The sequence below is a fragment of the Kitasatospora phosalacinea genome, assembly GCF_030268885.1.
In the GTDB taxonomy this organism is placed as follows: Bacteria; Actinomycetota; Actinomycetes; order Streptomycetales; family Streptomycetaceae; genus Kitasatospora; species Kitasatospora phosalacinea_C.
This window is the reverse complement of sequence record NZ_BSSA01000011.1, coordinates 165230-222900: the sequence shown is the minus strand read 5'-3', so window position 1 is coordinate 222900 and position 57671 is coordinate 165230. Positions and strand designations below refer to the sequence as shown.

The following is a 57671-nucleotide window of genomic DNA, read 5'->3' as shown; positions in this document are numbered from 1 at the left end:
GGCCTGGGCCGCCCTCGACCCGACCGCCGAGGAGCGCACCCGGGACCGCTGGGACCTGGAGCTGAAGCTCACCGACGGCAGCGGGCTGCCCGTGGTGCTGGACGACCGGACCGCCCCGGTCCAGCTGCACGTGCCGCTGCCCGGCGGTGGCCGCGCGCTGTACGCCAAGCCCTCCCCGTCCGGCTACCTGCAGCTGTGCGACCAGGTGCTGCAGCCGGTGATCGAGGAGGTGGCGTGCGCCACCGACGGCGAGGGCTTCGTGCTCAGCGGCTCCTTCCCGCTGCCCGGCACCCACCGCTACGAGCTGGTGATCCGGCACCCCAAGCGCCAGGAGGAGCACGCCTACCCGATGGAGATCGCCGACGGACGGTTCCGGGCCGCGCTGCCCGCCGTCCCGACCGCGTCCTTCGCCGGGCGGGTGCCGCTGCACAAGGGCACCTGGACGGTGCTGTTCCGCCCGGTCGGCGCCCCGATCGACAGCCTGTGGCCCGCCGCGGTGCTCTCCGACCGGACGTTCGACGCCCTGCCGATGGAGGTCGAGGCCCGCGGCAAGAAGGTCGCCCTGGAGCGCCGCCTGTTCGACACCCTCGCGCTGGAGTCGCACGACCCGCTGACCTCCGCCGAGCGCAGCGGCTACCGGCAGCGGCAGCTGCGGCTCGGTTTCGCCGCGGCGCAGGAGGCCCCGCTGACCGACACGGTGCTGTACCACACCGTGCGGGAGGACTGGTGGACCGTGGACGGCGGCCTGTACGGCGACTCGCCGCGGGCCGTGCACGAGGAGCTGGTCCGCCGCGGCCTGCCGCTGCGCCACCTGTGGACCTCCGACGACCTGCAGGCCGAGCTGCCGCAGACCGCCGAGTGCGTCCGGCACCGCTCCCCCGAGTGGTTCGAGGCGCTGGCCACCGCGAAGTACGTCGTCACCTCCACCCACCTGCCCACGTACTTCCGCCGCCGCCCCGGCCAGGTCGTCCTGCAGACCTGGCAGGGCGTGCCGCTGAAGCGGATCGGCACCGACTTCGAGAAGGTCTGGTTCACCGACTCCGGGTACCTGAAGCACCTCAAGGAGGAGGTGCCGCAGTGGAGCCTGCTGACCGCGGGCAACCGCTGGTCGGTGCCGGTGCTGCGGCGCGCCTTCGGGTACGAGGGCAAGGTGCTGGAGAGCGGCTCCCCGCGCAACGACCTGCTGTTCGCCGCCGACCGGGAGAAGACCGCCGAGCGGGTGCGCGAGCAGCTCGGCCTGCCCGAGGGCAAGCAGGTCGTGCTGTACGCGCCGACCTTCCGGGAGGACCGCCGGCTGCCCGACGGCGGCTACCAGTTCAACCTGCAGCTCGACCTGGAGGCGGCCCGCGCCGCGCTGGGCGAGGACCAGGTGCTGCTGGTGCGCAGCCACGAGGTGGTGCGCGGGCAGATCGCCGAGGCCGGGAACGGCTACGTGTGGGACGTCAGCACCTACCCCGACACGGCGGAGCTGCTGCTGGTCGCCGACGTGCTGGTGACCGACTACTCCGCCTCGGTGTTCGACTTCGTGAACACCGGTCGGCCGGTGCTGTTCTTCACCTACGACCTGGAGCACTACCGCGACAACCTGCGCGGCTTCAGCCTCGACTTCGAGGCCCAGGCGCCCGGCCCGCTGCTGCGCACCTCCGCCGAGGTCGTCGCGGCGCTCCGCGACGTGCCCCGGATCGCCGCCGAGTACGCGGACAAGTACGCGGCCTTCCGCGAGGCGTACGCGGACCTGGACGACGGCCGGGCCTCGGCCCGGGTCGTGGACGCGCTGCTGGCCGAGGGCGGCGCGTAACCGCGGGGCGTTCACCCGTTCCCGGCCGGGACCGTCCTTCGGTTCCCGGCCGGAGCGCTTTCCGGCACCGTCGAGAACGCCGGGTGAGCGCGCCCGTCAACCGGTCCGCACTGCGCGCCCGCGGGTCAACTCCCAGCAAATTCCCGCCCGTTTCCCGGGAAATCTGAGAATGTTCCCAGCAGGGGGGGAATTGACTTTCCCGGTTCGCCTGGCTGTCATGGGCGAGTGCCACGGATCTCCCTCTTCGCCGGTCGCCCGGACCACTCCCGCACCGCCCCCGAGCCGACCGCCCGGGTGGGGCTGCGGCAGGCGGTCTGGGACGGCGACGTCCTGTCGCTGCTCGGCGACGGTCGCGTGGAGGGGCGGTCCGGCGACCGCCCGGGCCGGACCTCGGTCGAGCTCGAACTGACCCCGCCGTCCGGGCAACGGGCGCTGCGGCTGCGGACTTTCCCGCGCTACCTGCCCGAGGCCACCGACGACAGCGCCCAGGACGGCCTGGACCTCGACTGGACCGGCTTCACCGCCCTGGTCGACCCGCGGGCACTGCGCCAGCGCGACCAGTGGCACCCCGGCACCTGGAAGGTCACCGCGCTGGTCACGGCGGGCTCCCACCGGGTGCGCACCCCGGTCGTCGCGCACTGGTGCGGCAGCGCCGAGTACCCGCCCGCCCGCTGGGTCGACGAGGGCGTGCTGCTGGTGCCGCGCTTCGGCACCGAGACCCTGCAGCTGACCGTGCTGCCCGGCCGGGGCGTCGCCACCGGCCTGGAGCGCGTCGAGGACGGCTTCCTGGTCTCCGGCCGGGCCCCCGCCGGGTCCACCGGCGGCACCCTGGTGCTGCGCCACCGCGAGACCGACACCGCCGTCGCCTGCACCACCGACTGGGACGGCCTCGCGTTCACCGCCCGCGTCACCGCCGCGGACTGCGACCTGGACGGACACTGGGAGCCCAGCCTGCTGCACCCCGGCGGCCGCACCGTCGACCTGCGCACCGACCTCCCGCCCACCGGCGCCCGCCAGTTCCCGCTACCGGACCGGCAGGTGCTGTACGCCAAGCAGCTCTCCGACCTGCGCCTGCAGTTCTGCGTCCAGGCCCCGGAGCCGGTGGTGGACGGCGTCACGCCCGTCCCGGCGGGTTACCGGCTGGCCGGCGAGCTGCCGCACCACGGTGGCGCCGCCGTGGAGCTGGTGCTGCGCCACAGCGGCGACGGCCGCGAGCGCCGCCGCCCGGTCGAGCTGACCGCCGACGGCCGCTTCGGCACCGTCCTGGCACTGGAGCCGGAGGCCTCCGACGGCCGCCCCCGGCCGCTCGCCAAGGGCGTCTGGGAGCTGTCGCTGCGCCGGGTCGGCGCCCCCGAGCACGAGGCCCTGTCGCTGCGCCTGCACCCCGGCGCGCTGGCGGGGCTGCCGGTGCGGGCCACCCGCGGCCCCAAGACCTTCCTGCTGGAGCGCCGCTGGCACGACACCCTGATCCTGGACAGCACCCCGGTGCTGTCCGCCGCCGAGCGCAGCGCCCGCAGCCAGTTGCGGCTGCGCACCGTCGACTACCCGGCGGCCCGCCGTCTGCCGCTGCGCGACGCCGTGCTGTACGACGTCTTCGGTGGCCGCAGCTACTCCTGCAACCCGCGTGCCGTGCACGAGGAGCTGGTCGCCCGCGGCCTGCCGCTGGAGCACCTGTGGGTGGTCGAGGACGGCCAGGAACAGCCCCCGCCGGGCACCACCGCCCTGCGGATGTGGAGCCCCGAGTGGTACGAGGCGCTGGCCACCAGCCGCTACCTGGTCGGCAACACGCACTTCCCGGACTTCCTGGAGCGCCGCGAGGGCCAGGTCGTCGCCCAGCTGTGGCACGGCACGCCGCTCAAGCGGATAGCCCGCCAGGTGCGCACCGAGTGGATGGCCGAGGACGGTTACCTGGACCGGCTGGAGCGCGAGGTGCGGCAGTGGAACCTGCTGCTGTCGCCCAGCCCGTTCGCCACCCCGGTCCTCACCGACTCCTTCGACTACCGCGGCGAGCCGCTGGAGGCGGGCTACCCGCGCAACGACCGCCTGGTGCGGGCCGACCCGGTCGAACGGGCCGCGGTCCGCGCCCGGCTCGGCGTGCCGGAAGGGCGCACCGTCGTGCTGTACGCCCCCACCTGGCGCGACGACCAGCGCGACGGCGACCGCTACCGGCTCGACCTGCAACTGGACGTCGAGGCGGCCCGGGCCGCGCTCGGCGAGGACCACGTGCTGCTGCTGCGCCCGCACGTGCACGTCGGCGGGCCGGTGCCGGACGACGACTTCGTCCGGGACGTCTCGGACCACCCGGACGTCGCCGACCTGATGCTGGCCGCCGACGTGCTGGTCACCGACTACTCCTCGCTGATGTTCGACTTCGCGGTGACCGGCCGCCCGATGCTGTTCTTCACCTACGACCTGGAGCACTACCGCGGCAGGCTGCGCGGCTTCACCTTCGACTTCGAGGCGCACGCCCCGGGGCCGCTGCTGGCCGACTCCGCCGCGGTGGTGGCCGCCCTGCGCGACCTGGATCCGGTGCCGTACGCGGAGCGCTACCGGGCGTTCCGGGAGCGGTTCTGCCCGCTGGACGACGGGCGGGCCGCGGCCCGGGTGGTCGACCGGATGCTCGAACTCGCCGGACGGCGGGGCTGAGACGCCCGGCCACCGCTCCCGGGGAACGGTCGGCCGGGCCCGGGGGACGCGTCAGCCCCGCCCGAACGCGTAGCTGCGCCACGGGCGCCAGACCCCGTCCGCCCCGAACCGCGAGAGCACGAACTCGGTGACCTCGAAGACCGCCCGGAACCCCTTGGTCCGCTCGTACGCCACGTCCAGGGCGGCCTCGGACAGGCCGTGCGCGACGGTGACGTGCGGGTGGTACGGGAAGGCCAGCTCGCGGGCCAGCGGGCCGGAGCGGACCTCCGCCTCCAGCACCCGGCACTCCTGGGCGCCCTCCTCGACCCGGATGAACACCACCGGGGAGACCGGGCGGAAGGTGCCGCTGCCCTGCAGCAGCATCCGGAACGGCCGCTGTCCGGCGGCCACCGCCCGCAGGTGGCGCTCGATCCCGGACAGCAGCCCGGTGCGGGTCTCGGTCGGCGGCAGCAGGGTGACGTGGGTCGGTATCGACCTGGCCTGCGGGTCGCCGTGCCCGGCCCGGGCGTCCTGCACCCGGCTGCCGTACGGCTCCGGGACGTGTATGGACACGCCGATGGTGACGGCCTCGTCGAGGCCGTCACCACCGGGCGCGGCAGCCGTCGGCATCAGCGCTTGGGCGCCAGGAAGCCGACCCGGTCGTACACCTCGGCGAGCGTCTCGGACGCCACCGCGCGGGCCTTCTCGGCCCCCAGCGCGAGGACGCGGTCGAGCTCGGCCGGGTCGTCCAGGTACTGCTGGGTGCGGGCCTGGAACGGGGTGACCCACTCGGTGAACAGGTCGGCCAGCTCGGTCTTCAGGGCGCCGTACATCTTGCCCTCGAAGTGCGCGACCAGCTCGTCGATCGACAGCCCGCTGAGCGCGGAGTGGATCTGCAGCAGGTTGGAGACGCCGGGCTTGTTCGCCTCGTCGTAGCTGACCACGGTGTCGGTGTCGGTGACGGCGCTCTTGAACTTCTTGGCGCTCACCTTCGGCGGGTCGAGCAGGTTGACCAGGCCCTTGTCGCTGGCCGCGGACTTGCTCATCTTCGCGGCCGGGTCCTGCAGGTCCTGGATCTTCGCGGTGGCCTTGAGGATGTACGGCTCGGGCACCGTGAAGGTCTTGCCGTAGCGGGCGTTGAAGCGGTCCGCGAGGTCGCGGGTGAGCTCCAGGTGCTGGCGCTGGTCCTCGCCGACCGGCACCGCGTCGGCCTGGTAGAGCAGCACGTCGGCGACCATCAGCACCGGGTAGGTGAACAGGCCGACCGTGGTGCGGTCGCTGCCCTGCTTGGCCGACTTGTCCTTGAACTGGGTCATCCGGGAGGCCTCGCCGAAGCCGGTGAGGCAGTTCATCACCCAGGCCAGCTGCGCGTGCTCGGGCACCTGCGACTGCACGAACAGGGTGCAGCGCTCCGGGTCCAGGCCCGCGCCGAGCAGCTGGGCGGTGGAGACCCGGGTGTTCTGGCGCAGCACCGCCGGGTCCTGCTCGACGGTGATCGCGTGCAGGTCGACGACCATGTAGAAGGCGTCGTTGGCCTCCTGCAGGTCGACCCACTGGCGCACCGCGCCGAGGTAGTTGCCCAGGTGGAAGGAGCCCGAGGTGGGCTGGATGCCGGAGAGCACCCGGGGACGGCCCTTCACGGGACCGGTGACCGCTGCGTTGACCATGGGGCCATTGTTCCAGTTCCCCGGGCCGGTCAGGAAACCTCCGGGCCCGCCGGTTCGGCGGGTGTGACGGTGCTCACCCGCAGCCGCTCGATCCGCCGCCCGTCGAGGCGGGCCACGGTCAGTCGCGCCCCGCTGTCGGTGACCACCTGGTCGCCCTTGCCGGGCAGCCGCCCCAGCTCGCGCACCACGAACCCGGCGACCGTCTCGTACGGGCCCTCGGGCAGGGTCAGCCCGGTCTCCTGGGCGAAGTCGGCGAGGTTCAGCAGCCCGTCGATCTCCATGCCGCCGCCCGCCAGCCGCCGGGTCGCGGTGGTGTCCTGGGCGTCGTACTCGTCGCGGATCTCGCCGACCACCTCCTCGACCAGGTCCTCCAGGGTGACGATGCCCGCGGTGCCGCCGTACTCGTCGACCACGATCGCCAGGTGGTGGCCCTCCCGGCGCATCTCGCTCATCGCCTCCAGCACCCGCTTGGTGGCCGGGAACAGCTTCACCGGGCGCGCCAGCTCCCGCACCCGGACCGCCTGTTCGCCGCGCGCCCCGTACAGGTCGCGGACGTGCACGAAGCCGGTCACCGCGTCGTACGAGCCGTCCACCACCGGGTAGCGGGAGTGCGGGGCGGAGTCGGTCTCGTGCCGGACCTCGGCCACCGCGCGGTCGCCGTCCAGGAAGGTCACCTCGGTGCGCGGCACCATCACCTCGCGCAGCTGGCGCTCCCCCGCCGCGAACACCTCGTTGATCAACTCGCGTTCGTCCGAACCGAGTTCGGTGTTGGCGGCGACCAGGCCGCGCAGTTCCTCCGGGCTCATCACCCCGCGTCCGGCGCTCGGGTCGCCGCCCAGCAGCCGCACCATCAGGTTGGTCGAGTGCCCCAGCAGCCAGATCACCGGCCGCAGCACCACCGACATCACGTCCACCACCGGCGCGGCCAGCAGGGCGATCGACTCGGCCCGCTGCAGGCCGATCCGCTTGGGCGTCAACTCGCCCAGCACCAGCGAGGCGTACGAGATCACCAGGGTCAGGCCGACCAGCGCCACCGCGTCCGCGACGCCCTCCGACAGGCCCGCCCGGACGAACACCGGCGCCAGCTTGCCCGCCAGGGTGTCCGCGCCGAACGCCGCCGACAGGAAGCCCATGCAGGTCACCCCGACCTGCACCGCCGCCAGGAACCGGTTCGGGTCGGCCGCCAGGTGCGCGGCCCGCGACGCCCGCCGCGACCCCGCCGCCTCCAGGGTGCGGATCTGCCCCTCGCGCAGCGAGATCAGCGCGATCTCCGCGACGTTGAACAGCCCGCCCAGCATGATGAACACCAGGACGAGCGCGGCGTCCTGCAGGGTTTCGCTCACGGGGCGAGTGTAGGGCGCCCGCAGCGCAACGGCCGGGTGCCCCGAGGGCACCCGGCCGGTCAGTCGCGGTGGGGCGGCGCTCAGATGAGGCCGAGCTCCTTGACCGCGTCGCGCTCCTCGGCGAGCTCGCCGACCGAGGCGTCGATCCGCTTGCGGTCGAACTCCGAGAGGTCCAGGCCCTGGACGATCTCGAACTTGCCGTCCTTGGTGGTGACCGGGAAGGAGGAGATCAGGCCCTCGGGCACGCCGTACGAGCCGTCGGAGACGATGCCCATCGAGGTCCAGTCGCCGGCCGGGGTGCCGTTGACCCAGGTGTACACGTGGTCGATGGCGGCGTTCGCGGCCGAGGCGGCCGAGGAGGCGCCGCGGACCTCGATGATCTCGGCGCCGCGCTTGGCGACCTTCGGGATGAAGAAGTTCTCGACCCACTCCTGGTCGGCGCCGACGGCGTCGAAGGCGGCCTTGCCGGAGATCTCGGCGTGGAACAGGTCAGGGTACTGGGTGGCCGAGTGGTTGCCCCAGATGGTGACCTTCTTGACGTCCTCGACCGTCACGCCGGCCTTCTTCGCCAGCTGGGCGACGGCGCGGTTGTGGTCCAGGCGGGTCATCGCGGTGAAGCGCTCGGCCGGCACGTCCGGGGCGTTGCGCTGGGCGATCAGGGCGTTGGTGTTGGCCGGGTTGCCGACCACCAGGACCTTGATGTCGTCCGCGGCGTTGTCGTTGATCGCCTTGCCCTGCGGGCCGAAGATGCCGCCGTTGGCGGAGAGCAGGTCGCCGCGCTCCATGCCCGCGGTGCGCGGACGGGCGCCGACCAGCAGCGCGACGTTGGCGCCGTCGAAGGCGACGTTCGCCTGGTCGGTGATGGTGATGTCGCGCAGCAGCGGGAACGCGCAGTCGTCCAGCTCCATGGCGACGCCCTCGGCCGCCTTCACGCCCTGCGGGATCTCCAGCAGGCGCAGGTTCACCGGAACGTCGGCACCCAGCAGGTGTCCCGAGGCGATGCGGAACAGCAGCGCGTAGCCGATCTGGCCGGCGGCTCCGGTGACGGTGACATTGACGGGGGTGCGAGTCATTTCAGCCTTCTCCTGCGATCGCCAGGTGCCCCAGGCACACCGGCGCGCTGGAGCCGAGGATGATCTCTCGATATCGAGAGACCTGGGCAAGGCTATCGCAAGGCGGTTGTCGCCACCGACCGGGGCTCGCACCGGGCGCGCGGAACCGGGGGCGCGGGGAGGGCCGCTGCGCGCGGTCCCTCGCGCCCCCGGTCCCGCGCAGCGGTCACCCCATGGGGTGCCCGATGAGCCGTCCGACGTTCTCCAGCACCGGCACCCGCAGCCACGGGTCGGGCTGGGCCACCAGCGTGAGCAGGACGATCACCCCGCCGAGCACGGACATCAGCGCGACGTCGGTGAACCGGCTGCGGACGGCGAGCATGCCGACGTCGGACAGGCCCAGCCTGAGCAGGGCGCCGAGCAGCGGGGCCGCCCCGACCGCGAGCAGGCCGAGGCGGAAGTGGCCCTGCCAGGTGATGAGCAGGCCCGCCCCGGCGACGAGGAGGACCAGCGTGATCGGCCACTGCCGCAGCGGCAGCGAGTGGCCGCGGCCGAGCGCGGCCGCCGAGCCCTCCGGGGGCAGGGTGCCCTGGGTGGTGACGGGTGGGCGGCGACGGCCGCGCCGCGTGACGCCGGGCACCGGTGTCAGACGCCGGCGCGGCGCTCGGCCGCCTCGACGATGTTGTTGAGGAGCATCGCGCGGGTCATCGGGCCGACGCCGCCGGGGTTGGGGGAGATCCAGCCGGCCACCTCGGCGACGCCGGGGTGCACGTCGCCGACGATCTTGCCCTCGCTGCGCGAGACGCCGACGTCGAGGACGGCCGCGCCGGGCTTGACGTCCTCGGGCTTGACCAGGTGCGGGACACCGGCGGCGGCGACGATGACGTCGGCGTTGCGCAGGTGCGCGGCGAGGTCGCGGGTGCCGGTGTGGCAGAGCGTCACGGTGGCGTTCTCGCTGCGGCGGGTGAGCAGCAGGCCGATGGAGCGGCCGACGGTGATGCCGCGGCCGACCACGACGACCTCGGCGCCGTCGACGGCGACGTCGTGGCGGCGGAGCAGCTCGACGATGCCGAGCGGGGTGCAGGGCAGCGGGCCGTCGATGCCGAGGACGAGGCGGCCGAGCGAGGTCGGGTGCAGGCCGTCGGCGTCCTTGTCGGGGTCCATGAGTTCGAGCACGCGGTTCTGGTCCAGGCCCTTGGGGAGCGGCAGTTGGACGATGTAGCCGGTGCAGGACGGGTCGGCGTTGAGCTCGCGGACGACGTTCTCGACGTCCTCCTGGGTGGCGGTCTCCGGCAGCTCGCGCTGGATCGAGGCGATGCCGATCTCCGCGCAGTCCCGGTGCTTGCCGTTGACGTACCACCGGCTGCCCGGGTCGTCGCCGACCAGGACGGTGCCGAGGCCGGGGACGATGCCCCGCTCCTTGAGGGCCGCCACGCGGACGGCGAGTTCGGACTTGATCGCGGCCGCGGTGGCCTTGCCATCGAGAATCTGGGCAGTCATGGGCCCATTCTCCCGGATCCGGGGGGCGGACCGCGCCGCCGGACCGCCTGCCGGACCCGCGCGCCGCCGCCCGCCACCGGGGGTCGGCGCGGGGCCACGGAGCGTACCGGGCCCGTTGCGGTTCTGCCACGGTCCGGTCCGGGTTGCGGGAGGCGGCTGGACACGGCGGTGTGGTACGGACGACGATGGCGGGGCAATCCCTGCCGTGCCGGGCCCTGGTGACGGGCTGTCGCCGGCGGGGGACGACAGCCGGGGGAAGAACGACAGTGAGCGAACCGCACCAGCCGGGGCCGCAGGGCGTCCGCGGCACGGCTGCCGCTGCGTCGCGCCGTTCCCCCGCCGGGCCGTGAACGCCGCCGGGGCGCCCGCCCCGCCCGCCCCGCTCCCGCCCGCTGCCACGGCGGCGGCGTCCCGTCGTCGGCGCCCGGCGGGCGCCGCACGGCCCTGAACGGGCGGTGCGGTGATGGCCGTTGACCTGTGTTCCGTCGGAGTGGTCCGCTACTCTGCCCCGCGGTCGGTGCCCCTGCCCGCCCGTCCCCGTGTTTTCCCTGTCCCGTCCACGCCCCTTCCTGCCCGGAGGCACCGTTGAGTTACCCGCCCGACCCGAACAACCCGTACGGCCAGCCGCCGCAGCAGCCCGGCTACGGCTACCCGCAGCAGGCCCCGCCGCCCGCGGGCTACGGCTACCCGCAGCAGGGGCAGCCGCAGCAGCCCTACGGCTACCCGCAGCAGGTGCCGCCGCAGGCCAACTACGGCTACCCGCCGGCGCCCGGCACGCTCCAGGCCAACAACGGCTACATCAACGTCCCGAACCTGGGGACCGTGCAGGTCGCGACCATGGGCATGCGCTTCCTGGCCCGCCTGCTGGACGGCCTGGTCACCGGTGTGATCATCGGCATCGCCATGGCCGCGGGCATGGCCGGCGCGGTCGGTCTGGCCAACAAGGCCGACAAGTGCGACTACACCAGCTCGGACTACAACAGCTGCGTGGCGGACGCCAGCAACAGTGCGGTCGCCGTGTTCTTCACCATGGCCGCGGTGATCATCGCGTTCAGCCTGCTCTACGAGTGGCTGCTGATCAGCCTGGCGGGCGCGACCGTCGGCAAGATGGCGCTGGGCCTGCGCGTGGTGCGCGAGAACAACGGCCAGCACCCGGGCCTGGGCGCCGGCTTCGTCCGCTTCCTCATCCCGTGGGTGGGCTACCTGGCCTGCGGCCTCGGCATGCTGCTGGTCTGGGTGTCGCCGTTCTTCGACAACTCGGGCAAGCTGCAGGGCTGGCACGACCGGGCCGCCGGCACCCTGGTGGTCAAGAAGTAACCGCGCCGCGACGCCCGAGGGCCCCGCACTCCGAGCTCGGAGTGCGGGGCCCTCGGCGTGGTCGGCGGATCAGTGGAAGAAGTGCCGGGTGCCGGTGAGGTACATGGTCACGCCCGCCTTCTCGGCCGCCGCGACGACCTCCTCGTCGCGGATCGAACCGCCGGGCTGCACCACGGCCTTGACGCCCGCGGCGAGCAGGATCTCCAGGCCGTCGGCGAACGGGAAGAACGCGTCGGAGGCGGCGTAGGCGCCCCGGGCGCGCTCGCCGGCCCGCTCCACGGCGAGCTTGCAGGAGTCGACCCGGTTGACCTGGCCCATGCCGACGCCGACCGAGGCGCCGTCCTTGGCGAGCAGGATCGCGTTGGACTTGACGGCCCGGCAGGCCCGCCAGGCGAAGGACAGCTCGGCGAGCTCCTCGGCGGACAGCGCCTCGCCGGTGGCCAGCGTCCAGGTGGACGGGTCGTCACCGGCCGCGTCGACCCGGTCGACCTGCTGGAGCAGCAGGCCGCCGGAGATCCGGCGGGACTCCAGCGCGTCGGCGGGCGCCCCGGGGGCGCGCAGCACCCGGAGGTTCTTCTTCTTGGCCAGCACCTCCAGGGCGCCGTCCTCGTAGTCGGGGGCGACGACGACCTCGGTGAAGATCGGGGCGATCTGCTCGGCCAGCTCGACGGTCACCGGGCGGTTGACGGCGATCACGCCGCCGTACGCGGAGACCGGGTCGCAGGCGTGGGCCTTGCGGTGCGCCTCGGCGACGTCCGCGCCGGTGCCGATGCCGCACGGGTTGGCGTGCTTGATGATGGCGACGGCCGGGCCCTCGTGGTCGTACGCGGCGCGGCGGGCCGCGTCGGTGTCCACGTAGTTGTTGTAGGACATCTCCTTGCCCTGCAGCTGCTCGGCGCCCGCCAGGCCGCCGGTGCCGTCGGTGTAGAGCGCGGCCTGCTGGTGCGGGTTCTCGCCGTAGCGCAGGACGTTGCCGAGCTCCCAGGTGGAGCCCAGGAAGGACGGGAACGCGGCCTCGGACTCGGTGTAGCCCGACTCCTCGAACCAGCTCGCCACCGCGACGTCGTACGCGGCGGTGTGCGCGAACGCGGCGGCGGCCAGGCGCTTGCGGGTCAGCAGGTCGAAGCCGCCGCCCCGCACGGCGGTCAGCACGTCCTCGTAGCGGGCCGGGTCGACCACGACGGCCACCGAGGGGTGGTTCTTCGCGGCGGCGCGGACCATGGACGGGCCGCCGATGTCGATCTGCTCGACGCACTCGTCCGGGGTGGCGCCGGAGGCGACGGTGGCGGTGAACGGGTACAGGTTCACCACGACCAGGTCGAAGGGCTCGACGCCCAGCTCGGCGAGCTGCGCGCGGTGCGACTCCAGGCGCAGGTCGGCCAGCACGCCGGCGTGCACGCGCGGGTGCAGGGTCTTGACCCGGCCGTCCAGGCACTCGGGGAAGCCGGTCAGCTCGGAGACCTCGGTCACCGGGACGCCCGCGGCGGCGATCCGCCCGGCGGTGGAGCCGGTGGAGACGATGGCGACCCCGGCGGCGTGCAGCCCCTGGGCCAGCTCCTCCAGCCCGGTCTTGTCGTAGACGCTGATCAGCGCACGCCGGATCGGGCGCACGTTCTCGGAGACGGGGGTGTTGCCGGAGGAAGCGGCGCTCATGCCGGAATCCATACCTTTCGGTCCTCGATGCGGTGTCCTTCGCGGGCCAGCCGGCCCACGACCTCGACGAGCAGCTTGCGCTCGACAGTCTTGATGCGCTCGTGCAGCGCCTCGCCGCCGTCGGCGTGGTCGGCGTCCTCGACCTCCACCACGCCCTGGGCGATGATCGGCCCGGTGTCGACCCCGGCGTCCACCAGGTGCACGGTGCAGCCGGTGACCTTCACCCCGTACGCCAGCGCGTCCGGCACGCCGTGCGCCCCCGGGAAGGCGGGCAGCAGGGCGGGGTGGGTGTTGACGGTGCGCCCGGCGAAGGCGGCGACGAACGCGGGGCCGAGGATCTTCATGAACCCGGCGGTGACCACCAGGTCGGGTTCGTGCGCGGCGACGGCGGCGGTCAGCGCGGCGTCCCAGGCCGCCCGGTCGGCGTGGTCCTTGACCCGCTCGACGAAGACCGGGACGCCGGCCCGCTGCGCCCGCTCGATGCCCGCGATGCCGTCCCGGTCGGCGCCCACCGCGACGATCTCCGCGCCGTAGGCGGGGTCGGCGGCGGCGTCGATCAGCGCCTGCAGGTTGGTGCCGGAGCCGGAGACCAGCACCACCAGCCGGGCCGGTCCGGGGGTACGGGGCGGGAACACTTGGGCGTCAGCGGCAGCCACGGCGCGATTCTCCGTACGTCGGGTTGTCGCCCGCTGGTACGTCCACCGTCGGTGGGGCCACTACGGGCGGCGGCAGGTCGGGAGCGGGCGGCGGATCGCCGGGGGCCGCGGCGCTGCGGGTGCCCGAGGAACCGATGGAAGCTGCCGACCGTCACCACGATAACGGCAGGTGGGAGGCCGCCCGTAACCGCCCGGCCACGCTACGCGCGTAGTTGAGACGGGGATCTCCCGCCGGAAAACGTTGCGGCCCGGTACCGACCCGGCAGGGTGCCGTACGGCCGGAAACCGACTGGGGGATCATTGACCGGACCGCCCACTCCCCCACCGACGGGGCGGACCACCCGACGAGCAGAAACGGCCGAGACCATGAGCAGCGGCGAGGACAGCGGCGAGCGCAACCCCTTCGCGCCCCCTCCGCCCGGCGCGCCCGACCAGCCGTGGCGGCCCCGCACCCCCCGGCCCCCCGCGACCGGGCAGCAGCCGGACGGGCAGCAGCCGGACGGACGGCAGCCGGACGGGCAGCAGCCGGACGGACGGCAGCCGGACGGCCGCCCCGACGAGGACCTCCCCCAGCCCCCGCCGTGGGGCCCCCGTCCCGACCCCGGCCGGCAGCAGCCCGCCCCGCCCAAGCCCGACCCGGCCGACCCGACGCAGCGCGCCACCCGCAACGCCCTGCTCTCCGGCTTCGCCGCCCTGCTCGCCACCCTGTTCCACCAGTACTGGCTGGCCTTCCCGCTGGCCCTGCTCGCCATCTGGTACGCCGTCACCGTCCTGCGCACCCCCGCCGAACCCGCGGCCGACCCCTTCTCCCCCCGCCCCGTCCGCCCCCAGGTCCCGGCCGCCCTCAGCGCCCTCCTGACCGGCGGCCTCGCCCTGGTCGTCTCGCTGAGCGTCTTCACCGTGCAGTTCGTCTACCGCGACTACCTCGACTGCCGGAACAACTCGATCACCCAGGAAGCCGTGCACACCTGCGCCAAGGAGTACGACGCCCCCTCCTGGCTCAGCGACAACCTCTACGACGGCTCCGACGACTGACCCGCGGCGGAGCCCCCGAAAGCACCCCGGGAGCTCCGCCCTCCTGCGGGCCCCTCGGGGGCGGGGGTGACGAAGCCGGACTCGTAGGCGGCGATCACCGCCTGGGTGCGGTCGCGGGCGCCGAGCTTGCCGAGCACCGCGCTGACGTGCGTCTTCACGGTCTGCACGCCCAGGTGCAGCTGTGCGCCGATCTCCGCGTTGGACAGGCCGCGGGCCATCAGCCGCAGCACCTCGCCCTCCCGTCCGGTCAGGCCCGCCCGCGCCACCGCGCCGCCGTCGGCGGCGTGCCCGGCCCGGGCGGCGGCGAGGCGGCGGATCGCGGCCGGGAACAGCAGCGACCCGCCGGCCGCGACCAGCCGGACGGCCTGGACGACCTCGGCCGGGCGGGAGCGCTTGAGCAGGAAGCCGTCGGCGCCCGCGCGCAGCGCCTCGTACACGTAGTCGTCGGCCTCGAAGGTGGTGACCACCAGGATCTTCGGCGGCCGGTCGGGGCCGCGGTCGGCGTCGCGCAGGATCGCCCGGGTCGCGGCGAGGCCGTCCAGGCCGGGCATCCGGACGTCCATCAGCACCACGTCGGGGCGCAGCGAGCGGACCAGGCCGAGCGCCTCGGCGCCGTCGGCCGCCTCGCCGACCACCTCCAGGTCCGGCTGGGCGTCCAGGACGGCGCGCAGGCCGAAGCGGATCAGTTCCTCGTCGTCGACCAGCAGCACCTTGACCACGCTCACCGGCCCAACCGTAGCGGCAGCCGCACCCGCAGCAGCCACTCCGTCCCGCCGTCCCCGTCCGCGGCCGTCTCCCCCGCCTCGCACTCGCCGCCGAGCAGCACCGCCCGCTCCCGCACCCCGCGCAGTCCCTTGCCGCCGCCCTTGCGCGAACTGCCCTTTCCGGTACGGGCGTTGCGGCAGGACAGCTCCAGCACCCCGGCGTCCACCGCTCCGCGGACCAGGACCGGCGCGCCGGGGGCGTGCCGCAGCGCATTGGTCACGCCCTCCTGGAGGATGCGGTACGCCTCCCGGGACAGCACCCCGGGCAACTCGGCGGCGCGGACGTCGAGTCGGGCGTCGACGGGGCTGCCGGCCGCCGTCGCGGCGGCGAACAGTTCGGGGGCGCGGTCCAGTCCGGGCTGCTCGACGGCGGTCGCGTCGGGGCTCTCGCGCAGCAGCACCAGCATCCGTTCCAGGTCGTCCAGGGCCCGCCGCCCGGTGGTCTCGATCGCCTCCAACGCCCGTTCCCGGAACGCCGGATCGGCCACCTCGCGGGCCGCGCCCGCCTGCACCACCGTCACCGTCAGCGCGTGCCCGATCGAGTCGTGCAGCTCCCGGGCCAGCCGGTTGCGCTCCAGCAGCCGCTCGGCCCGGGCCTCGGCGGCCGCCAGCCGCTCCGCCCCCGACGGGCCCAACAAACGTACGGCCAGCGCGAGTTGCAGCCTTCCGGCGTACACCACCAGCCACAGCAGGGCGAACGCCACCGGCGGCGCGAGCAGCGGGGCACCCGCCACCGTCCGGACGGCGAGCGCCGTCACCGCGCCCAGCGCCACCCCCAGCGCGACCCGGGCCACCAGCCAGCACGCCGTCCGCCCCCGGTCCGCCCAGCCCGCCGACGGGGCGACCCCGATCTCCTCCTCCCGCGCGGGCGCCAGCAGCAGCCGCGCCTGCACCCCCTCCCCGCGCCGCACCCCCGGCACCAGCGCCACCAGGCACAGCAGCGGCACGTCCAGCACCACCGCGGACAGCACCGCCCGCCCGGTCGACACCCCCTCCGTCCCCGGGTACACCAGCAGCACCACCCCGGCGAACACCAGCCCGATCATCAGGTGCACCCAGCGGGTGTACGTCACGGGGCGCAGCAGCGGGGCGAGGAGTGCGGGCATCCGCCCATCCTGCCCCGTCCGCCCCCGTCCCCTCCTCCCTCCCGGGATGGAGCCGGACCACCCGCGGGCGGGATCCGGCGGCCCCGGTCCCGGCGGTTGACTCGGAACAGGCAACCGGAGGAAGGGAGTTCCCGTGATCGAGATCCGCGACCTGACCAAGGCGTACGGCGGGCGGCGGGCCGTGGACGGCCTGTCGTTCCGGGTCGAACCCGGGCGGGTGACCGGCTTCCTGGGGCCGAACGGGGCGGGCAAGTCGACGACGCTGCGGATGGTGCTGGGGCTGGACCGGCCGACCTCCGGGACGGCGCTGGTGGACGGGCGGCCCTACGCCGCCCTCGACCGCCCGCTGGAGCGGGTCGGCGCGCTGCTGGACGCCCAGGCCGTGCACCCGGGCCGCACCGCGGCCGGACACCTGCGCTGGATCGCCGCCTCGCACGGCCTGCCCGCCCGCCGCACCGCGGAGGTGCTCGCCCTGGTCGGCCTCGCCGAGGTCGCCGACCGCCGGATCCGCACGTTCTCGCTGGGCATGCGCCAGCGCCTGGGCATCGCGGCGGCCCTGCTCGGCGACCCGGCCGCGCTGCTGCTGGACGAGCCGGTGAACGGCCTGGACGCGGAGGGCATCCGGTGGATCCGGAGCCTGCTGCGCCGCCTCGCGGACGAGGGACGGGCGGTGCTGGTCTCCTCGCACCTGATGGCGGAGATGGCCCTCACCGCCGACCACCTGGTGGTGATCGGCCGGGGCCGCCTGCTCGCCGACACCTCCACCGCCGACTTCCTGGCCCACCACGGCCGCCGCCGGGTCCGGGTCCGCGCCGTCGACCCGGCCGCCCTGGCCGCCCTGCTCGCCACCGCCCACCCCGACGCGGTGCCCCGCGGCGACGGCGTCTTCGACGTCCCGGACGCCGATCCGGCCCGGCTGGGCGCGCTGGCCGCCGAGCACCGTGTGGTGCTCGTCGAACTGTCGTTGACCCACGACTCCCTGGAGGAGGCTTTCATGCGGATGACCGCGGACGCCGTCGAGTACCGGGCGGTGGCGGCATGAGCACCCCGGTGCCGCGGGCCCGCCGGACGCACCCGCTGCGCGCCGAGTGGGCGAAGTTCACCACGCTGCGCCCGCTGTGGACGGCCCCGTTCCTCGCGGTGGCGCTCAGCGCGGGCATCACCGCGGCCGTCCAGGCCGCGTACGGCCGCCGCGACACCTCGCTGACCGACGACCCGATGGAGGGCCTGTACTACGGGCTGAACTTCGGCCAGGTCGCGGTCGTCTGCCTGGGCATCCTGCTGGTCGGCCAGGAGTACGCCTCCGGCACGCTCACCACCTCGCTGGCCGCCGTCCCGGACCGGCTGCGGTTCTACCGCGCCAAGCTGCTGCTCGGCACCGGCCTGGGCCTGGCCGTCGGCCTCGCCACCGTCGGCGGCCAACTCGCCGCGACCACCGCCACGGTGGGCCTGGACCTGTCCGCCCCCGGGACCGTGCGGGCCCTCGTCGCGGGCGTGCTCTACCACCCGCTGCTGCTCGTCCTGTGCCTGGCGCTCACCACCGTCCTGCGCAACCAGACCGCCGCCCTCGGCCTGCTCTCCCCCGCGGTCTTCCTCGGCACCACCGCCCTGACCGCCGTCCCCGTCCTCCGCGACGCCGCCCGCTTCCTCCCCGACCGCGCCGGCCAGTACGCCCTCCGCCTCGCCGACACCCCCGGCACCCCCTACGGCCACACCACCGGCCTCCTCCTGATGGCCGCCTGGACCCTGGCCGCCACCCTCGCGGGCCTGCGCACCCTCCACCGCAAGGACGCGTGAGCGCCGATCCTGGCGCAGCCAGAACGCGCACCGCAGGGACGCAGGAGAACTGCTGCGCAGAACCTGGCGCACCGCAGGGGCGCGGGAGAACTGCTGCGCAGAACCTGGCGCAGCCAGGGGCGCGGGGAACTGCGCGAGCAACCCCGCACCCACCGCAGGATCGCGAGGTGACGTCAACTCACCGCCCACCTCGCGACCTTGCTGGCGTCCACCTCCCGCAGCGCGCAGTTCCCCGCGCCCCTGAATGCACCATCCCGCCAGCCCAGCAGCTCCCCCGCCCCTGAATACACCATCCCGCCGACCCAGCAACCCCCGCCCTGAACGCACCATCCCGCCAGCCCAGCAGCTCCCCCGCCCCTGAATGCACCATCCCGCCGACCCAGCAACCCCCGCCCTGAACGCACCATCCCGCCGGCTCCCGCTACGCGGCCAGTCGGCACACCAGCCGGTACGCCCCCACCCGGGCGCGGACCACCGGCCCCGCGCCGTCGCCGTGGCGGCCGAGCCACCAGCGCCACAGCAGCGCCCCGGGCAGGGCGAGGGCGAGCAGCCAGGCGGCCTGCGCGAGGGCGAACTGCCAGGGGACGGGGCCCAGTCGGGACATCCGGCCGGAGCCGAGAGCGCCGCCCGCGAGGTGGGCGACGAGCAGGGCGGGCGGGACGGCGGCGAGGGCGGTGGCCGCGGCGGTGGCGGCGGTCTGGGCGGGCGTCCAGCGGGTGGCGGCGCGGCCGATGAGCAGGGCGGCGGTGAGGGCCGCGGCGGCAGCCGCCACGCAGGCGAGCAGGTGCCAGTCGGGGCCGCGGTCGGCGGGGAGCAGGGCCAGCAGCGGGAAGTCCGGGGCGGGGCCGAGCCGGGTGCCGAGCGGCCCGGCGTGCTGCGCGGTGCCGACCTCGAAGCCCGCACCGAGTGCGTAACTCGCGGACCAGACAAGCGCGTTGGGCACCAATGTCAGACAGGCCAGCAGCATCCCGAGCCAGTCCGCGGCGCCCCCGCCGAGCCGCTGCGCGTCCTGTCCGGCGGAGCCGAGCAGCACGGCGGCGGCGAGCACCGCGCCGCCCCCGGCGGCCAGGGAGAGCAGCCATCCGGCCAGGGCCCGTCCGAGGACGGCCGGGGCGCCGTCGGGCCAGAGGGCGGGCGGCAGCGGCAGCCGGGGCAGGACGGCGGGTCGGCCGAGTCCGCTCCACAGGCCGTGGCCGAGCGCGGCGGCGGCGAGCAGGGCGACGGCGGCGAGGTCGGGGACGGCCCGGGAGCGCAGCAGCGCCTGCGGGTCGGCGCACTGGGCGACGGCGACGGCCGCGACCAGCAGGTACCCGGCGTACACCGTGAGCGGGGAGCGCCAACGCACCCATCCGCGCCCCCGGGCGCGCCGGGCCTGGCGGTGTCCGGCGCGGGAGAGCAGCACGGCGGTGACGACGGTGAGCAGCAGCGGCGCGACGGTCAGGGGAGCCGCGCCGGGGCCGCGGACCAGGGGGGCGCCGTGGCCGAGCAGCCAGCACGCGAAGACGGCCCGGGCCGCGTCCTGCGCCGTGTCGTCCCCGTACGGGGCGAGCACCCACAGGCCGAACACCGGGACGGCGATCAGGGACAGGGTGAGCAACGCGGTGCGGACGCCGGTGAGCAGGTCGGAGAGGGTGGAGCGGCTGTCCAAGTCGCTCGGCAGGCCCAGGATCGGACGGCCCATCAGCTGCGTCATGGCCCTCATGCTGCCAAGGCCACCCGTTGAGGGGTGTCAACGCGCAAACCTTCGCCGTGTCCCGGATTATCAGTACATGTGCCTTTTTCCGGGACGGACCTGCCACGGAGGAGACCGGTGACCTCGCCCTCGACCGCCGAACCGGAGCGGACCGCCGGAACGACCACCGGAACCTCGTCCCGGTCCCGCGAGGACGCCGAGCTCCTGCTGCGCCGCCTCGCCCCCCGCGAGGCCCAGGCCCTGGCCCGGCTGGCCGCGGGCGACGACCTGCGGGCGATGGCCCGGCACCTGGGCATCGCCCCCGGCACCGCCCGCAACCACCTCAACCGGGCGGTCCGCAAGCTCGGCGTCCGCACCGGCGAGGAGGCCGTCGCCCTGCTCACCGCGCTCGCTCCGCAAGCACCGGCCGCACCGACCACCCCCGCGGCGACCGCCCCCGCACCGACCACCCCCGTCGAGTTCGTCGGTCCCCCGCTCCCCCCGGTCAAACCCGTCAGCCCCGCCAGCACCGTCGGCCCCGCCAGCGCCGCCGACCCCGTCGCCCCCGGCACGACCACCACCCCCGCCGCCACCGGCCGGCCCGATCCCGCCCCGGACTCCTTCGCGGAGTTCGCCGCCCTGGTGCACACCCGGCTGGTCCAGCAGACCTTCCTGCTGACCGGCCACCGCCACCGGGCCGTGCACTGCGTGCACCTGGCGCTGGGTTCGGCGGCCCGCCGGTGGGCGGAGGTCGCGGCGGACCCGGACCCGGAGGGGCGGGTGCGCGGGGAGGCGTTCGACCTGGCGCTGTCGCCGTGGCACCGGGGCGGCCCGCGGCGGGCGCACCTGCTGCGGTGGCCGCGGCGGCGGATCGCGGTGGACGGGGCGGGCGCGCCGGAGCCGCCCGAGCCGCCGCAGAAGCTGACGCACCGCGACCGGGCGCTGGTGAAGGCGCTGCTGCGGCTGTCGCGGCCGCAGCGGCGGGCGCTGGTCCTGCACGACACGCTGGGCCTGCCGGTGGAGCGGGTCGCGGTGGAGGTGGAGTCGAGCACGGCGGCGGCCGAGGGCCGGGTGCGTTCGGCGCGGGCCGCGCTGGCCCGGGAGGTTCCGGCGCTGGTCGGCGCGGACCCGGAGGACCCGGAGTTCGCGGAGCGGCTGGCGGAGCTGCTGCACCGGGCCGCGGTGCACGGCTGCCCGGGGCCGCGGCTGCCGTCCACGGCGCGGCTGGTGGCGGACAGCAGGCTGCACACGGGCCTGGTGACGGGCGCGGCGGCGGCGCTGACGGTCGTGGTGGGCGGGGCGATCGTGGCGACCCTGTGGGGGGTGGGCCCGTCGGACCTGGTGCGCCCGGAGCCCTCGCGCGGGACGGCCTGCACCGGGGTCGACTCGGGCAGCGCCGGTCCGGCGGCCCCGTACGGTGCGCCGGGTCTGCAGACCCCGTGGTGCGGTCCGACGCCGGGCGTCCCGGCCCGGCTGGCGAGCCTGCCGGGGCAGCTGCCGCCCCCGCCGGGCCGGTCGGCCGCGCCGCCCGCCGACCCGTTCGCGGCCCGCCGCCCGCTGCTCGCCCCGCCGCCGGAGCACCGCCCGCCGCCCGGGGCGGCCGCCGCGTGCGGCCCGGTCGTGGAGCGCTGCGGCCCGCTCTGACCGCCGAGGGGCCCGGGAAGGCGCCGGGAACGCCACAGGCGCGGGAACGCCGCAGGCGCCGCCCGCCGTCGGAACGGTGGGCGGCGCCTGCGGCGTGCCTGCGCGGTTGCTTCGCGCTGCTGCTCGCTGCGCGTTACTGCGCGGCGGCGATCAGCTCGCGGGCCAGGCGGGCGGTCTCGGACGGCGTCTTGCCGACCTTGACGCCGGCGGCCTCCAGGGCCTCCTTCTTCGCCTGGGCGGTGCCGGAGGAGCCGGAGACGATGGCGCCGGCGTGGCCCATGGTCTTGCCCTCGGGCGCGGTGAAGCCCGCGACGTAGCCGACGACCGGCTTGGTGACGTGCTCGGCGATGTAGGCCGCGGCCCGCTCCTCGGCGTCGCCGCCGATCTCGCCGATCATCACGATGAGCTCGGTCTCCGGGTCCTCCTGGAACGCCTTGAGGGCGTCGATGTGGGTGGTGCCGATGACCGGGTCGCCACCGATGCCCACCGCGGAGGAGAAGCCGATGTCACGGAGCTCGTACATCAGCTGGTAGGTCAGGGTGCCGGACTTCGACACCAGACCGATCTTGCCCGGGCCGGTGATGTCGGCCGGGATGATGCCCGCGTTGGACTGTCCGGGGCTGATCAGGCCGGGGCAGTTCGGGCCGATGATGCGGGTCTTGTTGCCCTTGGCGCCGGCGTGGGCCCAGAACGAGGCGGTGTCGTGCACCGGCACGCCCTCGGTGATGACCACGGCGAGCGGGATCTCGGCGTCGATCGCCTCGACCACGGCGGACTTGGTGAACGCCGGCGGGACGAAGATGACGGTGACGTCGGCACCGGTCTTCTCGATCGCCTCGACCACGGTGCCGAACACGGGCACCTCGGTGCCGTCCACGTCCACGGTGGTGCCGGCCTTGCGCGGGTTCACGCCGCCGACGATCTGGGTGCCGGAGGCGAGCATGCGGCGGGTGTGCTTCATGCCCTCGGAGCCGGTCATGCCCTGGACGATGACCTTGCTGTCCTTGGTAAGGAAGATAGCCATTGTTTGAGTCCCCTTCCTTACTTGTTGGCCAGCTCGGCGGCGCGGTCAGCGGCGCCGTCCATGGTGTCCACCTGCTGCACCAGCGGGTGGTTGGCGTCGGTCAGGATCTTGCGGCCGAGCTCCGCGTTGTTGCCGTCCAGGCGGACGACCAGCGGCTTGGTGACGGCCTCGCCCTTGCTCTCCAGGAGCGCGAGGGCCTGCACGATGCCGTTGGCGACCGCGTCGCAGGCGGTGATGCCGCCGAAGACGTTGACGAAGACCGACTTGACGTCGGTGTCGCCCAGGATGATCTCCAGGCCGTTCGCCATCACCTCGGCGGACGCGCCGCCGCCGATGTCGAGGAAGTTGGCCGGCTTCACGCCGCCGTGGTTCTCACCGGCGTACGCGACGACGTCCAGGGTGCTCATGACGAGGCCCGCGCCGTTGCCGATGATGCCGACCTGGCCGTCGAGCTTGACGTAGTTCAGGCCCTTGGCCTTCGCCGCCGCCTCCAGCGGGTTGGCGGCGGCCTTGTCCTCGAGCGCCTCGTGCTCGGGCTGGCGGAACTCGGCGTTCTCGTCCAGGGAGACCTTGCCGTCCAGGGCGATGATCTTGCCCTCGCCGGACTTGATCAGCGGGTTGACCTCGACCAGGAGGGCGTCCTCCTTGACGAAGACGACCCAGAGCTTCTGCAGGACGTCGGCGACCTGGTCGGCGACCTCGGCCGGGAACTTCGCGGCGGCGACGATCTCGGCGGCCTTCTCCGCGGTCACGCCCTCGTTGGCGTCGACCGGGATCTTGGCCAGCGCGTCCGGGTTCTGCTCGGCCACGACCTCGATCTCCACGCCGCCCTCGACGCTGGCCATGGCCAGGAAGGTGCGGTTGGTGCGGTCGAGCAGGAAGGAGACGTAGTACTCCTCCTTGATGTCCGCGGTCTGGGCCAGCATGACCTTGTGGACGGTGTGGCCCTTGATGTCCATGCCGAGGATGGCCTCGGCCTTGGCCACGGCGTCCTGCGGGTCGGACGCGAGCTTCACGCCACCGGCCTTGCCTCGGCCACCCACCTTCACCTGAGCCTTGACGACGGCACGGCCGCCGAAGCGCTCCGCGATGGCGGCAGCGTCTGCGGCGGTCTCGATGACATCGCCGTCAAGCACGGGTACGCCGTGCTTGGCGAAGAGGTCCCTCGCCTGGTACTCGAACAGGTCCACGTGTTTGTCCTTGTTCGTGGTCGCGGAATGTGTCTCTACGAGCGTGCCACGGCAGGATCTTCGCTGCGGGTCGTCGACACTGAGCGGGTACGCAGATGTACGGCCTTGCGGCCCACGCAGTTGCCGGGCGCATCGTCAATCAACACGCGCGTCACGTCCGCATGGCAGGTTATCCCCGGACGACCGGCCTGTTTCGCCCGGGACCGGGTCCGCCTTGGTGAGAACCGTCACAACGGCCCCGGTCCGCGCCCCTCACCAGCGGGGGCGTGCAACGGTGAGGCCCACCACCGCTTCACCCGGACGAGTGGCCGCCGCCCCCCTTGACCACCCGCGGTCCCGCCGCTCACCGCCGGTCCGGCACCGGCAGCGGACGCTTCTCGATCGCCGCCGCCATGATCTCCGGGAACGCGTCCGGCGTGCAGGCGAACGCCGGGGCGCCCAGCTCCGCCAGCGCCTGCGCGTGCGCGTGGTCGTACGCCGGGGCGCCCTCGTCGGACAGCGCCAGCAGCGCGATGAACTGCACCCCCGCGGCCTTCATCGCCGCGACCCGCTTCAGCATCTCGTTGCGGATGCCGCCCTCGTACAGGTCGCTGATCAGCACCACGACCGTCTCGGACGGCCGACTGATCTTCGACTGGCAGTACGCCAGCGCCCGGTTGATGTCGGTGCCGCCGCCCAGCTGGGTCGCGAACAGCACGTCCACCGGGTCGCTCAGCTGCTCGGTCAGGTCCACCACCGAGGTGTCGAACACCACCAGCCGGGTGTCCAGGCTCGGCATCGAGGCCAGCACCGCGCCGAACACCGCCGAGTGCACCACCGACGGCGCCATCGACCCGGACTGGTCGATGCACAGGATCACGTCCTTCTTCACCGCCCGCTGCGCCCGCGCGTAGCCGACCAGCCGCTCCGGGACGACGGTGCGGTACTCCGGGAGGTACTTCGACAGGTTGGCCCGGATGGTGCGGTCCCAGTCGATGTCCCGGTGCCGGGGGCGGTTCACCCGGGCGCTGCGGTCCAGCGCGCCGCCGACCGTCGAGCGGGTCTTGTCCGCGAGCCGGCGCTCCAGGTCCGCGACCACCTTGCCGACCACCATTCGGGCGGTCTCCCGGGTGGTCTCCGGCAGCGCGTGCTTCAGCGACAGCAGCGTCCCCACCAGGTGCACGTCCGGCTCGACGGCGGCCAGCATCTCCGGCTCCAGCAGCAGCCGGTCCAGGCCGAGGCGGGAGATCGCGTCCTGCTGCATCAGCTGCACCACGCTGGTCGGGAAGTACTCCCGGATGTCCCCCAGCCAGCGCGCCACCTTCGGCGCCGACCCGCCCAGCCCCGCCGACCGCTTCCCGTCCTCCCGGTACAGCGCCCCCAGCGCCCCGTCCATCGCCGCGTCCCGCCCCGACAGCCGCACCCCGGTGCCGTCCGCGTCGCCGCCGAGCACCAACCGCCAGCGCCGCATCCGCTCGTCGTCCTGACGGACCGTCATGTGAACTCACTCCTTAAGAACAGGCGGCAGGGGGGAAGGGGCGTCTCAGGCCGTGGCGCGGCGGTCCGCCTGGCGCGGGATCCGCGGCTGCGGGACCTGCACGCCCAGCAGCAGCGCCAGCACCGGCGTGGTGGCGTCGGCGCGCTCCTCGTCGAGCGGGGCGTCCGGGGCGCCTCCCCCCGCGGGAGCCGTGAGCGGGCCGGTGGCGACCCGGGAGCCGATGGTGTGGCGGACGCCCGCCTCCAGGGAGGAGAAGGTGCGGCGCAGCACCGGCAGCAGGTCGGTGAAGACCTCCGGGGAGACCCCGCACAGCCAGTCGTCGAGCAGGCCGAGCAGGACGGGGTCGTGCAGCAGCAGGGCGCCGCCGCCGGAGACGAAGCCCTCGACCCAGCCGCCCGCGTCGGCCGGTTCGGAGGCGGTGGAGAGCACCAGCCCCAGCCGCCGCCCGGCCTCCTCGGCGTCGAGCCGCCCGTCGTCCAGCAGCAGGCGCACGGCGCGGCCGCGCAGCAGGCCGGGGACGCCCGTCGCGGGGCCGCCGTGCGGTTCGCGGGCGGCGAGGGCGGCGAGGGTGTCGGCCCAGCGGTCGACGGTGGTGCCGCCGAGCAGGGCGATCGCCTGGTGGACGGCGTCCAGTTCGGCGCGGCGGGCGTTCGCGCCGTCCGCGTCGAGGCCGGTGCAGGCGGCGGGCAGCGCGGTGCCGAGGCGTTCGGCGAGGCCGTGGGCGACGGCGGTGAGGGCGCTGGTGTCGGTGCCCCGGACGTCGCCGTAGCGCAGGGTGCGGACCAGCGCGGGGAGGGCGGCGGCCAGGTGCCCGGCGTCGGTGTCGAGCGCGGCGCGGTCGGCGAGGGCCCGCATCACCTCGGGCAGCGCGTCGGGCAGGTCGGCCAGCAGGCACTGCTCGGCGAGCGCGGTCAGGGCGGTGAGCTCGGCCTTCGCGGCCTCGGCGACGGCCTTGCCGGTGGCGGCGGAGCGCACGGTGGTGCCCCACTGCCCGGCCTCGACCAGGCGGACGGAGAACTCGGGCTCCCAGGCGAGCTGCCAGGTCTCCCGGAAGGTGCCGGTGGAGTTGACGCTGTCGCGGGCCGGACGGCCCCAGTGCAGGCCGAGCAGCCGCAGCCGGTGCAGCAGCCGGGAGCGCTCGACGTCGAGGTCCTTGCGCAGGTCGAGGACGAGTTCGCGGGCCGCGGCCTCCGGCTTGAGCCGCAGGGTGCGCTGCAGGCGGGTGAGGTCGCGCTGCAGCGGCACGGCGGGCACCCCGTCGGGGACCTCGCCGAGCGCGTCACCGACCACCAGCCGGTCGCGGACCAGCGCGAGGGCGACGTCCGAACCGTCGCACATCACGGCCCGCACCGCGTCCAGCGTCTCGGTGAGGCCGGGCAGCGGGCGGCCGCGCATCGCGGCGAGCGAGTCGGCGAGCCGGACGGCCTCGATGACGTGCGCGGAGGAGACCGGGTGGTCCTCGGCGCGGAGCAGTTCGGCGACCCTGGTCATCCAGCGGGCGACCGGCTGCCCGGGGGCGGTGAACAGGTGGTGGTACCAGCCGGGCGAGTCGATGCCCGCGCCGTAGCCGGTGTGCTGGGAGAGCCTGCGGTGCGTCCACGGCACCCAGGTCAGCTCGGTCCTCGGCTTCTTCGGGAGCCCGGCGAGCAGCGCCCGGTCGTGCGCCACCGTCGGCATCGCGGCGAGCGCCGGGACGTGCCAGGCGCCGCAGACCACCGCGATCCGCCGGTGCCCGGCCCGGCGGGCGGCCCGGATCTGCTGGCGCATCGCGGCCTCGCGGACCAGGTCGCGCCGCTCGGCCGGGTGGTGCTCGCGCAGCGCGGCCATCGCCTCGGCGAGGGCCGCGAACGGGGCGAGCACGTCGCCGTCGGGGGTGCGGTGCTCGACCACGTCCTCCCACCAGGACTCGGGGTCGGTGTGGCCGGCGGCGGCGGCGAGTTCGGCGATCGGGTCGACGGGCGCGGGGCGGGAAGTGCCCCCCGGCACTCCCGGCCCCTCCCCCTCTTCCGACGCAGCGTCGGCGCCGGAGGTGGCACCCTCCCCGGTCACGGTTCCGTCGCCCTCGTCACCGCCCTCGCCGTCCCCCTCGCCACCGCGCGGGCCGAGCGCGAGGCTCTGCGCGGCGGGCAGGTCGATGAACCGGACGGGTACGCCGGCGTCCAGCGCGTGCCGCAGCGCCACCCACTCGGGCGAGAACTCGGCGAACGGCCAGAACGCGGCCCGCGCCGGGTCGTCGGCGACGTGCGCGAGCAGCGCGACCGGCGGCACCATCTCCTTCTCGGCGGCGGCCGCGACCAGGTCGTCGGCCTCCGGCGGGCCCTCGACCAGCACCGCGTCCGGCTGCAGGGCGGCCAGCGCGGCGGCCACCGCGCGGGCCGAGCCGGGGCCGTGGTGGCGCACCCCGAGCAGCGTCACCTCCGCGACCGCCGCCCCGGCGCCCGCCGCACCGGCACCCGCCGCACCGGCACCCGCCGCACCGGCACCCGCGGCGCCGGCCCTCACGACCTCGGCACTCACGCGGAGACCTCCCGGGCGGCCCGGTAGAAGTCCTTCCAGCCGTCGCGGTCGCGGACCACGCCCTCCACGTACTCGCGCCACACCTGGCGGTCGGCGACCGGGTCGCGGACCACCGCGCCGACGATGCCGTCCGCGACGTCGCCCGCGCGCAGCACGCCGTCGCCGAAGTGCGCGGCCAGCGCGAGGCCGTTGGTGACCACGGAGATCGCCTCGGCGGTGGAGAGCGTGCCGCTGGGGGTCTTCACCTTCGTCCGTCCGTCGGCCGTCAGGCCGGAGCGCAGCTCGCGGAAGACCGTCACCACCCGGCGGATCTCCTCGGCGCCGCCCGGCAGTTCGGGCAGGTCGAGGGAGCGGCCGAGCTGGCCGACCCGGCGGGTGACGATCTCCACCTCCTCCTCCAGCGTCGCGGGCAGCGGCAGCACCACGGTGTTGAAGCGGCGGCGCAGCGCGGAGGAGAGCTCGTTGACGCCGCGGTCGCGGTCGTTGGCGGTGGCGATCACGTTGAACCCGCGCACCGCCTGCACCTCGGAGCCCAACTCCGGTACGGGCAGCGTCTTCTCGGACAGGATGGTGATCAGGCTGTCCTGCACGTCCGCCGGGATGCGGGTGAGCTCCTCGACCCGGGCGATCTGCCCGTGCCGCATGGCGCGCATCAGCGGGGAGGGCACCAGTGCGTCCTCGCTCGGGCCGTGGGCGAGGAGCTGGGCGTAGTTCCAGCCGTAGCGGACGGCCTCCTCCGGCGTGCCGGCGGTGCCCTGCACCAGCAGCGTGGAGTCGCCGGAGATCGCCGCCGCCAGGTGCTCGGAGACCCAGGTCTTGGCGGTGCCGGGCACGCCGAGCAGCAGCAGCGCCCGGTCGGTGGCCAGCGTGGTCACCGCGACCTCGACCACCCGGCGCGGGCCGACGTACTTGGGCGTGATCACGGTGCCGTCGGCGAGTTCGCCGCCCAGCAGGTAGGTGGCGACCGCCCACGGCGACAGCCGCCAGCGCTCCGGCCGGTCCCGGTCGTCGTGCCGGGCGAGGGCGGCCAGCTCCTCGGCGAACGCGTCCTCGGCGTGCTGCCGCAGGACCTCGCTGGTCGTCTCGGTGGTCATCGACTGCTCCGATCTCACGGGGAACTCACGGGTCGTCAGAACGCTGCACGAAGCGGGCGCGGAGAATGGACGGCACGGCGCTGACCTGGGAGGGAGAACTCCCGTTCACCCCGTGCACCCACCACTGTGCCGCCCGCCACTGACAACCGACCCGGCGTCAGTCCGCCGCAGGGACGGGCCGGTCCGCCGCCCGCCGCCAGGGCCACAGCTGGGCCGCGCCGAACGCCGCCTCCACCACCAGGAAGCCCCACAGCAGCCCGGTCGCGCCCTGCCCCAGCGCCCACCCCTGCCAGCAGGCGAACAGCACCCGGGCCACCCCGTCGAACAGCCCGTGCACCGGCTGCGGGCGCAGCAGGCGCAGCAGCGCCCAGACCAGCACCACCGATCCCATCAGGTTGGCGAACAGCGTCTGCACCGGCTCCGCCGGCGGCAGTTGGCCCAGCCCCAGCGCGCCGCCCGCCGCGGACAGCGCCCGGTGCGCGAGGGCGTACGTCCAGGGGGTGGCGAAGGGGGCGGTGACCAGCAGGTCGTACCAGGCGCTGGTGCGGACCAGGCGGGCGTAGCGGGGCGTCATGCGGACTCCTGTGCCGTCTCGGGCGGGGACGGGCCCATGCTGGGGGGTGGAGTACTGTCCAGGGTCAAGTCGCCGACGGGAGCAGGGACGTGCGCATCGGGGAACTCGCCGAACGGACCGGGCTGAGCCGCGACACGCTGCGCTTCTACGAGCGCACCGGGCTGCTGGTCTCCCGCCGCCTGCCCAACGGCTACCGCGACTTCCCGCCCGAGGCGGAGCCCTGGCTGCGGTACGTCCGCACCGCGCAGGCGCTGGGCTTCTCGCTCGCCGAGATCGCCCGCACCGGCGCCGAGCTGAGCGCCGCGCCGGACGCCGCGGAACGGCTCTCGGAGCTGTTCCGGGAGAAGATCGCCCTGATCGACGCCCGGACGGCGGAGCTCGCCGCCCTGCGGGCCGACCTCGCCGGACGGGTCGACACCGGCTGTCCGCTGGCCCCGGCCTGACGGCCCGTCGGCTCCGGCCCCCGCCCTCCCGGGCGGACGGCGGGCGGGTCCGGCGGCGGCCCCCGGCGGCCCGCCGACTGTCAGTGGCCCCTCCTAGCGTCAACGGCATGGAGGAACGCTGGAGCACCGAACACGTCCTTTCGCTGGCGCCCGATCCGGCTTCCCTGAAGGCCGCGGGCAAGCTCTCCGGCCCGGCCCCCTGGTCGGCCACCGGCACCGGGCAGGGTGCGCTGTGGGGCCTGTGCAAGGGCAGCGGCAGCACCCCGTACCGGACGGCGGTGGAGCTCGGCACACCCGCGTACAAGTGCAGCTGCCCGAGCCGGAAGTTCCCGTGCAAGCACGCCCTGGGCCTGCTGCTCCTGTGGGCCGCCGGGCCGGAGGCCGTCGCCGACGGCGCCGCGCCGCCGGACTGGGTGCAGGAGTGGCTGGACGGCCGCGGCCGGGCCGCCGCGGACAAGGCGGCCAAGCAGCGGGCGAAGGCCGCCGAGGCCGATCCGGAGGCGGTCCGCAGGCGGGCCGAGAAGCGGTCGGCCCGGGTCGCGGGCGGCGCCCGCGAGCTGCGGCTGCGGCTGGCCGACGGCGTGCGCCGCGGGCTGGCCGACCCGCAGCCGCCCGGCGCGTGGGAGGAGGTCGCCGCGCGCATGGTCGACGCCCAGGCGCCGGGCCTGGCGTCCCGGGTGCGGGCGCTGGCCGAGGCCCCGCAGGACGAACTGCTGGAGGAGTACGCGATGCTGCACCTGCTGGCCGGCGCCTACGGCCGGATCGACACCCTGCCGGAGGCCCTGGCGGCGACGGTCCGGGCCCGGGTCGGCTTCACCACCGACACCGCCGACCTGCTCGCCGGGCCGACCGTCCGGGACCGCTGGCACGTCCTGGGCAGCCGGGACACCGCGGACGACCGGCTGACCACCCGCCGGGTGTGGCTGCGCGGCGCGAAGACCGGACGGCCCGCCCTGCTGCTGGCCTTCGGCCGCCCCGGCCAGGCGCCCGACCTCGCGCTGCCCACCGGCTACCTGCTGGAGGCCGAACTGGCCTACCACCCGGGCGCCCGCCCGCTGCGGGCCGTCCTGGGCACCCGCTACGGCAGCCCCGAGCCCGCCCCGGCCGCCGCGCCCGCGGGCCTGTCGCCCGCCGGGGCGCTCGCCGAGTACGGCGCCGCCGTCGCCGAGGACCCGTGGCTGGACGGCTGGCCGACCGTCCTGGCCGACGTGGTGCCGGTCCGCACGCCGGAGGGCTGGCAGCTCACCGACGGCACCCACGCGCTGCCGGTGCGCCGCGGTGCGCTGCCCGAGACGGCGCTGTGGCGGCTGGCCGCGGTCTCCGCCGGGCACCCCGTCACGCTGTTCGGCGAGTGCGGCCACCACGGCTTCGCCCCCGTCACCGCCTGGGACGCCGAGCACCGGCCCGTCCCGCTCGGCTGACCGCCCGGCAGCACCGAACTCCCCTGCACCCGTACCACCGACGGAACGGGACGCTCCCCGGCGCCCCCTGACCCGCCGTCGACCGGAGGAAACGATGACCCGCACCCGCAGCATCCGGCAGCGCGCCGCCGTCCGACGCATCACCCTGCACCACGCCGCCCGCCGGGCCGCCCTCGCCAGCGGCTGGGGCCGCCGCCACCGCGCCGCCGTCCAGCGTCCGAACGGGGCCCGGGCATGAGCGCGCCCGTGCTCGCCCCCGCCGACGACTGGGCCGAGCTGCAGGGCGCCGCCCTGCTCGGCACCGACCGCCGCCCGCTGCCCGAGCCGCGCACCGCGCTGGCCGCCGCCCTCGACCGCACCGACCCGGCGGGCGCCCTGCTCGACCTGGCCGCCGTCGCCGCGGTCCGCCGCCGGGCCGGCGCGCTGCCGGCCCCCGCCGTCGAGACGCCCGCGCCCGCGCCGGACGACCCGCGGCCCGCCCTGCCCGAGGCCGCCGCCCGCCGCCTGGCCGTCCTGCTCGGCACCCGCAGCGGCCAGGGCACCACGGCCAACCTGGCCGAACTCCTCCCGCAGTGGCTGGCCGCCGCCCGCAGCCGCGGCTACCGGCTGCCGCCCGCCCTCGTCCCGACCCTGCTGGACACCGCCCGGGCCCGCTCCGAACTGCGCACCGACGCCGTCACCCTGGCCGGTCCGCTCGGCCGCTGGCTGGCCCCGCACAACCCCGACTGGACGTACGTCACCCGCACCGCCGGGGAGCAGGACGTCCTCGACCAGCCCGGTGAACTCCTGTGGCAGGAGGGCCTGTTCGCCGAACGCGTCACCCACCTCACCCGGCTGCGCCGCACCGACCCGGCCGCCGGTCTGGCCCTGCTCGCCTCCACCTGGAGCACCGAGCGCGCCGAGGACCGGGTGCTGTTCCTCGACTCCCTGCAGGACGGGCTCTCCCTCGCGGACGAGGACTTCCTGGAGGCCGCGCTCTCCGACCGCTCCAAGAACGTCCGGGCCACCGCCGCGGAGCTGCTCTCCACCCTGCCCGGCTCCGCCCTCGCCGCCCGGATGGCCGACCGCGCCCGCGCGGCCGTCCGCCACGACGGCGACCGGCTGCACGTCACCCCGCCCGCGGCCTGCGACGCCGCCATGCAGCGCGACGGCATACCGGTCAAGTCGCCCACCGGACGCGGCGAACGCGCCTGGTGGTTGGGCGAGGTCGTGGCCGGGGCGCCGCTCGCCCTGTGGACCACCGGCACCGGCCTGAGCCCCGAACAGCTGCTCGCCCTACCGACCGTCGACGCACCCGACGGCGGCGGCGCCGAATGGGCCGAGGACCTGCGCGAAGCCTGGGCCCGCGCCGCCGTCCGCCAGCAGGACGCCACCTGGGCCCGCGCCCTGCTCGGCACCCCGCCCCGCCCCGGCCGAGACACCCGCACCCCGGGCGCCCCGGCGAAGCTGCTGGCCGTCCTCCCGCCCGCCGAACGGGCCGCCTGGACGGCCGCGTTCGTCCAGACCCACGGGCTCGGCGACGCCTTCCAGCTCCTCGGCGCCTGCGCCACCCCGTGGACGCCCCCGCTCTCCACCGCCGTCGTCGCCGCGCTCAAGCGCGCCGCGGAGCTCGGCTCCTACCCGTGGAGCCACAGCGGCGTCCTCGGCATGACCGAACGCGCCCTCGCCCCCGAGACCGCCCCCGCCGTCGAGGCCCTGGTCGCCGACACCGCTCCGGACACCGCCTGGTCCGACACCTTCACCCGCCTCGCGGGGACGCTGCGCTTCCGGCAGGCGATGCTCGCCGAACTGGAGAACTCCTAGGCGCACGAAGGGGGACGGACCAGGGGCCCCAGGCCCGTGAACGCGCGCCCCGCCGTTCTCAGCTGGCGCGCAGGTTGGACTGCACCCAGCTGACGACCTCCTGCGTGGAGGTGCCCGGGGTGAAGATGTCGGCGACGCCGAGGGCCTTGAGCTCGGTGATGTCCGCGTCGGGGATGATCCCGCCGCAGAAGACCTTGATGTCCGCGGCGTCGCGCTCCTTGAGGAGTTCGATCACCTTCGCGCAGAGGGTCATGTGCGCGCCGGAGAGGATGGACAGGCCGATGCCGTCCGCGTCCTCCTGGATCGCCGTGTCGACGATCTGCTCGGGGGTCTGGTGGAGGCCGGTGTAGATGACCTCCATGCCGGCGTCGCGCAGCGCCCGCGCGATGACCTTGGCTCCCCGGTCGTGCCCGTCGAGCCCGGGCTTGGCGACCACGACTCGGATCGGCCCCGACACCACCATCACTGCCTCCTGGACCACGTTGTCCACCACCCGGCCGACCTGGTCGCGGGCTCGGTGTTAACCACTTCTAACAGATCTGAGGAGAGGTTAGCGGCCCGTGGGGCCGCCGTCCCTTCCCGTCCGCCGAGAGGAGGGCAAAGTCACAGCGTGCGGGGCCGACCCGCGACCGGGCCGCCGGTCAGAGCTTCTCGACGGGGGCGTACCGCAGCAGCAGTTCCTTGCGCCCGGTGGAGCCGAAGTCGACCGTGGCGCGGGCCTTGTCGCCGACGCCCTGGACGGCGACGACGGTGCCGAGGCCGAAGCTGTCGTGGCTGACCCGGTCGCCGACGGCGAGCGCGACGACCTCCCGGTCGGTGACCGTCCGCGCGGACCTGCCCCAGCCGGCCTTCGGCGAGGCGGCGGCGGAGGACCCGGAGCCGCGCGAGGCCCCGGAGGAGCCCGACCCCGAGAACGAGTGGCCGCGCGAGGCGGGCACCGCGGCCGCGCCCGTCCGCTTCCAGTCGATCAGCTTCTCCGGGATCTCCTCCAGGAAGCGCGAGGCCGGGTTGTAGGAGGGCTGGCCCCAGGCGCTGCGCAGCACCGAGCGGGTCAGGTAGAGCCGCTGCCGGGCCCGGGTGAGTCCGACGTAGGCGAGGCGGCGCTCCTCCTCCAGCTCCTTGACCTGGTTGAGGGCCCGCATGTGCGGGAAGATCCCGTCCTCCATGCCGGTGAGGAAGACGACGGGGAACTCCAGGCCCTTGGCGGTGTGCAGGGTCATCATCGTGATGACGCCCGCCCCGTCCTCCTCGTCCGGGATCTGGTCGGAGTCGGCGACCAGCGCGACCCGCTCCAGGAAGTCGGCGAGCGAGCCGACCGGCGGGCCCTCGTCGCCCTCGGGGCGCTCCCCCGGGTCCTTCTCGTACTCGAGGGCGACCGAGGCGAGCTCCTGCAGGTTCTCCACCCGGGTCTCGTCCTGCGGGTCGGTGGAGGCCTGGAGCTCGGCGAGGTAGCCGGTCTCCTCCAGGACGGCCTCCAGCACGGCGGCCGGTCCGGCGCCGGACTCGACGACCTGGCGCAGCCCGGCCAGCAGCTCGTTGAACTTCTTCACCGCGTTGGTGGAGCGCGCCGCCATCCCGTACGCCTCGTCGACCCGGCGCAGCGCGGCGGCGAAGGAGATCCGCTCGCGCGCCGCGAGGGCGTCGATCATCGCCTCGGCGCGCTCGCCGATGCCGCGCTTGGGGACGTTGAGGATGCGGCGCAGCGGGACGGTGTCCTCGGGGTTGGAGAGGACGCGCAGGTAGGCGAGGACGTCCTTGACCTCCTTGCGCTCGTAGAAGCGCACGCCGCCGACGACCTTGTAGGGCAGGCCGACCCGGATGAACACCTCTTCGAAGACCCGGGACTGGGCGTTGGTGCGGTAGAAGATCGCCACGTCGCCGGGGCGGGCGTGGCCGGCGTCGGTGAGGCGGTCGATCTCCTCGGCGATGAACTGGGCCTCGCCGTGCTCGTCGTCGGCGACGTAGCCGACGACCTGCTCGCCCTGGTCGCCGGCCGTCCAGAGGTTCTTCTTGCGGCGGTTGGTGTTGCGCTCGATGACCGAGTTGGCGGCGGTGAGGATGGTCTGGGTGGAGCGGTAGTTCTGCTCCAGCAGGATCGTCGTCGCGTTCGGGTAGTCCTCCTCGAACTGGAGGATGTTGCGGATGGTCGCGCCGCGGAAGGCGTAGATCGACTGGTCGGCGTCGCCGACCACGCACAGCTCGGCGGGCGGGATCTGCGCGAGGTGCGCCTCGGCGGGGTTGACGTAGTCGCCGTCGACGGTCATCCGGGGCGCGTGGGTGGCGGAGCCGCCGGAGAGTTCGCGCACCAGCGTGTACTGGGCGTGGTTGGTGTCCTGGTACTCGTCGACCAGGATGTGCCGGAACCGGCGCCGGTAGTGCTCGGCGACGGCGGGGAAGGCCTGCAGCAGGTTGACGGTGGTCATGATGATGTCGTCGAAGTCGAGGGCGTTGGCCTCGCGCAGCCGCCGCTGGTAGAGGAAGTACGCCTCGGCGAGCTTCTTCTCCGTCTCGTTGGCGGCCTGGTCGGCGTACGTCTCCTCGTCGATCAGCTCGTTCTTGAGGTTGCTGATCTTGGAGGTGAAGGACTTCGGCGGGAACTGCTTGGGGTCGAGGTCCAGGTCGCGGCAGACCAGGGCCATCAGGCGCTGCGAGTCCGCCGAGTCGTAGATCGAGAAGCTGGAGTTCATGCCCAGCTGCTTGGCCTCGCGGCGCAGGATGCGCACGCAGGCGCTGTGGAAGGTGGAGACCCACATCGCCTTGGCGCGCGGGCCGACCAGCGCCTCGACGCGCTCGCGCATCTCGCCCGCGGCCTTGTTGGTGAAGGTGATCGCCAGGATCTCGCCGGGCTGCACGCCGCGGGCGGCCAGCAGGTGGGCGATCCGGTGGGTGAGCACCCGGGTCTTGCCGGAGCCCGCGCCGGCCACGATCAGCAGCGGCGACCCGGCGTGCAGCACGGCCTCGCGCTGCGGGTCGTTCATGCCCTCCAGCAGCTGCGCCGGGTCGACCACCGTCCGGGCGGCGCCGTTGCGGTGCCAGGCGTCGCGCTCGGCCTCGGCGGCGTGGTCGGTGGCGAACAGCCCGTCGGGGATGTCCTCCTCGCCGTACCCGGGGTCGTACGGTGCGTCGTCGTACGGCTCGTCCGGCGGCGGCGCCTCCTCCTCGGACCACTGCTGAGCTGCGGGGCGGGGGCTCGACCCGACGGCGGGGCGCTCGAAGCCGGGGAGCGGGAGGTCATCGAAGAGGCTACTCATGGCCCTTCGAGTCTATGGCCCGCCGCCGACATCCCGGGCCGCTCCCGGCAGCGGCGACGCCCCTGCAGCCGGGCCCGGGCAGCGCGAACGGCCCGGCCCCCGCTGCGGGGGCCGGGCCGTCCCGGAGTCACGGCAGGTCAGACGCCGACGTCGACCCGCTCGCCGCGGTCGGCGCCGCGCTGCTGCGGGGCGTCGGCCGAGTCGTAGCCGATGAAGAAGGTCGGTCGCTTCTGCACCGCGGTGTAGATCCGGCCGATGTACTCGCCGAGCAGGCCCACGCAGATCAGCTGGATGCCGCCGATGAACAGCATCGCGACGAACAGCGAGGTCCAGCCGGGCACGGTGTGGCCGGCCAGGTAGATGCCGATGGTGGCGGCCAGCATCGCGAAGCAGCCGAAGAAGCTCAGCACGCCCAGCCAGGTCGCGATCCGCAGCGGCGCGGCGGAGAAGTTGGTGATGCTGTCGATCGCGAGGCGGATCATCTTGCTCAGCGGGTACTTGGTCTCGCCCGCGACGCGCTCCTCGCGGAAGTAGGTGACCTGCCCGCTGGGGAAGCCCAGCCACGGCACCAGCAGGCGGTAGACCTGCTGCTGGTCCGGGAGCGACTTGAGGGCGTCCACGGCCTCGCGGCTGAGCAGCCGGAAGTCGCCCGCCTGGGAGGGCACCCGCTTGCCGACCATGCGGCGCATCAGCCAGTAGTACGCGCCCGCGGTCCAGCGCTTGAAGCCGGTGTCGGTGCTGCGGTCGGAGCGGACGCCGTAGACGATGTCGAGCTTGTCGCGCCGGGCGAGCTCCAGCATCTCCGGAATCTTCTCCGGCGGGTCCTGCAGGTCGGCGTCGATGCTGGCGACGTAGTCGCCGACCGAACTGTGCAGACCGGCGGTCAGCGCGGCCTGGTGCCCGGAGTTGCGGCGCAGCTTGACGATGCGCAGCTCCGACCAGCCCTGGCGTATCTCCTCCAGGAGCTCCGCGGTGCGGTCGGCGCTGCCGTCGTCCACGGCCACGACCTCGTAGGAGACGTTGGTGCCGTCCAGCGCGGGGCGGAGACGGGCGACGAGGGCCGGCAGGGCGGCCTCCTCGTTGTACATCGGGATGACGACGGACAGGGTCGTCGTGGCTCGTGCAGCCGCCATGGGGTTTCCCGCCAGAGAAGAGTGGTTCGATGAGTCAATGACGCAGGGGTTCGATTGATCGAGCGCATCCTAGCAAGGCGCTCCCTGCCGGTCCGTCACCCGAGTTCCCGGGAACCCCGGCCACGGCGCGCCGGGCTCGCAGGGGCGGCGCCGGCCGGGCGGAGGCGTCGGACACCGGCCGGGCCCGCGGTCCGGCGGGGACCTCGGCGGGCCTGTCGGACCGCGGTCCGTCCGGTGCCCGGCCCCGGGAGGCCGCCGGACCGTGCTGGTAGCCTGTGGATCGCGTACGGCATGCTAACGAAGTCCGCACTGTCGAGCCGGAGTCGTTCCACCTCAGGACTACCGCTCGTCACCGACCGCCTACGCCGCTGCCCGGCGGTAAGGCGGTCCCCTCCCCCGAGGCCCCGCCCCCGCTCCCGAGCCGCGGCCGGCACCGCCTCGTACTCCAGGTCGGCGCAGAGCCACCGAGCACTCCAGGGGGAGAAGACACTCTCATGGGCACCTTTCACGACACCCCCGTGGCGGCGGACTCCCCGCCCGCGGTTCCCGGCTCCCGGCGTCCGGACGGCCTCCGGGGCCGGCTGGAGGGCCCGGGGGCGCTCGGCGCGGCGTGGCGCTTCCTGCCCGCCGTCGCCGCCCTGGCCCTGCTGCTGGCCACCCTGGTGGCGTCCGACACCCCGCTGAACTCCATAGCCAGGTACGGGTTCTACATAGTCTGGGGTGTGCTGCTGCCCGGCACGCTGGTGTACCGCTCGCTGCGCCGCGCACCGCACACCCTGCTGGAGGACCTGGTCCTGGGCGCGGTCACCGGCCTGGTGCTGGAGCTCGCCGCCTGGGCGCTGTTCCTGCCGCTGGGCCTGGCCGGGGCGGCGGTGCTCTGGCCGCTGCTGGTGGTCGTGCCGTTCGCCGCGGTGCCGCGGCTGCGCCGGCACTGGTGGGTGCGCGGCTACCGGAAGGTCCCGGTGGGCTGGTCCTGGGCGGTGGCCGGGACGGTCGCGCTGACCAGCGCCTACCTGTACCGGACGTACCTGTCGCGCACGCCGCTGATGCCCGCGGACGACGCCAGCCGCCAGTTCATCGACCTGTCGTACCAGATGTCGCTGGCCGGCAACGCCAAGCACTCCTTCCCGCTGACCCTGCCGCAGGCGTCCGGCGAACCGCTGCAGTACCACTGGTTCGCGTTCGTGCACGAGGCGATGACCAGCCTGGTCGGCCACCTCGACCTGCCGGTGGTGCAGCTGCGGCTGATGATCCCGGCGCTGTGCGCGCTGACCATGCTGGTCGCCGCGGTGGTCGCGCACCGGCTCAGCGGCCGGATCTGGGCCGGCCCGATCGCGGGCCTGCTGCTGTTCGCGGTCGGCGAGTTCAACGGCGGGCACGGCCAGACCCCGTTCGGTTCGCCGCAGACCACGCTGATGGTGTGGGGCAGCGTCTCCATGACGTACAGCCAGCCGCTGCTGCTGGCGCTGGTCGCCACCGCGGGCGACGCGCTGCGCCGCCCCGAGCGGGAGACCGGGTCGCCGGTGCCGCTGCTGGGCGGCCGCGCCGCGTACGTGCTGACGGTGCTGTTCGCCTTCGCCTCCAGCGCCGCCAAGGCCACCTCCGTCCCGGTCACCCTGGCGGGCCTCGCGCTGGCGGGCGCGGTCGGGCTGCTGGTGAACCGGCGGATCCCGTGGACGGTGGTCGGGCTCGGCGCGATCGTGGCCGCCGCCCAGCTGTTCTCCACCGCGGTGATCTTCGCGTTCAAGACGTACGGCCTGGCCGTGGACCCGTTCTCCAACCTCCGCTACGGCTGGGCCGACCCGCAGGGCCTGCGCGGCGCCTCCGGCCAGGCCGTGGTGGTGGCGCTGGTGCTGTTCGCCTTCGTGGTCAACACCCAGCTGCGGGTGGCGGGCGCGCTGCCGCTGCTGTGGCGCAGCCGGTTGAGGCTGGAGCCGGTGCAGTGGTTCCTGCTCGGCGGCGCCGTGGCCGGTCCGGCGGTGTTCGTCCTGGTGAGCGGCTGGAACGCCGGCTACTTCACGCACGCGGGCCTGGTCTTCGGCGTGCTGCTGTCCGCCTGGGGCTACTGCGAGTCCTTCGAGCGGGCCGACCTCGGCCGGGCCGGGCGGGTCGGGCTGGCCGCCTTCGCGACGGGCTGGACGGTGCTGCTGACCTGGTTCGTCGTCGACAAGCACGACTACGCCTGGCTGGACCGGCTCTCCCGGCACCTGCACGGCCTGCACCCGACGAGGAGCGGCTTCCTGCGCGCCTTCCTGAGCGGCAACCCGGACGGGAACGGCTCCGCGTCCGGGCTGTTCCCGATCGTCGCGGCCGGCCTGGCGCTGCTCGGCCTCGGCGTGCTGTGCGCGCTGCTGTGGTGGGGCCTGTCCCGCGCGCTGCCGCGGATGCGCCGCCGCGGCGGCGTGGTGCTGCTGACCGCCGCGCTGCTGGCGGGCGCCCCGACGCTGGTGCTGGACCTGCCCAAGCCGGTCTGGGACGCGACGGTCTGGGGCTCGATGCCGCTGCCCGCCGGCAAGGTGGACGCGGCCCGCTGGGTGCGTGCGCACAGCGAGCCGACGGACGTGCTGGCGACCAACGAGCACTGCTGGTCGTACGACGACTTCGCCGACCCGGCCGCCCCGTGCAACGACTACCGGGACTTCGCGCTGAGCGCCTACTCGGAGCGCTCGGTGCTGGTCGAGGGCTGGGCCTTCGCCCCGCGGGTGATGGCCGGCACCGACCCGAACTTCTGGGACCAGCCGCTGCTGGCGCTGAACGACGAGGCGTTCTACCGGCCGACCGCGCAGGTGCTGGCGCAGCTGCACGGCGAGCACCACGTGCGCTACCTGTTCGTGAACCGCAAGGTCCGCGCCGAGTCGCCCGCGCTGGCGGCGCTGGCCACCAAGGTGTTCGACAACGGCCGGATCGGCGTCTACGAGCTGCGCTGACCGTTCCCCCGTGGTGCCGGAAGGGCCCGGGACGCCTCCGCGGAGGCGTCCCGGGCCCTTCCGGCGTCCGTCCGGTCGGCAGCGGCCGGGTCAGGAGGTGCGCTGCAGCAGGGTCACGGTCATCTGACGGACCTTGGTGACCTCGACCGGGGCGAACTTCGACTTGAGCAGTGCGGTCTGGGCGGGCGGCAGGCCCTCGAAGGGGTCGCCCTTGTTCTCGAAGGCGTAGGTGACCATCCAGATCCGCTGGGTGTCGCCGAGGCAGGCGGCCGGGTCGGGGCACTCCTTGGCGAACAGGTCGTTGCGGTCGATCGCGCTCTTGGCGACGAACACGTCCTTCGGCTGGACGCGGTCCGGCAGGTAGTAGTCCAGCGCGATGTCCATCATCATCCACGCCTCGTCGCCGCGGACCGGGAGGACCGCGTCGCCGGGCCGGTACCCGGCCGCGATGGTCCGGGCCGCGCCGCGCTCGTCGGAGTACTCGTGCGCGGTGGTGACGCGCAGGTGCTCCTGGGTGTCCATGCCGAGGTAGCCGGTGCCGAGCAGGAACACCAGCGCCATCCACACCCGGGGCCGCAGCGCGGTGATCGCCGCGGCGGCCACCACGCACCAGGCGGGCACGGTGAACAGCAGGTAGCGGTCCATGAAGTACGAGGTCTTGCCCTGCGAGACGAGGTAGACCGCGGCGATCGGCAGCGCCGCGATCATGCCGATCTCGACCGCCCGGCGGCGGTTCCCGCTCCACGCCAGCGGCATCACGGCCATCGCCAGGAAGATGCCGCCGACCAGCGGGTCGCCGAACACGCCGTTCCAGAAGGGCTGGAAGGAGGTCAGGTCGGGCTTGGTGATCCAGGAGATCTGCCGGCCGACCTGCCGGCGGCCCAGCAGCACCAGCGGGACGAGCGGGAGGATCGCCACCGCGACCGCCGCCGGGAAGCCGAACAGCAGCCGCCGGTCCCGGGCCGGCCACCAGCGCAGCGCCACCACGACGGCGTGCGGCAGCAGGAACACCAGCGAGATCATGTGGAACAGCCCGGCCGTCGCCACGCAGGCCGCGTAGGAGAGCCAGCGCAGCCAGGTCGGCCGCTCCAGGGCGCGCAGCAGCGCCCAGGTGCCCGCGGCGACGAACAGCACCACGAAGGCGTAGCCGCGGACCTGCTGGGCGAAGCCGGAGACCGAGGGGACGACCGCGAACAGCAGTCCGGCGACCAGCCCGGTCCAGGCGCTGCCGAACTGCTTGCGGGCGATCAGCACGACGAACGCGGCGGCCCCGGCCATCGCGAGCGCGGAGGGCAGCCGCATCGAGGTGGCGGAGTCGCCGAACCAGCCGATCCAGAAGTGCAGCAGCAGGTAGTAGGCGCCGGAGACGGCGTCGACGTGGTGCAGCATGTCCAGCAGTTCGCCGGTGCTGCGCTCCGCGGCGCTCCAGGAGGCCAGCTCGTCGCGCCACAGCTGCGGCCGCCAGGACCCCCGTATGCCCAGGCCGAGGGTGATCAGCATCGGCCACACCCACAGGGTGTTCACCACCCACGGCGGTAGTGCGGCGAACCGTCCGGCCGGAGCGGCGGAGCCCTTTCGTTCGGTGGCCGACTGTTCGGCCACGGCGGCTTCCGCCACGTCTTTCCCCTTAGGACGCATGTGTGCAAGGACCGGTTCGGTGCTTCGGCGTCAGGGGGCGTCCGGGTAGACCCAGGTCAGATAGCCGCCGTAGACGGCGGAGCACGCCGCTGCCGAAACGACGACCAGCATAGTGGCCGCCCGGTTGCGCAACCGCGCCAGCCCGAGGGCCGCGGGCAGCAGCAGGGAGAAGGCCGGGAGCAGGAAACGGACCCTGGAGTTGAAGTACGCGGCGTCGCCGAGCGCGACCAGCAGCAGCACCGCGCCGTACGTCAGCAGCCAGGGCGGCTGGCGCTGCAGGACGCCGACCGCGAACAGCACGACGTACCCGATCAGCACGATCGCGGTGACCGCCTCGGTCAGCCAGACCGGCTGCGCGGAGAACAGCAGCCGGTAGTAGGAGGAGGCGGTGCTGCGGCCGAAGTCGAAGTGCGAGTCCCAGGCGCGCTGGACCTCGAAGTAGGCGTCCCAGCGGCCCCGGCGGTGGCCGACCCAGGCGAGGTAGCCGACGAAGCCGAGCGGGGCGACGGCGGCGGCGGCCACCGGCCGGACCCAGCCGGTGGCGTCGCGGCGGCGGACCGCGGTGACCAGGGCGAGCAGCGCGGCGACGCCGACGGCGGCGGCGACGGCGATGCCGGTGGGGCGGGTCAGGCAGGCCAGGGTGGAGAGCAGTCCGGCGGTCAGCCAGCGGCGCAGCAGCAGGGCGAGCAGGGCCCAGGCGGCGAGGGCGGTGAAGAGCGGTTCGCTGTAGGCCATCGACTCGACGACCGCGCCGGGCAGGGCCCCCCACAGCAGGACCAGCAGCAGGCCGGTGGGCCGGGAGTACAGGCGGCTGCCGAACTCGAAGACGCCCCAGGCGGCGGCCAGCGAGCCCGCCCAGGCGACGGCCAGCGCGGAGCCCGCCACGCTGAGCGGCAGCACGGCGTGGACGGCGGTGATCAGCCAGGGGTAGAGCGGGAAGAAGGCCAGCGTGGAGTAGGGGACGCCGTTGGCGTAGCCGCCGACGTCCAGCCGGTCGGTGTAGCCGTGCACCACGATGTGCTGGTACCACTGGGCGTCCCACAGGGTGGCCAGCCGGTGCAGGGCGGACTGCCCGGGGTCGAGCCGGTGGCCCCAGACCACCACGGCGGCCAGGCCGACCAGCCGCACCGCGGCGTAGCCGCCCAGGGCGAGCGCCGTCCAGCGCAGTCGTCCGGAGCGCAGCAGCCGGCGCGCGGTGCGGGCCGGGCCCGGTCCGGCGGGGCCGCCGGTCGGTGTCGTGCGGCCCGGCTGGTCCAGGCGGTCGGCCTCGGCGGTCACGCTTTCCTCCTGCCGGGCCGGGGTGCGAGTGGCTCGGACGGGGGGTGGGCGGGGGTGGGGACGGCTCCGGCCCCGGCAGGATATGCACGGGGCCGGATCGGGACCGTCGGCGCGCGGGCCGCGCGCCGGTTTTCACCCGGACGGGTCAGTCGGGTTCGCCGTTGCGGCGGATCTGTGCAAAGGCGCTCTCCAGCTTCTTCTTCATCCAGGGCGCGAGCGGCACCTCGACCAGCCGGTGCACCAGGTAGGCGGCGACCATCATCGCGGCCAGCACCAGGAAGAAGGTGGGGTACGGGTCCAGGTGGCGGCTGACCCGGGTGATCACCTGGAAGCCGACCTCCTGGTGCAGCAGGTACAGCGGGTAGGTCAGCGAGCCCGCGACGGTCAGCCACTTCCAGCGGATCCAGTTGAACCAGCCCAGCGCCGAGCCGAGCACCAGCAGGAAGGCGGCGGTGACGTACGCCATGACCAGGTACCAGGACAGGTGGTGCTGGGTGCCGTACTCGTAGCCGCCGATCACGCCGCGCATCCGGTCCTGGGCCATCAGCCAGCAGTAGACGATCAGCGCCCAGAGCACCATGTTCGGCTTGAAGCGGTACATCAGGTACATCGCGATGCCCGCGATGAAGTACCAGGCGTAGGTGGACTGCACCATGGTCTCGAGGATCGGCAGGTTCACCGAGGGCGAGATGGTGGCGAGGAACGCCCAGACGCCGCAGAACGCGACCACGCGCTTGTAGGTCAGGCCCCAGATCAGCAGCAGGCCGAACAGCACGTAGAACCGCATCTCGGCCCAGAGCGACCAGTACACCGGGTCGATGTTGCCGACGCCGAGCGGCATGTTGAACATCGTCAGGTTGGTCAGGATGCGGGTCGGCGTCGGGTGGTGGGTGTCGTCGCCCCATATGGTCGGGACCACCATCAGCACGGCCGAGGTGACCAGCACCGCCACCCAGTACGCCGGGTAGAGCCGGACGATGCGCGAGGTGACGAAGTCGCCGATCGAGCGGCCCCAGCAGGACATGCAGATGACGAAGCCGCTGATCAGGAAGAACAGCTGGACGCCGGTCCAGCTGTAGGCGCCGATCAGGTGACCGAACGGCATCAGCTTCGACGGGGAGCCGTGCCAGACGCCCTGGAAGCGCTCGACGCCGAGCCAGTGCCAGCACAGCACGCCGATCGCGGCGAGCAGCCGCAGGCCGTCGAGCACGTAGAGCCGGGGACGCTTGGCGGATTTGGCAGGGGCCGCGCTGTCCGCCGTCAACGGGGACAGCGGCTCGTGGCTCGCAACGGTCGAAGACATCGGCGCGCTCTCGCTGTGGAGGGACTGAGGAGACCGGCTGCCGGACCCCGGATCGGGGCCGCCGCGGTGCCGGTCGGGAGGAAGCCTACCGACACCGCGGCGCGGCCCCGCGCGCGGTGACCAGATCGTTGGCACACGGCCGCACGGCGCGGGCCGGGCCCCGGACCGGGGAGGAGGGCGCGCGCCCGGCCGGCCCCGGCCGTTGCGGTCTAGACCAGTCGGCGGGCGGTGGCCCAGCGGGTCAGCTCGTGCCGGTTGGAGAGCTGCAACTTGCGCAGCACCGCGGAGACGTGGCTCTCCACCGTCTTGACCGAGATGAACAGCTGCTTGGCGATCTCCTTGTAGGCGTAGCCGCGGGCGATCAGCCGCAGCACCTCGCGCTCGCGCTGGGTGAGCCGGTCGAGGTCCTCGTCCACCGGCGGGGTGTCGGTGGCGGCGAAGGCGTCCAGGACGAAGCCCGCCAGCCGGGGCGAGAACACCGCGTCGCCGTCGGCGATCCGGAAGATCGCGTTGACCAGGTCGGTGCCGGTGATGGTCTTGGTGACGTAGCCGCGGGCGCCGCCGCGGATCACCCCGATCACGTCCTCGGCGGCGTCCGAGACGGACAGCGCGAGGAAGCGCACGCCCTCGACGCCCGCCGAGCGGCGCAGCACCTCGACGCCGCCGCCGCCGGGCAGGTGGACGTCCAGCAGCACCACGTCGGGCCGGGTCTCGGCGACGACCCGGACCGCGGACTCCACGTCGTCGGCCTCGCCGACCACGTCGATGCCGGTCTCGTCGGTGCGCCCGATCTCGGCGCGCACGCCGGTGCGGAACATCCGGTGGTCGTCGACCAGCACCACCCGGGCCCGTCGGCCGGGTGCCGCCTCCTGCGACGCTGCGTCAGTCATCTGCCGCCCTCTCCATCTCCAGCTCGACCTCGGTCCCGCCGTCCGGCGCGGGCCGCACCCGCGCGGTGCCCCCGTTGCGCCGCATCCGGCCGATGATCGATTCGCGTACGCCCATGCGGTCCTCGGGGAGGTCGTCGGGGTCGAAGCCGGGGCCGTGGTCGCGGACGAACACCGACACCGTCCTCCCCTCCACCTCCGCGTAGACCTGGACCGGTCCACCGCCACCGTACTTGGCGGCGTTCACCATGGCTTCCCTGGCCGCCTGCATCTGCGAGGCGATCCGCTCGTCCATCGGGCAGTCGCCGACGCAGACCAGTTCCAGGTGGACGCCGTGCCGGTCCTCGACCTCGGCGACGATCTCGCGCAGGTGCTCGGCGAGGGTGTCGGGGGCGGCCGCGGCGGCGGCCTCCGGGCGGTACAGCCACAGGCGCAGTTCGCGCTCCTGGGCGCGGGCCAGGCGCAGCACCTCCTTGGGGTCCTCGGCCCGGCGCTGGATCAGGGTGAGGGTGTGCAGCACCGAGTCGTGGACGTGCGCGGCGATCTCGGCCCGCTCCTGGGCGCGGATGCGGGCGGTGCGCTCGGCGCCGAGGTCCTGCCACATCCGCAGCATCGACGGGCCGCCGAGCACCAGCACGCCCGCGACCACGGCCAGCGAGGACTCGACGACCAGCGCGACCGGCGAGCCGACGCCCTGGGTGACGAAGTAGCCGATGATGCCGGCCACCACCAGCAGCACCCCGGACAGCACCCGCAGGTAGGCGCCCTTGCGGCTGCCCGGCTCCAGGCCGAACCAGCTCTGCCAGCGCGAGTCGTCGGCCTGCCGCCACACCAGGGCGACGCCGATGCCGACCGCGAGCAGCGGCCACACGTACGGCTTGGCGGTCTGGATGCCGAGCGCGGACAGCAGCGCCATCACGCCGATCACCAGCGCGACCAGGGCGAACAGCTGGCCCATGCTGCCGGCCCGGCCGCGGCCCTCGACCGGGGCGGGGCGCTCGCCGTCGTCGACGGCGGCGGGGGCGCCCTCGTCGCCGTGGAAGGTGCGCTCCAGCAGGTCGCGCAGCCGTCCGAAGCGGCCGGGGGCGGCGTCGCCGCGGCGGGCCGGGCGGTCGGCGCCGGGGGCGGCCTGGTTGATGCCCAGCGGCACCACGACCCAGAACGCGGCGTACAGCAGGGCGCCGATGCCCTCGGAGAAGAACAGCACGATGAACGCCAGCCGCACCCAGGTGACGGGCACGCCGAGGTGGGTGGCCAGGCCCTGGCAGACGCCGCCGAGGATCCGGCCGTGCGGGCTGCGGTACAGCCGCCGGTAGGGCGGCGCACCGGCCGGGGTCTCGGTCGGGGCGGGCTCGGTGCTTCTGGTCTCGGGTGCGGCCACGGCACCGATGGTCGCAGGTGGCGGTGGAGCGGCGCATCAGGGTCCGGCCCCTGAGGTGCCTCAGGGACAGTTCAGGGTCGCTCCCGGGCCCCGGGCGGTTGGGCGGGGCCCGACGGCCCGGAAGGATGGGGAGCATGACGGACGACCAGACCCCGGCGGACCCCCCGGCCGCCCCCGCCGACGGCCGGCCGGCGCTCACCCGCTCCTCCCGGCACCGGGTGGTGGCGGGCGTGTGCGGCGGCCTCGGCCGCTACCTGGACATCGACCCGGTGGTGTTCCGGGTGGTGATCGCGGTGCTCGGCCTGACCGGCGGGCTCGGCCTGTTCCTGTACGGCCTGGCCTGGCTGGTGGTGCCGCGGGAGGCCGCGGACGGCGAGGGCGGCCGCACCGAGCTGCAGCGGGTGCTGACCGGCCGGGTCGACGGCCAGTCGGTCGGCGCGGTGCTGCTGACGGTGATCGGCACCGGGGTGTTCTTCTCCTCGATGGGCGACGGCGGCCAGCTGTTCCCGCTGCTGCTGCTCGCCGCGCTGGTGTTCCTGGGGCTGCGCTACGACCCGGAGCGGCGGCGGCGCTTCGGCGGCGACGACGCCCCGCCGCCCCCGCCGCCGCCCGGCCCGCGGGACCGGCTGGAGGACACCGGCCCGTTCGCCGACTGGAAGACCTGGGGCGAGTCGGTCAGCCGCGACCTGCGCGGCGAGTGGAAGGTCCGCAGCGCCGAGCTGCACGAGCGGATCCGGGCCTGGCACGAGCAGCAGGTCGCGGGCGGCGGCGCCGCCGAGGACCGCCCCGCCGACACCCCGCCGGTCGGCCCGTCCGGCTACCTGTGGGACCCGCGGCACCCGGAGCGCAACCCGTACGGCGGCGCGACGCCGCCGCCCGGGGCGTCCGCCCGGCCGTGGTGGCAGCGCACCGACCTGCCGGAGGGCGACCCGCTGCGCAAGGAGCCGCGCCCGGAGCCCGCCGGGGAGAGCCACCAGGAGCGGATGGAGCGCCGGATGGCGGAGCACCGCGTCCGGCAGCAGGAGGCGATGGAGCGGTACCGGGCCAACATGGAGCGGCACCGCGAGTGGAAGGCCCGGCGCCGGGCGGAGCGCGGCACCTCGGTGCTGGGCGCGTCGGCGGTGCTGGTGGCGCTCGGCGCGTCCTGGGCGGTCGCGGCGAGCGACCACGGGCAGCACCGCTGGTCGACGGTGCTGGCGGTGGCGCTGCTGCCGCTGGGCCTGGCGATGGTGGTCAGCGCCCGCTGGGGGCGGACCCGCGGGCTGACCCTGCTGTCGCTGCTGCTGACGGTGGGCCTGGTCCTCTCGGCCGGCACCTCGGCGACGGTCGCGGGCTCCACCGGCGACCACCGCTGGACGGTCTCCGCCCCGCAGCAGCTCCAGGAGCACTACACCCTGGCGCTCGGCGACGCGCGGCTCGACCTGTCGGCGCTGGACCCGGCGGGCGGCACCCTGCGCACCGAACTGCGGGTCGGCGCGGGCGAGGCCCGGGTGACCGTGCCGACCGGGGTGGAGCTGCGGCTGAAGCTCCACAACGGCGTGGGCAAGGTGACCCTGCCGGACGGGCAGCACTTCAACGGCCCCGGCACCGACGAGGACGTGGTGATCGAGGTCCCGGACGGCCAACCGTCCAGGGGCGTACTGGAACTGACGGTGTCCGTGGGCGCCGGGGACATCAAGGTGGTGCGGTGATGCGGAAGCACCGGTTCGACGTGTACGCGCTGGTCGCGGGCGGGCTGTTCACCGCGCTGGCGGTGCTGTACCTGGTGGCCTCGCTGAACGACCGCGAGGTGAACAGCCGGTTCGTGCTGCCGCTGACGTGCATCGTGCTCGGCGGCGGCGGGCTGGCCGGCGCCCTGGTGGCGGCGGCCCGGCGCGGCCGCGGCGGCGCCCGGGACGACGACCACACCCTGGACTGACGGGCTCAGGAGGACTGCTGGGGGCCGAGCTCCAGCTGGTCGCCGTTCCTGGTGACGGCGTACGTGGGCAGCGGCTTCACGGCCGGGCCGGTGATCACCGCGCCGGTGGCGGCGTCGAACGTGGAGCCGTGGCAGGGGCAGTAGAGCTTGCCGTCCTTGGGCGGGTTGACCGCGCAGCCGGAGTGGGTGCAGACCGAGGACAGGCCCGCGTACTTCCCGGCGGCGGGCTGGACGATGTAGACCGCGTCGCCGCTGGCCGGGTCCTTGACGGTGGCGGAGCCGCCGACCGGGACCTGCGCGGCGGGCACCGCGGGGCCGGGCTGCGGGACGGGGCTGGTCGCGCCGGCGCCCGCCGCGACGGGCGCCTCGTCCCGGCCGAAGCTCGCGGTGAGCGAGCCGGACAGCAGGCCGGCCCCGCCGAGCGCGACGGCCGCGATGCCGCCGTCGAGCAGGGCGCGGCGGCGCACCGCGTCCTCGGCGAGGCCGCGGGCCCGGTCGCGGGCGGCCCGGGCGGCGAGGTAGCCGTCGACCGACAGGTACGGGGTGCCGGCCAGCAGCAGCGGCGTCCAGGCCAGCAGGTAGGCCAGGTCGTTGCCGAGGTAGTACGGGGTGGTGTGGAAGCTGACGGTCAGCCAGAGCGAGGCGGACAGCAGCGCGCCGCCGAGCGCGGCGACCCGGCCCCACAGGCCGAACAGGGTGCCCAGGCCGACGGCGAGTTCGCCGAAGGCGACCAGCAGGCCGAAGAAGGTCGGCGCGTGCAGGGCGGGGCCGAGCGCCCAGCCGACCGGGCTGCTGCCCTCGGCGGCCTTCGTCTGGGCGTAGAACGAGGCGGGGTCGCCCGCCCCGGCCAGGTAGTGCGCGTCGGAGAGCTTGTCGAAGGCGGCGTAGACGAAGGTCACCCCCAGGAACAGCCGCAGCGGCAGCAGCGCGTACCGCGAACCCAGCGCCTTCCACTCGGTGGTCCTGCCGCCGCCCGCCGCACTGCCCGTCCCCGTCGCCATCCTCGCCGCCCTCTCGCTCGCCGCTCGCCGCCTGCCGCCCGCCGTCCGCCGACGGGGTCGGGTCCGATTGTGCCCGGTGCCCCTCCCACACGGCCGCGCCGCCACTCCCCTGGCGCGGGAAGCGGCGGCGCGGTCACACGGTTGCCGGTGGGATCACTCCCACTCGATGGTGCCCGGCGGCTTGGAGGTGACGTCCAGGACGACCCGGTTCACGTCCTTGACCTCGTTGGTGATCCGGGTGGAGATCTTGGCCAGCACCTCGTAGGGCAGGCGCGACCAGTCCGCGGTCATGGCGTCCTCGGAGGAGACTGGGCGCAGCACGATCGGATGGCCGTAGGTGCGGCCGTCGCCCTGCACGCCGACCGAGCGGACGTCGGCCAGCAGCACGACCGGGCACTGCCAGATCTCGGCGTCCAGGCCGGCCAGGGTCAGCTCCTCGCGGGCGATGGCGTCGGCCTCGCGGAGCAGGTCCAGGCGCTCCTTGGTGACCTCGCCGACGATCCGGATGCCGAGGCCCGGGCCGGGGAAGGGCTGGCGACCGACGATCTCGGCGGGCAGGCCGAGCTCCTGGCCGACCATCCGGACCTCGTCCTTGAACAGCTTGCGCAGCGGCTCGACGAGCTGGAACTCCAGGTCCTCGGGGAGGCCGCCGACGTTGTGGTGGGACTTGATGTTGGCGGTGCCGGTGCCGCCGCCGGACTCCACCACGTCCGGGTACAGGGTGCCCTGGACCAGGAACTCCACGGCCGGGCCCTCGTCGGCGACGATGTCGGCCTGGGCCTGCTCGAAGACCCGGATGAACTCGCGGCCGATGATCTTGCGCTTCTGCTCGGGGTCGGAGACGCCCTTCAGCGCGGTCAGGAAGCGCTCCTCGGCGTCGACCACGACCAGCTTGACGCCGGTGGCCGCGACGAAGTCCTTCTCGACCTGCTCGGTCTCGCCCTTGCGCATCAGGCCGTGGTCGACGTACACGCAGGTCAGCCGGTCGCCGATGGCGCGCTGCACCAGGGCGGCGGCGACCGCGGAGTCCACGCCGCCGGACAGGCCGCAGATGGCGCGCTTGTCGCCGACCTGCTCGCGGATCAGCGCGACCTGCTCCTCGACCACGTTGGTGGTGGTCCAGTTCGGGGCGATGCCCGCGCCGCGGTACAGGAAGTGCTCCAGCACCTGCTGGCCGTGCTCGGAGTGCATCACCTCGGGGTGGTACTGCACGCCGTACAGCTTGAGGTCGTCGTTCTCGAAGGCGGCGACCGGCACCACGTCGGTGGAGGCGGTGACGGTGAAGCCCTCGGGCGCGGCCGAGCAGGCGTCGCCGTGCGACATCCACACGGAGTGCCGGTCCGGGACGCCCTCGAACAGCGTGGAGCCGGAGCGGGTCACGGTCAGCGGGGTGCGGCCGTACTCGCGGGCGCCGCTGTTGTCCACGGTGCCGCCGAGGGTCTTGGCCATCAGCTGGAAGCCGTAGCACATGCCGAAGACCGGCACGCCCGCCTCGAAGAGCGCGCGGTCGAGCTGCGGGGCGCCCTCCTCGTAGACCGAGGACGGGCCGCCGGAGAGGATGATCGCCCTGGGGTTCTTGGCGAGCATCTCGGCGACCGGCATCGAGCTGGGCACGATCTCGCTGTAGACCCGCGCCTCACGCACCCGGCGGGCGATGAGCTGGGCGTACTGGGCGCCGAAGTCGACGACCAGGACGGTGTCGTTCTCGGGGACGGACTGGGCGGGTGTATCAGCGGACACGGACGGCCTTCCGGCGGGCGGTACAAGGGGTGTCACCCCCGAGTCTACCGGGACGCTTTCACCCGACTGCCCGCCCGCCCGCCCGTGACCGCGCGGGCGGGCGAATCGTTGCACCGGGAGACCGCGCGGAACGTCGGCACCCTCCAGGTGCGGGCGGCACCGCGCGGCGGAACCACGCGTGGATCATCTCCGGTCCACCGGGTGCGCGTGGCGGGCACGGGCCCGCCGTGGGACCGCGCCCCGGTGCCGCGGTCGGGTCAGCAGGGGACAGCGACCCCGTCCGCGACCGGGCGGACCCGGGGTGTGGCGGCCGGTACCGGTGCCGGCCGCCACACCTCAGTCAGCCGCCCGCTCCGGCGTACGCCCCGGTACGCCCAGCAAGCCGTTATCACGGACGGTGACCGCTCTCCGGCGGCCGGGCCGGCGCTTCCCCGTGCCGTGTCCACTTCCGGACTCACCGCTCATTTACGCCGAATCGGTTGCACGGCAAGGCCCTCGTCCAGGACGATGCAGGGAGGACGGGGCGCTCACCGTGCGCCCGCCGCCGTGGAGGGCCCGTTCGCGCGGGCGGCTCCGCTCTCACGCTCCGTGAGGCCGATCCGGCCCCGGCGCGTGCCCGTGACCATCCTTCCGCGACGGCGCTCCTCCCCCGGCGCCGTCACCCAGCACCGGCGCGGCCCTGACGCCGAGTGCTGCGACAAAGGGCCCCGTTCCCCCGCGGGGCCCTTTGCCCTTCCCGGAACCCGTCCCCGGCCCGGTCAGTCCGCCGCGGGGCGGCGGAACGCGGCGTGCGGGTCCTCGTCGTCCTTGCCGAGCGCGACGGCGGGGGCGGGCGGCTCGTCCACGACCAGCTCGACCGAGCCGTACGGGGTCCTCTCCAGCAGGTCCGCGCCGCCCTGGCCGGGCAGCACCGGCTGGACGAGCGGCAGCGCGCCGGGCTGCGGCGGCACGGCGGGCACCGGCGGCACCTCCGGGCGGGGCGGGGCCAGCGGCACCCGGGTGCGGCGCAGCGCGTCGAGCACGGCGGGCACGACCAGCGCGCCGAACACGCCCCAGCAGAGCGCGGAGACCAGCACCGAGACCAGCGACCAGCCGGCCAGGTCCATGGTGGTGCTCAGGTGCTTGCCGCTCGGGCTGGTGCGGGAGCTGTCGTACCACCTCGAGGTGCCGAGCAGCAGCGCGGCGGTCAGCACCGCGTACAGGCCCGCGAGCACCGCCCGGTCGCGGTGGAACAGCCGCCCGCGGTGCGCGGACCAGCCGAGCGCCAGTGCGGCGGCCAGCACCGGGAGGACCGTGAGCCACCAGCCCCAGCCGCGTCCGCCCAGGTCGAACAGCGAGAAGGAGAGCGGGTGGAGGCCGAAGGTGCCCAGGCCCAGGGCGGTGGCGCCGCTGCCGACGCCGTAGAGCTGGAGGCCGTCGTTGGTGACCATGCCCAGCGGGCCCGAGCCGTGCTCCGGGAACACCGTGTCGGAGGAGAGCCGCACCACCAGCGCGACCGCGGTGAGCAGCACCAGCAGGCCGCCGATCACCCGGGAGGCGTGCTGCCAGGCGAGCAGCAGGCTGCCCAGCCAGCCGCGCCGGGCGGCCTCCGCGCGCAGGGCGGCCGCGCCGTCCACGGCCAGCACCAGGGCGGCCGCGGCCAGCGCCGCGGAGACCGTGAGCGGCAGCAGCGCGATGCCGTTCTCCATGGACATCGACAGGTCGTCGTCCGAGCCGAGGCTCCCGCCGAGGCCCGCGTCGTGCCCGGCCAGCCAGCCCAGCAGCAGCGCGACCGCGCCGGACAGCGCCCCGGTGCGCAGCGCCTGCAGGGCGGCGGCGGAGGCGGTGGGCTCGACGGCGCCGGCCCGGCGGCGGGCCCGGCCGGCCAGGTGCAGGCCGGCCCAGAGCAGCAGCAGCCAGCCGAGGGCGACCAGGTACATCACCAGGTGGGTGCTGCTGGTGGAGACGGCGTCCGTGCCGTCGGCGAAGGAGGACTTCCCGGTGTAGTGGACCCGGGAGGTCAGCGGCGCGCCGAAGGCGGTGAGGGCCAGCGTCAGCCAGGTCTGGAAGCCCTTGGCGGACCAGCCGAGGCTGGCTCCCGCGGCGTCGCTGCCGTCCTGGCTGGCGGCGCCGATCACGGCGGCCAGGAGCAGCAGCGCGGTCGGCGCGATCAGCACCCGGCCCGCGGTCAGCCAGCCGCGGGAGAGCAGCGGCGTCTCCCGGGTGTGGTGCACCCGGCCGGCGCCCCACGGGGAGGGACCGGTGCCCGCGGAGCCCGCGCCCTCGATCACGTCCCCGATCGCGGGTGCGGCGAGCGGTCTCCCGCAGTTGGCGCAGGTCACCGCGGGGTCGGCCGAGGCCGCTCCGCAGGACGGGCAGATGGGCATGATCGGTCCCCCAGGGTGCTTCGTGCGATGAGGGCCCGTTTATCCCACCGGGGGTAAAGGGATGTCAATCTCCTTCTGCGGCCCGGGGAGGCACCTCGGGGACGGCCAGCAGCGGCAGCCGCAGCGCGCCGAACGCGTCCGCGGGGACGGCGGGCCGCAGCGGCGCGACGGGCGGCACCGGGCGGTAGGCGGCGCCCGGTTCGGGGCGCGGGTCGGCCTCGCCGCGGTTGGGCCACATCGACATGGCGCGCTCGGCCTGCGCGGTGATGGTCAGCGAGGGGTTGACGCCCAGGTTGGCGGAGACCGCGGAGCCGTCGACCACGCTGATCCCGGGGTGCCCGTACAGCCGGTGGTAGGGGTCGACGACGCCGGTGTCGGCGCTGTCGCCGATCGGGCAGCCGCCGAGGAAGTGCGCCGTCAGCGGGATGTCGAAGATCTCGCCCACGGTGGAGCCGGGGAAGCCGTTGATGGAGGCGGCGAGCGCCCGGGCGCCCTCCTCGGCGGCCGGGATCCAGCTCGGGTTGGGGGCGCCGTGGCCCTGGCGGGAGGTGAGCTTCCCGTTCTTCAGCGAGACGGTCAGCGAGTTGTCCAGGGACTGCATGACCAGGCCGATGATCGTCTTCTCCGACCAGCGGTGCTGGTTCATCGACTGGACGAAGGTCCACGGGTGCCGGGCCGCGGTGCCCAGGTAGCGCAGCCAGCGCGGCCCGCGCCCGGCGCCGGACACCTGCTGGATCGACAGCGCGCCCATCGCGTTGGAGCCCCGCCCGTAGCGGACCGGCTCGATGTGGGTGTTCTCGTCGGGGTGCACCGAGGAGGTGATGGCCACGCCGCGGGTGAAGTCGGGGCGCTCCCCGTAGCGCCGGGTGGAGGTCTGCGCGCCCACCAGCGCCTCGGAGTTGGTGCGGGTGAGGTGGCCGAGCCGGGCGGAGATCCGCGGCAGCAGCCCGGCCTCGCGCATCCGGTGCAGCAGCGTCTGGGTGCCGTACGTGCCCGCCGCGACCACGACCCGCTCGGCGGTGACCGTGCGGGCCCCGGCCCGCCGCGCCCGCCGGGTCCGGGCGTCGGTGGGCAGCACGTCGACCGCGTAGCCCTCGCCGTGCGGGCGCAGCCGCTTCACGGTGGTCATCGGCAGGATCTCGGCCCCGGCCCGCTCGGCCAGGTACAGGTAGTTCTCGGTGAGCGTGTTCTTGGCGCCGTGCCGGCAGCCGGTCATGCACTCCCCGCACTCGGTGCAGGCCCGGCGCCGGGGCCCGGCGCCGCCGAAGTACGGGTCGTCGACCTCGCCGCCGGGCGCGGCCTTCGCCTCGCCGGTGCCGTCCTGCCCGTCGCCGAAGAACACCCCGACCGGTGCCAGGTGGAAGGTGTCGCCGCAGCCCATCGCCTCGGCGGCGGCCTTCAGGTGCACGTCGGAGGGGGTCATGGTCGGGTTGAGCCGCACCCCGAGCATCCGCTGCGCCTGGTCGTAGAACGGCGCGAGCTCGGCCTGCCAGTCGGTGATGTGCCGCCACTGCCGGTCCTCGAAGAACGCCTTCGGCGGGACGTACAGGGTGTTGGCGTAGTTCAGCGAACCGCCGCCGACGCCCGCCCCGGCCAGGATCAGCACGTTGCGCAGCAGGTGGATGCGCTGGATGCCGTAGCGGCCGAGGGCGGGTGCCCACAGGTAGTCGCGCAGGTTCCAGGAGGTGCTGGGCAGCTCCTCGCGGCGGAACCTGCGCCCGGCCTCCAGGACGGCGACCTTGTAGCCCTTCTCGGTCAGCCGCAGGGCCGCGACCGAACCGCCGAAGCCCGAACCGACCACCACGACGTCGTAGTCGTACGACACTGCTGCCCTCCTGGGTTGGCTACTTCAGTCGGAACGCCTTCATCGCCTTCAGGCCGGCGGTGAAGAACTCGGCGAACTTCCGGTCGTCCATGCCCATCGACGGGCCGATCGGCAGCAGCCGCTGCACCGCGACGGTCTGCGCCTCGGTGTAGCGCAGGATGCCCTCGGCGCCGTGCCGCCGCCCCAGCCCGGAGTCGCCCATGCCGCCCATCGGCGAGGCCACCGAGCCGTACGCGGCGGCGTACGCCTCGTTGACGTTGACGGTGCCGGTGCGCAGCCGGGCGGCGACCCGGCGGCCGCGGGCGGTGTCCCTCGTCCAGACGCTGGAGTTCAGGCCGTACGGGGTGGCGTTGGCGGCGGCGACGGCCTCGTCCTCGGTGTCGAAGCGGTAGACCGAGACGACCGGGCCGAAGGTCTCCTCGGCGCAGACCGCCATGTCGGGGGTGACGCCGTCCAGGATGGTCGGCTCGTAGAACAGCGGGCCCAGGTCGGGCCGGGCCCGTCCGCCCGCCAGCACCTTCGCACCGGCCTTGACGGCCTCCTCGACGTGCCGGGTGACGGTCTCCAGCTGGCGGGCGGAGACCAGCGAGCCCATGTCGGCGCCGTAGGCGAGGCCGCCGCCCAGGCGCAGCGCGGCGGTCCGCTCGGCGAACCTCGCGAGGAAGGCGTCGGCGACCGAGCGGTGCACGTAGAGCCGCTCGATGGAGATGCACAGCTGGCCGGCCGAGGAGAAGCAGGCCCGGACGGCGCCCGCGGCGGCCCGGTCCAGGTCGGCGTCGGCGAGCACCAGCATGGCGTTCTTGCCGCCGAGTTCCAGCGAGGCGCCGACCAGGCGCTCGGCGGCCCGCCGGGCGACGTCCCGGCCGGTGCGGGTGGAGCCGGTGAAGGCGACGTAGTCGGCGCGCTCGACCACCTGCGGGCCGACCACCGGGCCGTCGCCGAGCACGATCTGCCAGGCCTGCGGGGGCAGCCCGGCCTCGACGAACAGCTCGCGGGCCCACAGCGCGGTCAGCGCGGTCTGGGTGTCCGGCTTGTTGACCACCGCGTTGCCCGCGACCAGGGCGGGCAGCGCGTCGCCGACGGACAGCTCCAGCGGGTAGTTCCACGGCGAGATCTGCCCGACCACGCCCTTGGGGCGGCGGGCCTCCACGGCGCTGGTCAGGCCGGGCACGGCGCCGCCGCGGCGACGGTCGCGCAGGTAGGAGTGCGCGGTGCGGCCGTAGTGCCGGGCCGCCGAGGCGACGGCCATCACCTCCTCGAAGGCGTGCAGCCGGGCCTTGCCGGTCTCCGCCTGGATGAGGTCGAGCACCTCGTCCTGCCGCTTCAGCAGCAGGTCGTGGAAGCGCAGCAGGACGCCCGCCCGGTGCCGCACCGACAGCGCGGCCCAGGCGGGCTGGGCCCGCCGGGCCTGCTCGAACGCCCGCTCCACGTCCTGCTCCGAGGACAGCGGCAGCTCCGCCAGCGCCTCGCCGGTCAGCGGCGCGAGGGTCTGCGCGTGCTGCCCGCCGGACGCGGTGACGCCCTTGGCCAGCCGGGCGACCAGCGCCGCCGGGACCGCCGAAGCGACGCCGCGCGCCGCACCCATCGCCGCAGGATTGCGCCGGACCTGGCTCGTGCTCTCCGTCATGCGGGCAGCCTAGGCCCTGGACCCCGACTTGTGTACCCGCCGGTAACACCAAAAGGCGGAACCCGGCGCTCCGGCCGGAACGCCTCAGGAGGTCGGGGTGAAGTTGTTCAGCACCGTGGTGAACTGCCGCAGGCTGTCCACCCAGTCCTTCTCCGGCCCGGAGATGTACACCATGTACGCCGTGCCGTCGCTGCGCCGGAACTCGACCTCCTTGGCGTGCCGCC

At 74.5% G+C, this 57671-nt stretch carries 45 protein-coding genes (2 of these 45 running past the window's edge); 14 read left to right on the top strand and 31 right to left on the bottom strand.

Going from position 1 to position 57671, the window contains the following annotated elements:
- Window positions 1-1798, top strand: the 3' portion of a protein-coding gene (locus QSK52_RS18390; protein WP_285737150.1) for a bifunctional glycosyltransferase/CDP-glycerol:glycerophosphate glycerophosphotransferase. The gene continues 1784 nt to the left of window position 1, outside the view; 1798 of the gene's 3582 nt are visible here — the last part of the coding sequence; its start codon lies off the left edge, out of view; it ends in the stop codon at window positions 1796-1798.
- Between the two features lie 225 nt (window positions 1799-2023).
- Complete coding sequence (locus QSK52_RS18385; protein WP_285737149.1) at window positions 2024-4444, top strand: CDP-glycerol glycerophosphotransferase family protein; 2421 nt, start codon at window positions 2024-2026, stop codon at window positions 4442-4444.
- Between the two features lie 51 nt (window positions 4445-4495).
- Here the strand turns inward: QSK52_RS18385 and QSK52_RS18380 are convergent, their stop codons facing one another.
- From QSK52_RS18380 to QSK52_RS18355, 6 genes are all read right to left on the bottom strand, one after another.
- Window positions 4496-5053 (bottom strand): 2'-5' RNA ligase family protein, encoded by a 558-nt coding sequence (locus QSK52_RS18380; RefSeq protein WP_285737148.1) that lies wholly within the window; start codon window positions 5051-5053, stop codon window positions 4496-4498.
- A complete protein-coding gene (gene trpS / locus QSK52_RS18375) occupies window positions 5053-6090 on the bottom strand; it encodes a tryptophan--tRNA ligase (protein WP_285737147.1) in 1038 nt (345 codons plus the stop codon). Before trpS ends, QSK52_RS18380 begins: the two co-directional genes overlap by 1 nt.
- Window positions 6091-6119: 29 nt before the next feature.
- On the bottom strand, window positions 6120-7433 hold the full coding sequence (locus tag QSK52_RS18370) for a hemolysin family protein (protein WP_285737146.1): 1314 nt from the start codon (window positions 7431-7433) through the stop codon (window positions 6120-6122).
- Between the two features lie 80 nt (window positions 7434-7513).
- Window positions 7514-8506 (bottom strand): malate dehydrogenase, encoded by a 993-nt coding sequence (locus QSK52_RS18365; RefSeq protein WP_285737145.1) that lies wholly within the window; start codon window positions 8504-8506, stop codon window positions 7514-7516.
- A 205-nt stretch (window positions 8507-8711) separates the two neighbouring features.
- Window positions 8712-9125: a DUF3017 domain-containing protein gene (locus QSK52_RS18360; protein ID WP_285737144.1), complete on the bottom strand. Its 414-nt coding sequence runs from the start codon at window positions 9123-9125 to the stop codon at window positions 8712-8714.
- Between the two features lie 5 nt (window positions 9126-9130).
- A complete protein-coding gene (locus QSK52_RS18355; protein WP_285737143.1) occupies window positions 9131-9985 on the bottom strand; it encodes a bifunctional methylenetetrahydrofolate dehydrogenase/methenyltetrahydrofolate cyclohydrolase in 855 nt (284 codons plus the stop codon).
- 585 nt (window positions 9986-10570) lie between these two features.
- Here QSK52_RS18355 and QSK52_RS18350 point away from each other — a divergent pair.
- Window positions 10571-11302: an RDD family protein gene (locus tag QSK52_RS18350; RefSeq protein ID WP_285737142.1), complete on the top strand. Its 732-nt coding sequence runs from the start codon at window positions 10571-10573 to the stop codon at window positions 11300-11302.
- A 69-nt stretch (window positions 11303-11371) separates the two neighbouring features.
- On the opposite strand, the gene purH is transcribed toward QSK52_RS18350, so the two are convergent.
- Window positions 11372-12955 carry a bifunctional phosphoribosylaminoimidazolecarboxamide formyltransferase/IMP cyclohydrolase gene (gene purH, locus QSK52_RS18345; RefSeq protein ID WP_285737141.1) on the bottom strand — a complete coding sequence of 528 codons (1584 nt, stop codon included), beginning with the start codon at window positions 12953-12955 and terminating at the stop codon, window positions 11372-11374.
- Complete coding sequence (purN, locus tag QSK52_RS18340) at window positions 12952-13611, bottom strand: phosphoribosylglycinamide formyltransferase (RefSeq protein WP_285737140.1); 660 nt, start codon at window positions 13609-13611, stop codon at window positions 12952-12954. Before purN ends, purH begins: the two co-directional genes overlap by 4 nt.
- 366 nt (window positions 13612-13977) lie before the next feature.
- Between purN and QSK52_RS18335 the strand changes: the two genes are divergently transcribed.
- Window positions 13978-14646, top strand: coding sequence for a hypothetical protein (locus QSK52_RS18335; RefSeq protein WP_285737139.1), 669 nt, complete (start codon window positions 13978-13980; stop codon window positions 14644-14646).
- Here the strand turns inward: QSK52_RS18335 and QSK52_RS18330 are convergent.
- Window positions 14625-15371: a response regulator transcription factor gene (locus QSK52_RS18330; protein WP_285737138.1), complete on the bottom strand. Its 747-nt coding sequence runs from the start codon at window positions 15369-15371 to the stop codon at window positions 14625-14627. The genes QSK52_RS18335 and QSK52_RS18330 overlap by 22 nt on opposite strands.
- Entirely contained in the window at window positions 15368-16516 is a 1149-nt protein-coding gene (locus QSK52_RS18325) for a sensor histidine kinase (RefSeq protein ID WP_285737137.1), read from the bottom strand. Before QSK52_RS18325 ends, QSK52_RS18330 begins: the two co-directional genes overlap by 4 nt.
- A 133-nt stretch (window positions 16517-16649) precedes the next feature.
- Between QSK52_RS18325 and QSK52_RS18320 the strand changes: the two genes are divergently transcribed.
- Both QSK52_RS18320 and QSK52_RS18315 read left to right on the top strand, forming a co-directional pair.
- Window positions 16650-17558, top strand: a complete 909-nt coding sequence (locus tag QSK52_RS18320; protein WP_285737136.1) for an ABC transporter ATP-binding protein — start codon at window positions 16650-16652, stop codon at window positions 17556-17558.
- Window positions 17555-18313: a hypothetical protein gene (locus tag QSK52_RS18315; RefSeq protein WP_285737135.1), complete on the top strand. Its 759-nt coding sequence runs from the start codon at window positions 17555-17557 to the stop codon at window positions 18311-18313. The genes QSK52_RS18320 and QSK52_RS18315 overlap by 4 nt, the downstream gene beginning before the upstream one ends.
- Window positions 18314-18734: 421 nt before the next feature.
- On the opposite strand, the gene QSK52_RS18310 is transcribed toward QSK52_RS18315, so the two are convergent.
- The gene (locus QSK52_RS18310; RefSeq protein ID WP_285737134.1) at window positions 18735-20006 is read right to left on the bottom strand and encodes a cell division protein PerM; all 1272 of its coding nucleotides are present in this window, start codon (window positions 20004-20006) and stop codon (window positions 18735-18737) included.
- 117 nt (window positions 20007-20123) lie between these two features.
- Between QSK52_RS18310 and QSK52_RS18305 the strand changes: the two genes are divergently transcribed.
- Window positions 20124-21629: a LuxR C-terminal-related transcriptional regulator gene (locus QSK52_RS18305; protein ID WP_285737133.1), complete on the top strand. Its 1506-nt coding sequence runs from the start codon at window positions 20124-20126 to the stop codon at window positions 21627-21629.
- 133 nt (window positions 21630-21762) lie between these two features.
- Here QSK52_RS18305 and sucD read toward each other — a convergent pair whose 3' ends face one another.
- From sucD to QSK52_RS18275, 6 genes are all read right to left on the bottom strand, one after another.
- Complete coding sequence (gene sucD / locus QSK52_RS18300) at window positions 21763-22653, bottom strand: succinate--CoA ligase subunit alpha (protein WP_285737132.1); 891 nt, start codon at window positions 22651-22653, stop codon at window positions 21763-21765.
- 17 nt (window positions 22654-22670) lie between these two features.
- Window positions 22671-23843, bottom strand: coding sequence for an ADP-forming succinate--CoA ligase subunit beta (gene sucC / locus QSK52_RS18295; protein WP_285737131.1), 1173 nt, complete (start codon window positions 23841-23843; stop codon window positions 22671-22673).
- A 343-nt stretch (window positions 23844-24186) separates the two neighbouring features.
- On the bottom strand, window positions 24187-25320 hold the full coding sequence (locus QSK52_RS18290; protein WP_285737130.1) for a VWA domain-containing protein: 1134 nt from the start codon (window positions 25318-25320) through the stop codon (window positions 24187-24189).
- Between the two features lie 45 nt (window positions 25321-25365).
- Window positions 25366-27837 (bottom strand): DUF5682 family protein, encoded by a 2472-nt coding sequence (locus tag QSK52_RS18285; RefSeq protein WP_435053281.1) that lies wholly within the window; start codon window positions 27835-27837, stop codon window positions 25366-25368.
- Complete coding sequence (locus tag QSK52_RS18280; RefSeq protein WP_285737129.1) at window positions 27834-28931, bottom strand: ATP-binding protein; 1098 nt, start codon at window positions 28929-28931, stop codon at window positions 27834-27836. The genes QSK52_RS18285 and QSK52_RS18280 overlap by 4 nt, the downstream gene beginning before the upstream one ends.
- Window positions 28932-29088: 157 nt before the next feature.
- The gene (locus QSK52_RS18275; protein WP_285737128.1) at window positions 29089-29505 is read right to left on the bottom strand and encodes a hypothetical protein; all 417 of its coding nucleotides are present in this window, start codon (window positions 29503-29505) and stop codon (window positions 29089-29091) included.
- An 89-nt stretch (window positions 29506-29594) separates the two neighbouring features.
- On the opposite strand from QSK52_RS18275, the gene QSK52_RS18270 reads away from it, so the two are divergent.
- From QSK52_RS18270 to QSK52_RS18255, 4 genes are all read left to right on the top strand, one after another.
- A complete protein-coding gene (locus QSK52_RS18270) occupies window positions 29595-29948 on the top strand; it encodes a MerR family transcriptional regulator (protein WP_285737127.1) in 354 nt (117 codons plus the stop codon).
- A 107-nt stretch (window positions 29949-30055) separates the two neighbouring features.
- A complete protein-coding gene (locus QSK52_RS18265; protein ID WP_285737126.1) occupies window positions 30056-31369 on the top strand; it encodes an SWIM zinc finger family protein in 1314 nt (437 codons plus the stop codon).
- Between the two features lie 94 nt (window positions 31370-31463).
- Window positions 31464-31607 carry a hypothetical protein gene (locus tag QSK52_RS18260; RefSeq protein WP_285737125.1) on the top strand — a complete coding sequence of 48 codons (144 nt, stop codon included), beginning with the start codon at window positions 31464-31466 and terminating at the stop codon, window positions 31605-31607.
- Window positions 31604-33172 (top strand): DUF5691 domain-containing protein, encoded by a 1569-nt coding sequence (locus QSK52_RS18255; RefSeq protein WP_285737124.1) that lies wholly within the window; start codon window positions 31604-31606, stop codon window positions 33170-33172. The genes QSK52_RS18260 and QSK52_RS18255 overlap by 4 nt, the downstream gene beginning before the upstream one ends.
- A gap of 58 nt (window positions 33173-33230) precedes the next feature.
- Here QSK52_RS18255 and QSK52_RS18250 read toward each other — a convergent pair whose 3' ends face one another.
- The 3 genes from QSK52_RS18250 to QSK52_RS18240 form a co-directional block, all read right to left on the bottom strand.
- Window positions 33231-33635, bottom strand: a complete 405-nt coding sequence (locus QSK52_RS18250) for a cobalamin B12-binding domain-containing protein (protein WP_033256091.1) — start codon at window positions 33633-33635, stop codon at window positions 33231-33233.
- A gap of 178 nt (window positions 33636-33813) precedes the next feature.
- A complete protein-coding gene (gene pcrA / locus QSK52_RS18245) occupies window positions 33814-36423 on the bottom strand; it encodes a DNA helicase PcrA (RefSeq protein ID WP_285737123.1) in 2610 nt (869 codons plus the stop codon).
- A gap of 137 nt (window positions 36424-36560) precedes the next feature.
- Window positions 36561-37556 (bottom strand): glycosyltransferase family 2 protein, encoded by a 996-nt coding sequence (locus QSK52_RS18240; RefSeq protein WP_285737122.1) that lies wholly within the window; start codon window positions 37554-37556, stop codon window positions 36561-36563.
- Between the two features lie 494 nt (window positions 37557-38050).
- On the opposite strand from QSK52_RS18240, the gene QSK52_RS18235 reads away from it, so the two are divergent.
- Window positions 38051-40483, top strand: coding sequence for a hypothetical protein (locus QSK52_RS18235; protein WP_285737121.1), 2433 nt, complete (start codon window positions 38051-38053; stop codon window positions 40481-40483).
- Window positions 40484-40573: 90 nt separating this feature from the next.
- Here the strand turns inward: QSK52_RS18235 and QSK52_RS18230 are convergent, their stop codons facing one another.
- The 5 genes from QSK52_RS18230 to QSK52_RS18210 all read right to left on the bottom strand — a co-directional run bounded on the left by QSK52_RS18230 (window position 40574) and on the right by QSK52_RS18210 (window position 46970).
- Complete coding sequence (locus QSK52_RS18230) at window positions 40574-42100, bottom strand: glycosyltransferase family 39 protein (protein WP_285737120.1); 1527 nt, start codon at window positions 42098-42100, stop codon at window positions 40574-40576.
- 51 nt (window positions 42101-42151) lie between these two features.
- Window positions 42152-43399: a hypothetical protein gene (locus QSK52_RS18225; protein WP_285737119.1), complete on the bottom strand. Its 1248-nt coding sequence runs from the start codon at window positions 43397-43399 to the stop codon at window positions 42152-42154.
- A 145-nt stretch (window positions 43400-43544) separates the two neighbouring features.
- A complete protein-coding gene (locus tag QSK52_RS18220; RefSeq protein ID WP_285737118.1) occupies window positions 43545-44702 on the bottom strand; it encodes an acyltransferase family protein in 1158 nt (385 codons plus the stop codon).
- Between the two features lie 209 nt (window positions 44703-44911).
- A complete protein-coding gene (locus QSK52_RS18215) occupies window positions 44912-45592 on the bottom strand; it encodes a LuxR C-terminal-related transcriptional regulator (RefSeq protein ID WP_285737117.1) in 681 nt (226 codons plus the stop codon).
- The gene (locus QSK52_RS18210; protein ID WP_285737116.1) at window positions 45585-46970 is read right to left on the bottom strand and encodes an ATP-binding protein; all 1386 of its coding nucleotides are present in this window, start codon (window positions 46968-46970) and stop codon (window positions 45585-45587) included. Before QSK52_RS18210 ends, QSK52_RS18215 begins: the two co-directional genes overlap by 8 nt.
- A 134-nt stretch (window positions 46971-47104) precedes the next feature.
- On the opposite strand from QSK52_RS18210, the gene QSK52_RS18205 reads away from it, so the two are divergent.
- Complete coding sequence (locus tag QSK52_RS18205) at window positions 47105-48661, top strand: PspC domain-containing protein (RefSeq protein WP_285737115.1); 1557 nt, start codon at window positions 47105-47107, stop codon at window positions 48659-48661.
- Window positions 48661-48888: a hypothetical protein gene (locus tag QSK52_RS18200; RefSeq protein ID WP_285737114.1), complete on the top strand. Its 228-nt coding sequence runs from the start codon at window positions 48661-48663 to the stop codon at window positions 48886-48888. The genes QSK52_RS18205 and QSK52_RS18200 overlap by 1 nt, the downstream gene beginning before the upstream one ends.
- A gap of 5 nt (window positions 48889-48893) precedes the next feature.
- On the opposite strand, the gene QSK52_RS39460 is transcribed toward QSK52_RS18200, so the two are convergent.
- The 6 genes from QSK52_RS39460 to QSK52_RS18165 all read right to left on the bottom strand — a co-directional run.
- The gene (locus QSK52_RS39460) at window positions 48894-49889 is read right to left on the bottom strand and encodes a Rieske 2Fe-2S domain-containing protein (protein WP_352230292.1); all 996 of its coding nucleotides are present in this window, start codon (window positions 49887-49889) and stop codon (window positions 48894-48896) included.
- Between the two features lie 153 nt (window positions 49890-50042).
- Window positions 50043-51629, bottom strand: coding sequence for a glutamine-hydrolyzing GMP synthase (gene guaA, locus QSK52_RS18185; protein ID WP_285737113.1), 1587 nt, complete (start codon window positions 51627-51629; stop codon window positions 50043-50045).
- Window positions 51630-52387: 758 nt separating this feature from the next.
- The gene (locus QSK52_RS18180) at window positions 52388-53995 is read right to left on the bottom strand and encodes a hypothetical protein (RefSeq protein WP_285737112.1); all 1608 of its coding nucleotides are present in this window, start codon (window positions 53993-53995) and stop codon (window positions 52388-52390) included.
- A gap of 64 nt (window positions 53996-54059) precedes the next feature.
- Entirely contained in the window at window positions 54060-55820 is a 1761-nt protein-coding gene (locus tag QSK52_RS18175; RefSeq protein ID WP_285737111.1) for a GMC family oxidoreductase, read from the bottom strand.
- 19 nt (window positions 55821-55839) lie between these two features.
- Window positions 55840-57447 (bottom strand): succinic semialdehyde dehydrogenase, encoded by a 1608-nt coding sequence (locus QSK52_RS18170; RefSeq protein WP_435053280.1) that lies wholly within the window; start codon window positions 57445-57447, stop codon window positions 55840-55842.
- 84 nt (window positions 57448-57531) lie between these two features.
- On the bottom strand, window positions 57532-57671 hold the 3' portion of the coding sequence (locus QSK52_RS18165; protein ID WP_285737110.1) for a serine/threonine-protein kinase. The gene runs 1516 nt beyond the window's last position; 140 of the gene's 1656 nt are visible here — the last part of the coding sequence; its start codon lies beyond the right edge, outside the window; the stop codon is at window positions 57532-57534.

What these genes read in the sequence shown, in the direction of transcription:
- QSK52_RS18315 (WP_285737135.1), top strand. Translation starts at nt 17,555, where the DNA reads ATGAGCACCCCGGTGCCGCGGGCCCGCCGGACGCACCCGCTGCGCGCC.
- QSK52_RS18365 (WP_285737145.1), bottom strand. Translation starts at nt 8,506, where the DNA reads ATGACTCGCACCCCCGTCAATGTCACCGTCACCGGAGCCGCCGGCCAG.
- QSK52_RS18265 (WP_285737126.1), top strand. Translation starts at nt 30,056, where the DNA reads ATGGAGGAACGCTGGAGCACCGAACACGTCCTTTCGCTGGCGCCCGAT.
- QSK52_RS18180 (WP_285737112.1), bottom strand. Translation starts at nt 53,995, where the DNA reads ATGCCCATCTGCCCGTCCTGCGGAGCGGCCTCGGCCGACCCCGCGGTG.
- QSK52_RS18275 (WP_285737128.1), bottom strand. Translation starts at nt 29,505, where the DNA reads ATGACGCCCCGCTACGCCCGCCTGGTCCGCACCAGCGCCTGGTACGAC.
- purH (WP_285737141.1), bottom strand. Translation starts at nt 12,955, where the DNA reads ATGAGCGCCGCTTCCTCCGGCAACACCCCCGTCTCCGAGAACGTGCGC.
- QSK52_RS18260 (WP_285737125.1), top strand. Translation starts at nt 31,464, where the DNA reads ATGACCCGCACCCGCAGCATCCGGCAGCGCGCCGCCGTCCGACGCATC.
- QSK52_RS18255 (WP_285737124.1), top strand. Translation starts at nt 31,604, where the DNA reads ATGAGCGCGCCCGTGCTCGCCCCCGCCGACGACTGGGCCGAGCTGCAG.
- sucD (WP_285737132.1), bottom strand. Translation starts at nt 22,653, where the DNA reads ATGGCTATCTTCCTTACCAAGGACAGCAAGGTCATCGTCCAGGGCATG.
- trpS (WP_285737147.1), bottom strand. Translation starts at nt 6,090, where the DNA reads ATGGTCAACGCAGCGGTCACCGGTCCCGTGAAGGGCCGTCCCCGGGTG.
- QSK52_RS18215 (WP_285737117.1), bottom strand. Translation starts at nt 45,592, where the DNA reads ATGACTGACGCAGCGTCGCAGGAGGCGGCACCCGGCCGACGGGCCCGG.
- QSK52_RS18220 (WP_285737118.1), bottom strand. Translation starts at nt 44,702, where the DNA reads ATGTCTTCGACCGTTGCGAGCCACGAGCCGCTGTCCCCGTTGACGGCG.
- QSK52_RS18250 (WP_033256091.1), bottom strand. Translation starts at nt 33,635, where the DNA reads ATGGTGGTGTCGGGGCCGATCCGAGTCGTGGTCGCCAAGCCCGGGCTC.
- QSK52_RS18310 (WP_285737134.1), bottom strand. Translation starts at nt 20,006, where the DNA reads ATGACGCAGCTGATGGGCCGTCCGATCCTGGGCCTGCCGAGCGACTTG.
- QSK52_RS18325 (WP_285737137.1), bottom strand. Translation starts at nt 16,516, where the DNA reads ATGCCCGCACTCCTCGCCCCGCTGCTGCGCCCCGTGACGTACACCCGC.
- QSK52_RS18200 (WP_285737114.1), top strand. Translation starts at nt 48,661, where the DNA reads ATGCGGAAGCACCGGTTCGACGTGTACGCGCTGGTCGCGGGCGGGCTG.
- QSK52_RS18335 (WP_285737139.1), top strand. Translation starts at nt 13,978, where the DNA reads ATGAGCAGCGGCGAGGACAGCGGCGAGCGCAACCCCTTCGCGCCCCCT.
- QSK52_RS18205 (WP_285737115.1), top strand. Translation starts at nt 47,105, where the DNA reads ATGACGGACGACCAGACCCCGGCGGACCCCCCGGCCGCCCCCGCCGAC.
- pcrA (WP_285737123.1), bottom strand. Translation starts at nt 36,423, where the DNA reads ATGAGTAGCCTCTTCGATGACCTCCCGCTCCCCGGCTTCGAGCGCCCC.
- QSK52_RS18380 (WP_285737148.1), bottom strand. Translation starts at nt 5,053, where the DNA reads ATGCCGACGGCTGCCGCGCCCGGTGGTGACGGCCTCGACGAGGCCGTC.
- QSK52_RS18280 (WP_285737129.1), bottom strand. Translation starts at nt 28,931, where the DNA reads ATGACCACCGAGACGACCAGCGAGGTCCTGCGGCAGCACGCCGAGGAC.
- QSK52_RS18355 (WP_285737143.1), bottom strand. Translation starts at nt 9,985, where the DNA reads ATGACTGCCCAGATTCTCGATGGCAAGGCCACCGCGGCCGCGATCAAG.
- QSK52_RS18240 (WP_285737122.1), bottom strand. Translation starts at nt 37,556, where the DNA reads ATGGCGGCTGCACGAGCCACGACGACCCTGTCCGTCGTCATCCCGATG.
- QSK52_RS18235 (WP_285737121.1), top strand. Translation starts at nt 38,051, where the DNA reads ATGGGCACCTTTCACGACACCCCCGTGGCGGCGGACTCCCCGCCCGCG.
- QSK52_RS18170 (WP_435053280.1), bottom strand. Translation starts at nt 57,447, where the DNA reads ATGACGGAGAGCACGAGCCAGGTCCGGCGCAATCCTGCGGCGATGGGT.
- QSK52_RS39460 (WP_352230292.1), bottom strand. Translation starts at nt 49,889, where the DNA reads ATGGCGACGGGGACGGGCAGTGCGGCGGGCGGCGGCAGGACCACCGAG.
- QSK52_RS18290 (WP_285737130.1), bottom strand. Translation starts at nt 25,320, where the DNA reads ATGACGGTCCGTCAGGACGACGAGCGGATGCGGCGCTGGCGGTTGGTG.